The sequence below is a fragment of the Terrisporobacter glycolicus ATCC 14880 = DSM 1288 genome, from assembly GCF_036812735.1.
Classification (GTDB): Bacteria; Bacillota; Clostridia; order Peptostreptococcales; family Peptostreptococcaceae; genus Terrisporobacter; species Terrisporobacter glycolicus.
Genome location: NZ_CP117523.1, coordinates 1,903,157 through 1,960,827, shown reverse-complemented (window position 1 = coordinate 1,960,827; position 57,671 = coordinate 1,903,157). Strand labels below are relative to the sequence as shown.

At 28.3% G+C, this 57,671-nt stretch carries 56 protein-coding genes and 1 riboswitch (2 of these 57 running past the window's edge); of the genes, 6 read left to right on the top strand and 50 right to left on the bottom strand.

Annotation, left to right across the window (positions count from 1 at the left end; translation table 11 throughout):
* The 9 genes from TEGL_RS09750 to TEGL_RS09710 form a co-directional block, all read right to left on the bottom strand.
* On the bottom strand, positions 1-731 hold the 5' portion of the coding sequence (locus TEGL_RS09750; RefSeq protein ID WP_018590991.1) for a hypothetical protein. The gene continues 136 nt to the left of window position 1, outside the view; 731 of the gene's 867 nt are visible here — the first part of the coding sequence; it begins with the start codon at positions 729-731; the stop codon falls past the left edge of the window.
* Between the two features lie 104 nt (positions 732-835).
* Entirely contained in the window at positions 836-1,537 is a 702-nt protein-coding gene (locus TEGL_RS09745; protein WP_018590992.1) for a DUF554 domain-containing protein, read from the bottom strand.
* Positions 1,538-1,580: 43 nt separating this feature from the next.
* Positions 1,581-2,681 carry an SIR2 family protein gene (locus TEGL_RS09740; protein ID WP_018590993.1) on the bottom strand — a complete coding sequence of 367 codons (1,101 nt, stop codon included), beginning with the start codon at positions 2,679-2,681 and terminating at the stop codon, positions 1,581-1,583.
* A gap of 81 nt (positions 2,682-2,762) precedes the next feature.
* The gene (locus TEGL_RS09735; protein WP_018590994.1) at positions 2,763-4,043 is read right to left on the bottom strand and encodes an aminotransferase class I/II-fold pyridoxal phosphate-dependent enzyme; all 1,281 of its coding nucleotides are present in this window, start codon (positions 4,041-4,043) and stop codon (positions 2,763-2,765) included.
* Positions 4,044-4,193: 150 nt separating this feature from the next.
* Entirely contained in the window at positions 4,194-4,442 is a 249-nt protein-coding gene (gene hfq, locus TEGL_RS09730; RefSeq protein WP_018590995.1) for an RNA chaperone Hfq, read from the bottom strand.
* Positions 4,443-4,509: 67 nt separating this feature from the next.
* Positions 4,510-5,451, bottom strand: a complete 942-nt coding sequence (gene miaA / locus TEGL_RS09725) for a tRNA (adenosine(37)-N6)-dimethylallyltransferase MiaA (protein ID WP_018590996.1) — start codon at positions 5,449-5,451, stop codon at positions 4,510-4,512.
* Positions 5,452-5,463: 12 nt separating this feature from the next.
* On the bottom strand, positions 5,464-7,446 hold the full coding sequence (mutL, locus tag TEGL_RS09720; RefSeq protein WP_018590997.1) for a DNA mismatch repair endonuclease MutL: 1,983 nt from the start codon (positions 7,444-7,446) through the stop codon (positions 5,464-5,466).
* A 33-nt stretch (positions 7,447-7,479) separates the two neighbouring features.
* Complete coding sequence (gene mutS, locus TEGL_RS09715; RefSeq protein ID WP_018590998.1) at positions 7,480-10,323, bottom strand: DNA mismatch repair protein MutS; 2,844 nt, start codon at positions 10,321-10,323, stop codon at positions 7,480-7,482.
* Positions 10,324-10,935: 612 nt separating this feature from the next.
* Entirely contained in the window at positions 10,936-12,207 is a 1,272-nt protein-coding gene (locus TEGL_RS09710) for a lactate racemase domain-containing protein (protein WP_018591000.1), read from the bottom strand.
* Between the two features lie 122 nt (positions 12,208-12,329).
* On the opposite strand from TEGL_RS09710, the gene TEGL_RS09705 reads away from it, so the two are divergent.
* Positions 12,330-12,941, top strand: a complete 612-nt coding sequence (locus TEGL_RS09705) for an NUDIX hydrolase (protein ID WP_018591001.1) — start codon at positions 12,330-12,332, stop codon at positions 12,939-12,941.
* Between the two features lie 394 nt (positions 12,942-13,335).
* On the opposite strand, the gene miaB is transcribed toward TEGL_RS09705, so the two are convergent.
* Both miaB and TEGL_RS09695 read right to left on the bottom strand, forming a co-directional pair.
* Positions 13,336-14,772, bottom strand: coding sequence for a tRNA (N6-isopentenyl adenosine(37)-C2)-methylthiotransferase MiaB (gene miaB / locus TEGL_RS09700; protein ID WP_018591002.1), 1,437 nt, complete (start codon positions 14,770-14,772; stop codon positions 13,336-13,338).
* A 186-nt stretch (positions 14,773-14,958) separates the two neighbouring features.
* Positions 14,959-15,420, bottom strand: a complete 462-nt coding sequence (locus tag TEGL_RS09695) for a C-GCAxxG-C-C family (seleno)protein (protein WP_018591003.1) — start codon at positions 15,418-15,420, stop codon at positions 14,959-14,961.
* Between the two features lie 107 nt (positions 15,421-15,527).
* On the opposite strand from TEGL_RS09695, the gene TEGL_RS09690 reads away from it, so the two are divergent.
* Both TEGL_RS09690 and TEGL_RS09685 read left to right on the top strand, forming a co-directional pair.
* Positions 15,528-16,184 (top strand): DUF421 domain-containing protein, encoded by a 657-nt coding sequence (locus tag TEGL_RS09690; RefSeq protein WP_018591004.1) that lies wholly within the window; start codon positions 15,528-15,530, stop codon positions 16,182-16,184.
* An 11-nt stretch (positions 16,185-16,195) separates the two neighbouring features.
* Entirely contained in the window at positions 16,196-16,576 is a 381-nt protein-coding gene (locus TEGL_RS09685) for a DUF4363 family protein (protein ID WP_018591005.1), read from the top strand.
* Between the two features lie 265 nt (positions 16,577-16,841).
* Here the strand turns inward: TEGL_RS09685 and uvsE are convergent, their stop codons facing one another.
* The gene (uvsE, locus tag TEGL_RS09680; RefSeq protein WP_018591006.1) at positions 16,842-17,801 is read right to left on the bottom strand and encodes a UV DNA damage repair endonuclease UvsE; all 960 of its coding nucleotides are present in this window, start codon (positions 17,799-17,801) and stop codon (positions 16,842-16,844) included.
* Between the two features lie 188 nt (positions 17,802-17,989).
* Between uvsE and TEGL_RS09675 the strand changes: the two genes are divergently transcribed.
* Positions 17,990-18,370: a DUF6483 family protein gene (locus TEGL_RS09675; RefSeq protein ID WP_018591007.1), complete on the top strand. Its 381-nt coding sequence runs from the start codon at positions 17,990-17,992 to the stop codon at positions 18,368-18,370.
* Positions 18,371-18,859: 489 nt separating this feature from the next.
* On the opposite strand, the gene TEGL_RS09670 is transcribed toward TEGL_RS09675, so the two are convergent.
* The 22 genes from TEGL_RS09670 to TEGL_RS09565 form a co-directional block, all read right to left on the bottom strand.
* Positions 18,860-19,222, bottom strand: coding sequence for a DUF169 domain-containing protein (locus tag TEGL_RS09670; protein ID WP_330370764.1), 363 nt, complete (start codon positions 19,220-19,222; stop codon positions 18,860-18,862).
* Positions 19,223-19,260: 38 nt separating this feature from the next.
* The gene (locus tag TEGL_RS09665; protein WP_278244895.1) at positions 19,261-19,683 is read right to left on the bottom strand and encodes a DUF169 domain-containing protein; all 423 of its coding nucleotides are present in this window, start codon (positions 19,681-19,683) and stop codon (positions 19,261-19,263) included.
* Between the two features lie 22 nt (positions 19,684-19,705).
* Entirely contained in the window at positions 19,706-20,053 is a 348-nt protein-coding gene (locus TEGL_RS09660; protein ID WP_018591010.1) for an energy-coupling factor transporter transmembrane component T, read from the bottom strand.
* Between the two features lie 217 nt (positions 20,054-20,270).
* The gene (locus TEGL_RS09655) at positions 20,271-20,798 is read right to left on the bottom strand and encodes a hypothetical protein (RefSeq protein ID WP_018591011.1); all 528 of its coding nucleotides are present in this window, start codon (positions 20,796-20,798) and stop codon (positions 20,271-20,273) included.
* 29 nt (positions 20,799-20,827) lie between these two features.
* Positions 20,828-21,463 carry a nitroreductase family protein gene (locus TEGL_RS09650; protein WP_018591012.1) on the bottom strand — a complete coding sequence of 212 codons (636 nt, stop codon included), beginning with the start codon at positions 21,461-21,463 and terminating at the stop codon, positions 20,828-20,830.
* Positions 21,464-21,478: 15 nt separating this feature from the next.
* On the bottom strand, positions 21,479-22,222 hold the full coding sequence (ymfI, locus tag TEGL_RS09645; protein ID WP_018591013.1) for an elongation factor P 5-aminopentanone reductase: 744 nt from the start codon (positions 22,220-22,222) through the stop codon (positions 21,479-21,481).
* 1 nt (position 22,223) lies between these two features.
* A complete protein-coding gene (locus tag TEGL_RS09640; protein ID WP_018591014.1) occupies positions 22,224-22,961 on the bottom strand; it encodes a hypothetical protein in 738 nt (245 codons plus the stop codon).
* 49 nt (positions 22,962-23,010) lie between these two features.
* Positions 23,011-23,619 carry a class I SAM-dependent methyltransferase gene (locus TEGL_RS09635; RefSeq protein ID WP_018591015.1) on the bottom strand — a complete coding sequence of 203 codons (609 nt, stop codon included), beginning with the start codon at positions 23,617-23,619 and terminating at the stop codon, positions 23,011-23,013.
* Between the two features lie 205 nt (positions 23,620-23,824).
* Positions 23,825-24,634: an MBL fold metallo-hydrolase gene (locus tag TEGL_RS09630; RefSeq protein ID WP_018591016.1), complete on the bottom strand. Its 810-nt coding sequence runs from the start codon at positions 24,632-24,634 to the stop codon at positions 23,825-23,827.
* 94 nt (positions 24,635-24,728) lie between these two features.
* Complete coding sequence (locus tag TEGL_RS09625) at positions 24,729-25,721, bottom strand: isocitrate/isopropylmalate dehydrogenase family protein (protein ID WP_018591017.1); 993 nt, start codon at positions 25,719-25,721, stop codon at positions 24,729-24,731.
* Positions 25,722-25,793: 72 nt separating this feature from the next.
* On the bottom strand, positions 25,794-27,731 hold the full coding sequence (locus TEGL_RS09620) for an aconitate hydratase (protein WP_018591018.1): 1,938 nt from the start codon (positions 27,729-27,731) through the stop codon (positions 25,794-25,796).
* 39 nt (positions 27,732-27,770) lie between these two features.
* Complete coding sequence (nifV, locus tag TEGL_RS09615) at positions 27,771-28,928, bottom strand: homocitrate synthase (RefSeq protein WP_018591019.1); 1,158 nt, start codon at positions 28,926-28,928, stop codon at positions 27,771-27,773.
* A gap of 299 nt (positions 28,929-29,227) precedes the next feature.
* Complete coding sequence (locus TEGL_RS09610; RefSeq protein WP_018591020.1) at positions 29,228-29,590, bottom strand: hypothetical protein; 363 nt, start codon at positions 29,588-29,590, stop codon at positions 29,228-29,230.
* A gap of 598 nt (positions 29,591-30,188) precedes the next feature.
* Positions 30,189-31,064: a MurR/RpiR family transcriptional regulator gene (locus tag TEGL_RS09605; RefSeq protein WP_018591021.1), complete on the bottom strand. Its 876-nt coding sequence runs from the start codon at positions 31,062-31,064 to the stop codon at positions 30,189-30,191.
* A gap of 157 nt (positions 31,065-31,221) precedes the next feature.
* On the bottom strand, positions 31,222-31,797 hold the full coding sequence (locus TEGL_RS09600) for a tRNA (mnm(5)s(2)U34)-methyltransferase (protein ID WP_018591022.1): 576 nt from the start codon (positions 31,795-31,797) through the stop codon (positions 31,222-31,224).
* Positions 31,798-31,806: 9 nt separating this feature from the next.
* Positions 31,807-32,520, bottom strand: coding sequence for a pseudouridine synthase (locus TEGL_RS09595; RefSeq protein ID WP_018591023.1), 714 nt, complete (start codon positions 32,518-32,520; stop codon positions 31,807-31,809).
* 149 nt (positions 32,521-32,669) lie between these two features.
* Complete coding sequence (locus TEGL_RS09590) at positions 32,670-33,275, bottom strand: tetratricopeptide repeat protein (protein WP_018591024.1); 606 nt, start codon at positions 33,273-33,275, stop codon at positions 32,670-32,672.
* A 161-nt stretch (positions 33,276-33,436) separates the two neighbouring features.
* Complete coding sequence (gene lysA / locus TEGL_RS09585; RefSeq protein ID WP_018591025.1) at positions 33,437-34,732, bottom strand: diaminopimelate decarboxylase; 1,296 nt, start codon at positions 34,730-34,732, stop codon at positions 33,437-33,439.
* A 14-nt stretch (positions 34,733-34,746) separates the two neighbouring features.
* A complete protein-coding gene (locus TEGL_RS09580; protein ID WP_018591026.1) occupies positions 34,747-35,943 on the bottom strand; it encodes an aspartate kinase in 1,197 nt (398 codons plus the stop codon).
* Between the two features lie 121 nt (positions 35,944-36,064).
* Positions 36,065-36,267, bottom strand: a riboswitch (Lysine riboswitch).
* A gap of 82 nt (positions 36,268-36,349) precedes the next feature.
* Entirely contained in the window at positions 36,350-36,955 is a 606-nt protein-coding gene (locus tag TEGL_RS09575) for a hypothetical protein (RefSeq protein WP_018591027.1), read from the bottom strand.
* 130 nt (positions 36,956-37,085) lie between these two features.
* Positions 37,086-38,768 (bottom strand): hypothetical protein, encoded by a 1,683-nt coding sequence (locus tag TEGL_RS09570; RefSeq protein ID WP_018591028.1) that lies wholly within the window; start codon positions 38,766-38,768, stop codon positions 37,086-37,088.
* Positions 38,769-38,885: 117 nt separating this feature from the next.
* Complete coding sequence (locus TEGL_RS09565) at positions 38,886-39,449, bottom strand: hypothetical protein (RefSeq protein WP_018591029.1); 564 nt, start codon at positions 39,447-39,449, stop codon at positions 38,886-38,888.
* 330 nt (positions 39,450-39,779) lie between these two features.
* Between TEGL_RS09565 and TEGL_RS09560 the strand changes: the two genes are divergently transcribed.
* A complete protein-coding gene (locus tag TEGL_RS09560) occupies positions 39,780-41,444 on the top strand; it encodes a glutamine--tRNA ligase/YqeY domain fusion protein (RefSeq protein WP_018591030.1) in 1,665 nt (554 codons plus the stop codon).
* Positions 41,445-41,879: 435 nt separating this feature from the next.
* Here the strand turns inward: TEGL_RS09560 and TEGL_RS09555 are convergent, their stop codons facing one another.
* The 13 genes from TEGL_RS09555 to TEGL_RS09495 all read right to left on the bottom strand — a co-directional run bounded on the left by TEGL_RS09555 (position 41,880) and on the right by TEGL_RS09495 (position 53,773).
* Positions 41,880-42,764 (bottom strand): YegS/Rv2252/BmrU family lipid kinase, encoded by an 885-nt coding sequence (locus TEGL_RS09555; protein WP_018591031.1) that lies wholly within the window; start codon positions 42,762-42,764, stop codon positions 41,880-41,882.
* Between the two features lie 11 nt (positions 42,765-42,775).
* On the bottom strand, positions 42,776-43,417 hold the full coding sequence (locus TEGL_RS09550) for a lactate utilization protein (protein ID WP_018591032.1): 642 nt from the start codon (positions 43,415-43,417) through the stop codon (positions 42,776-42,778).
* A gap of 136 nt (positions 43,418-43,553) precedes the next feature.
* Positions 43,554-43,754, bottom strand: a complete 201-nt coding sequence (locus tag TEGL_RS09545; protein WP_018591033.1) for a hypothetical protein — start codon at positions 43,752-43,754, stop codon at positions 43,554-43,556.
* 132 nt (positions 43,755-43,886) lie between these two features.
* On the bottom strand, positions 43,887-44,804 hold the full coding sequence (locus tag TEGL_RS09540; RefSeq protein ID WP_018591034.1) for an N-acetylmuramoyl-L-alanine amidase: 918 nt from the start codon (positions 44,802-44,804) through the stop codon (positions 43,887-43,889).
* A gap of 149 nt (positions 44,805-44,953) precedes the next feature.
* A complete protein-coding gene (locus TEGL_RS09535; RefSeq protein ID WP_018591035.1) occupies positions 44,954-45,946 on the bottom strand; it encodes an ABC transporter substrate-binding protein in 993 nt (330 codons plus the stop codon).
* Between the two features lie 241 nt (positions 45,947-46,187).
* Entirely contained in the window at positions 46,188-46,496 is a 309-nt protein-coding gene (locus tag TEGL_RS09530) for a DUF4387 domain-containing protein (RefSeq protein WP_018591036.1), read from the bottom strand.
* A gap of 18 nt (positions 46,497-46,514) precedes the next feature.
* Positions 46,515-47,876 (bottom strand): acyclic terpene utilization AtuA family protein, encoded by a 1,362-nt coding sequence (locus TEGL_RS09525; RefSeq protein WP_018591037.1) that lies wholly within the window; start codon positions 47,874-47,876, stop codon positions 46,515-46,517.
* A 16-nt stretch (positions 47,877-47,892) separates the two neighbouring features.
* Positions 47,893-49,140: a methylaspartate ammonia-lyase gene (locus TEGL_RS09520; protein WP_018591038.1), complete on the bottom strand. Its 1,248-nt coding sequence runs from the start codon at positions 49,138-49,140 to the stop codon at positions 47,893-47,895.
* A 32-nt stretch (positions 49,141-49,172) separates the two neighbouring features.
* On the bottom strand, positions 49,173-50,630 hold the full coding sequence (locus tag TEGL_RS09515; protein WP_018591039.1) for a methylaspartate mutase subunit E: 1,458 nt from the start codon (positions 50,628-50,630) through the stop codon (positions 49,173-49,175).
* Complete coding sequence (glmL, locus tag TEGL_RS09510) at positions 50,617-51,999, bottom strand: methylaspartate mutase accessory protein GlmL (protein ID WP_018591040.1); 1,383 nt, start codon at positions 51,997-51,999, stop codon at positions 50,617-50,619. The genes TEGL_RS09515 and glmL overlap by 14 nt, the downstream gene beginning before the upstream one ends.
* Entirely contained in the window at positions 51,977-52,417 is a 441-nt protein-coding gene (glmS, locus tag TEGL_RS09505) for a methylaspartate mutase subunit S (RefSeq protein WP_018591041.1), read from the bottom strand. The genes glmL and glmS overlap by 23 nt, the downstream gene beginning before the upstream one ends.
* A gap of 13 nt (positions 52,418-52,430) precedes the next feature.
* Positions 52,431-53,276 (bottom strand): alanine-tRNA synthetase second additional domain-containing protein, encoded by an 846-nt coding sequence (locus TEGL_RS09500; RefSeq protein ID WP_338460423.1) that lies wholly within the window; start codon positions 53,274-53,276, stop codon positions 52,431-52,433.
* Positions 53,277-53,563: 287 nt separating this feature from the next.
* Entirely contained in the window at positions 53,564-53,773 is a 210-nt protein-coding gene (locus TEGL_RS09495; protein WP_018591043.1) for a cold-shock protein, read from the bottom strand.
* 176 nt (positions 53,774-53,949) lie between these two features.
* Here TEGL_RS09495 and TEGL_RS09490 point away from each other — a divergent pair, with 176 nt between their 5' ends.
* Entirely contained in the window at positions 53,950-54,645 is a 696-nt protein-coding gene (locus TEGL_RS09490) for a CPBP family intramembrane glutamic endopeptidase (protein ID WP_026255113.1), read from the top strand.
* Positions 54,646-54,691: 46 nt separating this feature from the next.
* Here TEGL_RS09490 and TEGL_RS09485 read toward each other — a convergent pair whose 3' ends face one another.
* The 3 genes from TEGL_RS09485 to ilvD form a co-directional block, all read right to left on the bottom strand.
* A complete protein-coding gene (locus tag TEGL_RS09485; RefSeq protein ID WP_018591045.1) occupies positions 54,692-54,991 on the bottom strand; it encodes a hypothetical protein in 300 nt (99 codons plus the stop codon).
* Positions 54,992-55,110: 119 nt separating this feature from the next.
* Positions 55,111-55,911, bottom strand: a complete 801-nt coding sequence (locus tag TEGL_RS09480; protein WP_018591046.1) for a TrmB family transcriptional regulator — start codon at positions 55,909-55,911, stop codon at positions 55,111-55,113.
* 177 nt (positions 55,912-56,088) lie between these two features.
* Positions 56,089-57,671, bottom strand: the 3' portion of a protein-coding gene (gene ilvD / locus TEGL_RS09475; protein WP_018591047.1) for a dihydroxy-acid dehydratase. 64 nt of this gene lie beyond the right edge of the window; 1,583 of the gene's 1,647 nt are visible here — the last part of the coding sequence; its start codon lies beyond the right edge, outside the window — the gene reads right to left on this strand; its stop codon occupies positions 56,089-56,091.

The window sequence follows — 57,671 nt, the reverse complement described above, 5'->3', positions numbered from 1 at the left end:
TCTTTTATATACATATCCATTAAAAAACTTTTATATTCTTTTAAATCAAATCCTAAATATGATGCTAGACTTTCGATTTCACCAGAAAAATCACCATCTTCTTTGATAAGAAACTCATAAACTTCTTTTCTATATGGATTTGACATTATTATCTTTTGTACTACCTTGCATCCATCTAGCTTGCTAATAAATCCATCTTTGTAATTATTAAAAAGAGCATTTGACTGTCTAATAGATTTTTTGTCTATATAAGAATTAACTTCTGTTACACCGTTATCTATTAATGCATCTAAAACAGCAAGATGTACACTAAAACAATCTTCATAAAGATATTCGCAAAGCTTAGATATGATTGGTTTAATATCAAACAACTTAATATTTTTTTTATTTTTAGAATTAGACAAATCTCTAGTTACATTATTAAAAAGTCTTTCAAAGTCTAAATATTTATTGCAATATAGCTCTTTAAATAAATTAAAGTCAATCGTTATAATATTATATCCAACAAGAGTTTCTACACCTTTTCTTATTACTTCATAAACTAAATTTTGACCATATTCTAAGTGCTTTTCACTAATATGTCTAGTATTTGTTACACTGTCTAAACAATAATCCATAAATTGTTTAGAACACTCATTTCCATACAACTTAAAATTTTTTCTAATTGTGTTATACTCATCTCTTTTTTCATCAAATTTTATTATTGCGCCGTTTATATCAAAAGTTATCATTTAGTTTCCCCTCCTAGAAATCAAATATTAATTCATTTTATTACTAAATATTTGATTTTAAGAGTTATATTCCTTCCAAATAAATAATTTGTCTAAAACTTCTTCTAAATAATGTTGAAAATTCCCATAATTATAGGAATAAACATAGCTGGTAGCATATTTGCAACTTTTATATCACATACTTTAATCATATTTAATCCCATAGCCATAATTAACAAACTTCCTACACAAGTCATATATGTTATAACATTGGTACTTAGTATATTTGATAAACCAGAAGCTCCTAGTGTAATTATTCCTTCATATAAAAAAACTGCTATGCTTGATAATAATACTCCTACTCCCATTGATGCAGCAAAAAATATTGAAGAAATTCCATCTAATACTGCTTTTGCAAGTAATATTGAATTATCATTTGAAAGCCCACTTTGAATAGAACCAACTACAGCCATAGCTCCTACACAAAACAATAAACTAGAAGAAACAAAGCCTTTTGATATTTTATTTTCTTCACCTGAACCTGATATATTTTTTTTAGATAGTTGTCCATCTAAATATGATCCTAATTTATTTAACAAATTGTCTATATCAATTAATTCACCTATGATTATACCAATAGTCATAGAAATTATAACATATAATGGATTGTCTCCTTTTAGTGCCCCAGAGATACCCATATATATAACTACTAGTGCTAATCCATCCATAATAGATTTGTCTAATCGTTTAGGTATTCCTTTATTTATTATTAAACCTAGTATTCCTCCACAAACTATAGCTAAACTATTTACTATTACTCCAAACATTTTTATTCCCCCTAATATTTTTAATACTATATTTTAGCACTTTTTATGATCCATTATTATTTTTTATAAGACTTATATATTTATTAGGATTCATGGCAAAATCCTGAAAAGAATCTTTAGTAAAAATGATATGTTCACCCAAAAACCTTTTATATCTCATTTCTTCCTTTTTTAAGGCCGATGTTAATTTATCTTCATGATTATTAAATACGATTATCTTTAAAGGATTTTTATTTCTACTTGTTTGAACCCTTTTTAACATATATTTAATATGAATATCAGCTTCTGGAAATGAATATCCACAAAAGATAATCAGGTCAGCTTTTCTTAACGAAGCCTCTGCTTTGTTCCATACACTACTTAGATAAACATTAGACATGTTCTTAAAATATGTAGGTGGAACTATTATTGGGATTGTACGCTCATTACAATTTAAACAAGTAGCTTCATCTTGATTATTTAAAATCCTCATTACACCACCTTCATATGGTGTAAGTGTTAAACTTGAACATATGGGGCAATATAGCCAATTTAGTGAACCATGTACTTTATACAGTTTTATAGTTTTTCCACAAGGCCTTTTCCAAGAACTATTCTTAAAATTAAAATTGGCAAAATCCACTCCATAATCTAGCATTACAGGCATTTTTTCTTTATTATACAATTTAGAAATTGTATTATCTATATGAATATCATAGTTTGCACTTATAAAAGTAGTATTTAGCAATTGACCATCTTTCATTAAATTATTTAATAATAATTCATGATACTTATTACTTGATTTTACCGCATTATTAATTGAATTTGCTGTTAATAATACTAAATATTGTCGCAAAAGATTAATCGAGCTACTTCTGTTATTATAAGTATCTGTTCCAAAATTTTTAAAGGATTCTCTTCTTTGTTCTGCCATATCTAAAATACCAAGTACTTCCTCAAATGTTGGGAAATTAACCTTATCTATATCGTCTAGTAGCACATCAATATTAAACATTTCTTTAAAAAACTCTCTAAGATTTGTATTCATTTTGCTATATGGATGCAAAGGAAGACTGTTCTTAAAATAATTAGAAAATAATTCATTTTGTATAGGTAAATTTTCTGCTGCAGAAGCTCCCGCTCCTAAAAAAATACATATTTCCATATAATTAAAACACCCTCTATCCCTTAATATATAAAAAAGCCTTAATACAATTATATATTAAGACTTTTTTTAATTATTATACTATTTATTTATTTTTTTAATATATTCTACTGCTTTTAATGTTCCCATTTTTGAGTGATCAAATGTAAGTCCACCTTGGAAGTAAACATTGAATGGTGGTCTTATTGGTGCATCAGCACTAAGTTCTATTGATGAACCTTGAATAAAAGCACCTGCAGCCATTATTACTTCATCTTCATATCCTGGCATTGCCCATGGTTCAGGTTTTACATAAGAGTCCACAGGAGCTGCAGCTTGTACACCTTGACAGAATGCTATAACTTCCTCTGCATTTTTAAGTCTTACCACTTGTATAATATCACTTCTTAAATCATCATATTTCGGAAGTACATCGTATCCTAATTTTTCAAACATTCTAGCACAGTATATTGCACCCATTACAGCTTGTGATGTAACATATGGGGCCATGAAAAATCCTTGTAGTACATTTCTTGTAGTTCCAAATGTTAAACCACATTCTTTTCCTATACCTGGTGTAGTTAATCTATAAGATACCATTTCAACTAAATCTTTTCTACCTGCTATGTAGCCACCAGTTAAAGCAAGTCCTCCACCTGGGTTTTTAATTAAAGAACCAGCCATAATATCAGCGCCTACTTCGGTAGGTTCTTTTGTATCTAAGAATTCACCATAACAGTTATCTACCATAACTATTAAGTCTTTATTAACTGATTTAACCACTTCTATAGCTTCTTTTATATCTTCTATTGATAAAGATTTTCTCCAAGAATATCCTTTTGATCTTTGTATCATTACTAGTTTAGTTTTTTCATTTATTTTTTTCTTAACACCTTCTAAGTCAATATTACCATCTGGTAAAAAATCCACATCTTGGTATGTAACTCCAAATTCTTTAAGAGATCCTTTTTCTTCTCTTATACCTATTACGCCTTGTAATGTATCATATGGCTTTTCTGTTATTGATAATATTTCATCTCCTGGTCTAACTATACCTTGGATACATAAACTTAATGCATGAGTTCCATTTACTATTATTGGTCTAACTAAAGCATCTTCTGCTCCAAACACTTCTGCAAATATTTCTTCTATTTTTTCACGACCAATATCATTGTATCCATATCCTGTTGTCCAGTTAAAATGGTTATCACTTAAATGAGCTCTTTGCATAGCCCTTAACACTTTATATTGGTTAAATTCCCTTATTTGTTTTATTTTTTCAAATTGATCTTTTATATCTTTCATTACTTCATTAGATAAATCAAAAGTTTCATCATCTAATCCGTAATATTCTTTTAATAAATCACTTGTCTCTTTAAGCACTTCATCTCACCTATTTTCTTTTATTTGTCACTTTAAAAAGTTTATCATAGTAAAAATTTAAGTTCAAGATTTAAAGGAAAATAATTAAAAAAGGTACTTATATTAACCTATAATTTTTGTAGGTTAGTATAAGTACCTTTTATCTTTAAATTACTTTGTATTATTTTGGTTTGTGTTTTGTATATTTATGCTTTTGCCTGGTACTATTGTTGAAACTGCATGTTTATAAATTAGGTTTTGTTGTTTATTTTCTCCCTCTATTAATACTATATAACTGTCAAATCCTTTTACATAGCCTTTAACTTGAACACCATTCATTAAATATATTGTTACAGGTACTCTTTCTTTTCTAGCATTATTTAAAAATAGATCTTGTAAATTTAAAGCAGTATTTTTCATTAACAATATCCTCCCGACTAAATTATATTATATAAACTCTTTCTCTATAAACAATTATATTATAATATTATACACTTTTAGATACATTTTCAATAAAGTTCATAATATCTTCTTTAAGTAATTCCATATTGTCATACTTTTCTAAGTCAAACCATTCACTATCTTTATATCTTTTAAACCAAGTTATTTGTCTTTTGGCATATCTTCTTGAATCTCTTTTAATTATCTCTACAGCTTCCTCTAAAGTGTATTCACCTTCTAGATATTTAACTATTTCTTTATAACCTATTCCTTGCATAGAAATTAAGTTTTTGTCATATCCCATATCTAGTAATTTTTTAACTTCTTCAATTAATCCTGCTTCCATCATAATATCTACTCTTTTGTTTATTCTATTATAAAGAATTTCTCTATGACGATTTAGTACTATTATTATTGGTAAGTAGTCTTCATTGTATTTTAAATCATTGGAGAAGTCTTGCATTTTCTTTCCATCTAAACATACCTCTAAAGCTCTTATAACCCTTTTAGTGTTGTTTTTATGTATTCTAGAAGCAGCCTCACTATCTAGTGATTTTAACTTATCATGCATATAGTCTATGCCTTTTTCACTAAGTTCTTCTTCTAATTCTTCTCTTATCTTAGAGTTACTATTGGACTTTGCAAAATCCATGTTGTAAATTAATGAATTAAGGTATAACCCTGTACCACCTGTTACCAGTACATTTTTCCCTTTATTAGCTACTTCTTTTATATATTTATTTGCTCTATCTTGAAACTCTGAAACAGAAAAAGGAAAATCTGGCTTAACTTCATCTATCATATGATGTGTTACCCCATCCATTTCTTCTTTTGTAACTTTAGCACTTCCTATATCCATATATTCATATATTTGCATAGAGTCAGCTGAAATAATTTCTGCATTTAAGTCCTTGGCTAACTCTATTGATAAAGCCGTTTTCCCAACGGCCGTAGGTCCTGTTAAGATGATAAGTGGTATTTTCTTCATAACAATCCTTTCTTACATAATTCTTTTAAACATTTTTTCAATTTCTTTTTTTGATATTTCAACTATGGTAGGTCTTCCGTGAGGACACGTAAATGGATTCTCACATAATTCCATTTGAGATAGAAGCTTTTTCATTTCCATAGTATGAATAATATCATTTGCTTTTATAGCAGCTCTACATGCCATTGAGGCAAATTTGTCTCCTTTTAAATCATAGCTATTTTTTAAATCCTCTATATTATCAATAATTTGAAGGATAAATTTCTCACTTTCAGGGTTACCAAAAATAGTAGGTACACCTCTTATCATAATGTGATTATTTCCAAATAGCTCAATTTCAAAACCAAAATTCAAAAACAAGTCAATATTTGATTCTACCTTCAACATATCTACATTTGATATTTCTACTACTATAGGATCTAATAACATTTGCATATCTATTTTGTGACTTTTGAATTTTTTCATATATTCTTCATAAAGTACTTTTTCGTGAGCTGCATGTTGATCTAATAAGTACATGGAATTATTTTTTTCAAGTACAATATAAGTGTTAAGTATACTTCCCACAACTCTAAAATCAGTAATGGAAAATCTATTTTCATTTTTTATAGGATTTTCTTCCTTAATTATTTCAACATCATTACTTTTACTATCAACATTGCTCAAAGATTCTAGTTCATCAAAAGTAAATGATTTACTAAGGTCAATATTACCATCTATAAAGTATTCACCTTTTTTATTTTCTAAAGGTTGAAGCTTAATATCTTCTTTTTTATCAGAACTACTTAAACTTTCCTTATATTCTTTTTTATTATTTTCCTTATTTAAAGCCTCTTCAAAAGACATAAATTTATTGTCATCATCTATTTTTTCTATTGGCGTAGTTTTATTTATTTCATTTGAAATTATAGTATTTAAAGTTTCTTCTTTTTTTTCTAAATATACTTCTTTATTTTCACTTATAACAGGTTTTCTATCGTAGTTTTCATATTTACCAATTAAAGCAGTATTTAATAACTTTCTTTTTAATAAATCTCTAATTTCTATATATAAATCTTTGTCATTTTCAAACTTAATTTCCATTTTCGTAGGATGAATATTAACATCTATTTTTGCAGGATTAATATCAATATTTAAAAAACATACACCATGTTTATTAATTGGTATAATACTTTTGTATGCTTCATTTATGGAATCTAATATTATTTTACTTTTTACAAATCTATTATTTATGTAAATGTGCTGCAAGTTTTTATTTGAACGATAAATATTGTTATTCCCTATATATCCTGAAATATTGCAATATTCGCATTTTCCATCAATTTCAATTAAATTTTCAACTATTTCTTTTCCATAAATGCTTCTAATAACAGAAAGAAGCTTTCCATCACCTGGTGTATTTAACATTAACTTTCCATTATTTATATATTTAAATTGTATATGTGTATTTCCTATAGCTAGTTTATTAATTAAATCACTTATATTTATAGTTTCTGCATGTGTGGATTTTAAGAACTTTTGTCTAGCAGGAGTATTAAAAAATAAATCTTTTATAATAATAGTCGTTCCATTCTTTGTTCCCACAGGCTCTTTTAAAATTTCTTTTCCACCTTCTAAAATAACTTTTGTTCCAATGGGTTCTTCCTTGGTTTTTGTAATCATTTCCAAACGAGATACAGACGATATGGAAGCTAAAGCTTCGCCTCTAAAACCTAAAGAATATAAGTCATACAAGTCATCAATTTCTTTTATTTTACTAGTAGCGTGTCTTAAAAATGATTTGTCTACTTGGCTGGATAAAATTCCACTTCCATTATCTGTTATTCTTATTTGTTTTTTTCCTCCATCGATTATGTCTATAACTATTTGTGTAGAATTAGCATCTATGGAGTTTTCTATTAATTCTTTAGTAACAGAAGAAGGTCTTTCGACTACTTCTCCTGCTGCTATTTTATTTATTGTTATATCATCTAGTATATTTATTTTCTTTGACATAATATCCCTCCAAAGAATTTATTTTTGTGGGCGCTATTTCTTTGCTTTCTTTTGAAGATTGAAAAGTGCGTTCATTGCATCTAATGGTGTCATACTTAATATATCTAAACCTTTTATTTCCTCTAATATATCATCATCTTTAACTACATCAAAAGATATTTGGTCCTCACTTAGCGCTACTTCTTTATTTGCTATATTATCCAAATTTTCTCTTTGCAGTTTTTCATATTCAACATTTAACTTTTCATAATCTTTTTTAAGCTTTTTATAAGTCTTTTTTAAGCTTTCTTTTTCAAGTTTTAAATGTTCATTCTCATTTTTAAAGTTGCTATCTTCCAGTTTTTTTAGTTCCAATTCTAAGTTTAATGTTGAATCTTTTCCATTAGAACATTTGTTCCCTATATCTAAATTGGCATCTTCATTATTAGCTCCTCCATTTATGGCGTAGCCGTTATATATATGATTTTTTTCTAAATCCTTTAAAATTTCTGATGATCTATTAATAACTTCGTCAGGAAGCTTAGCAAGTTTAGCAACATAGATACCATAACTTTTATCTGCTGCTTGATCTATTATTTTTCTAAGGAAAATTATATTTTCTCCATCATCTTTAACAGCAATAGAGTAGTTTTTTACTTCATCAAATTCATTTTCCAATTCAGTTAATTCGTGATAATGAGTTGCAAATAAAGTCTTACATTTAATATATTTTTCTATATATTCAACTATGGACCAAGCTAAACTTATACCGTCATAAGTGGATGTACCCCTACCTATTTCATCTAGTATAACTAAACTTTTATCTGTTGCATTTTTTAATATATGAGAAACCTCGCTCATTTCCACCATAAATGTTGATTGACCTTGTGATAAGTCATCGCTTGCACCTACTCTAGTAAATATCCTATCAGAAATTGGAATATTTGCGTATTCTGCTGGCACAAATGACCCCATATGTGCCATTAAACAAATTATGGCTGTTTGTCTCATATATGTAGATTTACCAGACATATTAGGCCCTGTAATTATATTTATAATATTTTCACCACTATTTAAATAAGTATCATTTGGAACGAAGTTTTCTTCTCCCACTATATTTTCAATTACTGGGTGACGTCCATTTTTTATATCCAGTTTATTATCATTGTTAATACTGGGCTTAACATAGTTATTAATATGAGCAACTGTAGCAAATGAAGTAAATACATCTATATTTCCTATTATTTTAGCCACATTTTGAATTCTATCAATATTGTTATAAATAGTTTGTCTAATTTTTACAAAAATTTCATATTCCAATGATTTTATTTTTTCCTCAGCATGTAGGATTTTATCTTCTATTTCTTTTAATTCTTCTGTTATAAATCTTTCTGCATTACTTAAAGTTTGCTTTCTTATATATCTACCTTCCAAATCTAAGTTTGCAAGATTTACTTTAGTTATTTCTATATAATAACCAAAAACCTTATTAAATCCTATTTTAAGTGATTTAACTCCTGTTTTTTCTCTTTCACGATTTTCTATATCTTTTATCATGAAAGCTCCATTTTTTGAAATATCTCTAAGTTCTCTTAATTCTTCGTTATAAGATGATTTTATTATATTCCCGTCTTTAATTGTAATACTAGGTTCTTCTATAATAGATTCATTTATTAACTCATAAATGTCTTTTAAGTCTTCCATATTATCTATATATTTTTTTATAGTATCTCCATCACAAGAGTTTATTCTATCACTTAAAAGCGGAAGCTTTTCTATGGAATTTTTCAAGTTAATCATTTCTTTGGGACTTACTTTTTCAAAAGCAATCTTTCCACAAATTCTTTCTATGTCGTAGACATTTTTTAATATATCTATTAAATCTTCTCTTAATGAAAAATCTTCTTTTATTTCCTCAATAACATCTAGTCTTTCATCTATCTTCTTTTTATTAACTAAAGGTTCTTCCACATATTTTCTAAGAAGTCTACCTCCCATGGCAGTTGACGTTTTATCTAATACATGCAGTAATGATCCCTTTTTCTTAGAACCCCTAATTGTTTGAGTTAACTCAAGATTTATTCTAGTAAACATATCAAGAACCATATATTCCATTGGATTATATATGGTTATTACATTTATATTTGATGTTATTTGTTTTTGAGTATTATATATATAATTAAGAAGTATGCATAAACTAGTTTTTATTAAATTGTCATTATCAAACCTTAAACTTCTTAAATAGTCTTCACTGAAATATTCACTTAATATTTTTGTATTTAAATAATCTTCATCAAAATTTTCGTTTATATAAATATTACTCATTGTAGCAATATTTTTTAAATTATCTTTGAAGCTTAAATCATTTAATATTATTTCCGAAGGACTAACCTTTGCTATTTCTTCAATAACTTTATCTTTCGCTATACAAGTTGCATTTGTTTCCCCCGTACTTATATCCACATAAGAAAGACCTATTTTATCATTTACTTTATATAAAGACATAAGGTAATTATTTTTCTTGTTTTCAAGCAAGCTTCCTTCTAACACAGTCCCTGGTGTAACTACTTGAATTACTTCTCTTTTTACTATACCCTTTACACTTTGAGGGTCTTCCATTTGCTCCCCAATAGCAACTTTATATCCTGCTTCTACTAATTTCGATATATATGAAGCGGCAGCATGAAAGGGAATACCACACATAGGTGCTCTCTCTTCTAAACCGCAAGATTTTCCTGTTAACGCTATTTCTAGTACTTTCGATGCCACGATAGCATCTTCAAAGAACATTTCGTAAAAATCACCTAATCTGAAAAACAATATACAATCAGGATATTTATCCTTGCATTCAAAGTATTGTTTCATCATAGGAGTAAGTTTATTTCTGTCAATCTCCATCTTTCTACCTCCTCATCTTTAGTTATTATATCATATAACACAATTTATATGTTATCTATAAAAATATTGAATTTATTATAAATTTTTATTAATATTGCGTTATTTTATTGGATTTTTTTGCCTCTAACAATAAAATAATAATTAATGTAAATATTATTTATTAATAGTTTTAAAGTAGGGCGGGGTTATTTAAATAGTGATACTGTTTGTTATACTTTTTCAGATAGGTAATAATAGTAGAAGGCTTTATAATTCTATTATGCATTTTAATCGTAGACAGATGTTTTTTAATAAGAACAAAAAATAAATAGCTATTTATTTTTGCAAATAAATAGCTATTTGAATATTATTATATTATAATATCATTTAATATATAATGTATTGAAGTTTATACTAGACCTTATTTGTTACTCTTTAAAATTTTATTAAGAGATAATCCTGCTGCTCCTCCAATTATAACAAAAGCTGTTGCCATAAATATCCAAGCTGTAGTAGTCATACTATCCACTCCTTTTTATTTTATTATATTATATAGTGGATTAATATTTCGTATATTAACAGCATCTTAACGGATTTTACAATAATTTAATATTTTAATATACTTTTAACATTTTATATGATGAAATTACCATTATCATCAAATTTTATTTCAAAATAACTTCCCTTAACCTCAACCATTTTATCTTCACTTATACTTTTGTATGCTTCTTTACTCATATATATTTCATTCAAATTTTTAGTATTTTCTATGATAACTAACTTAATATCTTTGAAGTTTAAAATACCGCAGGTTTTAGCGCAAGCTTTAAATACATATTTATCATTTTCTAAAACCATAGGAAGCTTAATACTATTTGGCTCTGTGGAAGTTATAGCATTTAAATATGTACTTTCAAACTCAATATTATTATAAAACTTTTCACTTATAAAGTCTGCTAAACCCATTCCATTAGCATTTCCATTTGAACTACTATTTAGATTTAATACACCTATTTTTGTTATATTCGGACCTCCTGATGCAGCTTTAGTATGATATCTTCCTATAATATTCGTATCCATACCAGTACCACTTATGTTTTTACCAATTTCTTTTACTATTAATACATCTATATTATCTAAATATAATTTTCCCATTAGCTCTTTTGATTTTTCTAATAATAAAGGTTCTTTTATAAGAATTTCATCCTTATTTAATATATTTATATGAGCTACATTATCATAAGCATTTTCTACCGAACCAACTCCAAACAGTATATTTAATTTAGATAGAGACACTTTAGCCGACTCTAAAATATTTTCAGCCATTTTTTCAAATCTTAAAGAGTGAGTAATATCTGCACCTTTTCTTTTTCCCAGTCCTATGGCAAGCATTTTAACTAGACCGCTTTCATATTCCCCTCTAAAAGAAGTATGTGCCTTTATTCTGTTTACAAGTATTATCCCATGGGCATAAAAAGCATTTTTATCAATATAAACGGGTAAGCCTTTGATTGTTCTTCCTATTTCTACAACTTCCATGGAAGACTTTATTTCACATCCCATATTTTCTTCTGTAATACCTAATTTTTCGAGAATATGCTTTTGCCCTTTTGCATCGCCTCCACCATGACTCCCCATGGCTGGAACAATAAATGGAATGCCACCTTCGTTTTTTACAAAATCAACTATGGTTTTCATTATAATTTTATAGTTACTAATTCCTCTACTTCCCCCAGTTATAGCTACAGTTTTTCCCTTTTTTATTTTATTCTTAAAGTTTCCTTCATTTAATAATCTTTTTATTTCTTCTTCCACGTTATTTATACTAGTTTTATCGAATATTTGTTTTACTTTTATAATTTCAGGAAGTTTTATTTCTTCTAATATATTATTAATTTTATTCATCAAATCCCCCATTAACTAAGTATTATTATTTTAGTATAGCATAAATTTTTTTAATATCTTTAACTCTATAATGTTATTATAGTATTATATTAATAATATATTTAATTTTAGGAGGCTTTATTTTGAAAGACATAATTGACAAATTTAATAATTATCAGCCCTATATAAATGGTTATGAAAACATGAAACGTGCTTCTGTATTAATACCCCTAGTAAAAGAAAATGGAAAATACTCTATCTTGTTTGAACTAAGATCAAGAAAAATGAGGCGTCAGCCTGGAGAAATCTCCTTTCCTGGAGGAAGAATTGAAAAAAATGAAACCCCAAAAGAAGCTTGTATAAGAGAAACTTGCGAAGAAATAGGAATTAATGAAGATAACATTAATATTATATCTCCCTTAGATATTTATGTATCACATGCAAATTTAATAATCCATCCTTACTTAGGTGAAATTAAAGACATAAAAAACTTAAATATTAATAAGGATGAAGTGGATCATATATTTTTAGTCCCTATTGATTATTTAATAAATTACGATGCAAATATTTATACAAATGATGTAAAAGTCGTTCCAAATGAAAATTTTCCTTATGAAAAAATACCTAATAAAGAAAAATATGAATTTGCTATGGGCGAATATCCTGTTTGGTTTTATGAATATAAGGACTATGTTATTTGGGGTATAACTGCTAGGATTTTGGAGAACTTTTTAAATTTTATAAAAACTAATTAAAGTCTCATAAATATTATGGGACTTATTTTATGCTTTGATATAAACATAAACTATCTAACCATCGTACTTTAGTTTCAGATCCTATTAGAACACATATATAATCTTTTTAGTCTAGCTCTTAAAGGATAACTAAATGAATATTTAATTTCATCACAACTTTTTCTATAAATAATATTTTTATCACCTGAATCAAGTAAACAAACATTTGTAGCTTGAATATCATCTAAATCTCTTAAAAATATAACATTTAAATATAAATTATCTAACTAAAGGCGTAGCCTCTTTAAAATTTTCTTTACTGTTTATTAACATTAGTATAAAAAGTTATAATTAAAGAAACTTAATAGATACAAATAAAAAGGCGCAAAATTTAATAATTTTGCACCTTTTTATACTAAACCTCTTCCCCAACTAATGAGAATGTTGTCGCTGAACTTATTTTAACGTCCATTAATTTTCCAACTAAGTTTTCTTCTGGATTTTTAACTGTGAAGTTTACTAGTTTATTTTGTCTAGTTCTTCCTGTAAATTTACTATCATCAGTTTTACTTTTTCCTTCTATTAAAACTTCCACTGTTTTACCTACATATTCTTTGTTAAGTCCTGCTAGTATTTCATTTACTTTAGCTAAAACTCTATTAAATCTTTCATGTTTTACATCTTCTGGAATTTGATCTTCCATTTTAGCTGCTGGAGTACCTTCCCTTTTAGAATATATAAATGTGAATGCATTGTCGTATTTAACCTTTTCAACAATATCTATAGTATCTAATAAATCATCTTCCGTTTCTCCTGGAAATCCTATCATTAAGTCAGTAGAAAAAGCAATTCCTGGTATTTCACTTTTGGCTTTTTCTATTATTTTTAAATAGTCTTCTTTAGTGTAGTGTCTGTTCATCTTCTTAAGAAGACTTGTACTACCACATTGTACTGGTAAATGTAAGAATTCACATACTTTGTCACAATCTCTCATGGCATATATAACTTCATCAGATATATCCTTTGGATGAGAAGTCATAAATCTTATTCTTTCCAGTCCTTCTATTTCATTTGTCATTCTAAGCAACTGAGCAAATGTTATAGGATTTTCTAATGTTTTTCCATAAGAGTCCACATTTTGACCAAGCAATGTTATTTCCTTAGTTCCATTTTCTGCCAATTCTTTTATTTCGTTTATTATGTCTTCTGGAGTTCTAGATCTTTCTCTTCCTCTAGTATATGGCACTATACAATAAGTACAAAAATTATTACATCCATACATTATATTAACAAAGGCCTTAAGTTCGAATTTTCTACTACTCCTAAGTCCTTCTACAACTTCTCCATCTACATCCCAAACATCTACTAGTGTAGTTTGACTATCCATAGTCTGAGTTAATAATTCAGGGAATTTATATAAGTTATGTGTACCAAACACTAAATCCACATGCTTATATTTAGATTTTATTTCTTTCACAACATGAGGTTGTTGCATCATACATCCACATACAGCAATTTTCAAATCTGGATTTTTTCTTTTAGTTAATTTTAAGTGACCTAAGTTACCATAAACTTTAAGTTCTGCGTTTTCTCTTACTGCACAGGTGTTGTATATTATTAAATCACAATCATCTGTCATTAAAGTTGATTCATAACCCATAGCCTCTAGCATTCCTGCTAAATTTTCTGAGTCGTGCTCATTCATTTGGCATCCAAAAGTTTGTATCATATATTTTGGTTTTCTTTTATTTATAGCAAAATATCTATTATTTTTTTCTGCAATTGCTTCAATAAATCTATTTTGCTCTTCTATCTTTTCCACAGGAACTTGAACTTGTTTTCTTTTTCCCATTTGTCTTCCTCCTTAGTAAGTAATGCAAATTTAATTATATCATAATTTTTCTTAAAAATACTAGTAAAAAGCACCAGGATATGTATCCTAGTGCTCGAATATTATTTTTTACCTAATTTACTATATTTTAATCATTATGTAAATTTATTCTAAAGTTAGTATACTTGCTTTGATAAACTACTTTATTTAGTTTACTATAATTTTTATTTCCAGCTCTCTACATACAATTTCACATACTTTTTGTGTCGCCATTGCTACTATAGCAGTACATTTATTTTTATGTCCATTGTTCTCTCTATCAAGTCCTTCTGTTATTTTTCCACAACATTGATATCCTGCAAACTCAACAAAAGCATCACTAAATTCTTTCGTTAAATCAAAACATTTATTTATTTTAGGATCATTCGGTTCTCTTCTTCCAAAGAAATACCCAAGACACATTGTACCCCCAGCCAGTGCTCCGCAAATACAATATGCTCTTCCAAGACCCCAAGGAAATCCAGATGACATAGCAATTACATCATCAGATAAATCTAGTTTAAAATTTTTTCTAATTGCATAAATAACAGATTCTGAACATGCAAAACCGTTATTAAATATATATTTTGCATCCTCAACAGTTTCTTTTATGTTAATACTTTCTATCATTTTGTCCCCCTTTTAATACATACTTTTATTCTATCTACCTAAATTATACATAAAGGATTTAATTTTAGAAATAATAAATTATTATATTGTGGAAGAAGGGAGAAAATATGTTAGTTGTATTTATTAGAAGTATAATACTATATATTGCCGTTTTAGTTTCACTAAGAATTATGGGTAAAGGTGAAATAGCCGAAATGAATTGTTTTGATTTAGTTATAACCTTATTAATAGCAGAGGTAGCATCAACACCTATGGAAAATAATGATATTCCTATGCTTTATGGAATAGCTGCTTTAACGGGTTTAGTTTTTATGCAAACATTAATTTCTATTTTAGGACTTAAATCAAAACTTATAGGTAGAATAGTATCAGGCAAACCTTCCATACTAATTAATAAAGGCAAAATAGATTATAATGCATTAAAAAAAGAAAAAATAACCATTAATGAACTATTAGAACAACTTCGTGTACAGGGATATTTTAATATTAGATATGTTCAGTATGCCATATTAGAAACTGACGGTAACTTAAGCGTTGTTCCAACAACAACTTATAATACTACGCCAAATCGAGAGTATAACCATCTTCCCATCTCATTAATACAGGATGGTCAAATACTTAAAAACAATTTAAAACTAATTGGTAAAGATGATGAATGGCTATTAAATATTCTCAAATCTAATCATATAAATGATGTCAAAGATGTTCTTATTTGTGTATTAGATGAATATGACAAAATATTTATTCAAAAAAAATATGAGTGAGGTGTATTTTTATGAAATCCTCTTATTTTGTAATTGCATGGACAGTAGTGTTCATCATATTAGGATTATTTAATCACGAGAAAATCAATGAGTTTTCTTCAAATTATATAGATCAAATCAATGTAATAGAAGAAAAAATAAAAGAAGATAAATGGGATCAAGCTTCATATATTTTAAAAGATACTAAAATGGATTTAGAAGAAGAAAAAAATGTGTGGTATAAGCTAATAAATCATGGTTACTTTAACGAAATATTTGCATCACTTGAAGTTCTAAACCAAAGCATATGTCTAGAAGAGAAAATGATAAGTCTTCAAGAAATTGAAAAAGTAAAAATGGTTTTAGAAAACCTAATGGAAGACGAGTGCTATAATCTTAATAGAATTTTTTAAAAACAAATAATATTTAAAACTACTTTACCTCATTGGTAATTAATTTAAACACTATAAGCTAATTAAGCTAAGAGTTTTAAGTAACGGAGTTATCCGAAGCGAAAGCAAGGATATCTCGTTGACGCCATGAGCAGAGCGAATTTTAGCTTTCAAAACAAAATATATAAAACACTGCCTACAAAAATAATGAATTTCTTTAGAGGTAGTGTTTTACGGTTTTTGTTATTGATAATATATTTATATTATATCCTACTAGGAAATATTATTATATTTCTATTGTGCTATTATCTATAAACTTACATTTGTAATTAATTTTTCTTAAATCATTCATTAATTTAAATAGCGCTTGATCTTTCTTTTTAGCTTCTATCATAACATCAAAATCTCTATCTACATTTACTTTTACTAAATCTAAAAATCTGCAAAAATCATTAACATCTATATAATCAGCATGTTTTCTATCTATTTCTCCTTCTTTTGGCGTAGAAAAATGAATTTTAGGTGGTAGACTTTCACTATTCCATGTGGAAAATATACGAGGAAGTAAATCTTTCAATTTTTCTCCATTATTTTTACAATTGTGATGATGTACATCTACCACCATAGGTACTTTAATTACCTCACAAATTTCAAGCACATCTTTGACAGTAAATACTTTATCATCATTTTCTAAAATTAAACGTTCTCTTATTCTTTTCGGAAAAGTTTTATAGTTTGAGATAAATCTATGTATACTCTCATCTTTTCCTCCAGCTGAGCTTCCTATATGAATTACTAATTTCCCATCATCATACTTCATAAGGTCAAATAAATCCACTGCGTGATTAAGATTTCTTAGAGTATCTTCTACTACATTATCTTTGACACTGTTTATCACATTAAATTGATCTGGGTGAGCATCCAATCTCATGTTTGATGATTTAATTAGGTTTCCTACTGCCTTTAATTCTTTGCTAAAATACTTTTCATAATTCCAAGCCACTTCTGGATGAGTAGATAAAGGTATTAATTTCGAAGTTAGTCTATAAAAATGTATATTGTTTTCAATATTGTATTTTAATATAGTCTCCAAATCTTCTATATTAGAAAATGTAACTCTTTTTAGTTTTCTAAGTTTTTCATCTTCACTTTTCAATTTATTGTAGTTGGCGAAGGTCACTGTGCTTGAAGATGTAATATTTTTCAGGTTTAATGCAATTGCCACATACCCTAATCTAATTATCATAATTATCTCCTTAAAAACTTATTTACTTATATTTTTTTCACTATAAACAGATAGTATTCAAAGATTTACTTTAATAATTTTTCTTAAAGGAGTATAATATTTTATAAAATAGAATGAATTTTATTATTATGATACAATTTTATTTAAAGTAATAATAATATTTATATATAAAAATAGGAGTGAAATATATGGAACTAGAAAAGGATTATATTTTAAGAATGGTAAAAGATTTAGTTAAGTCAATTGCTCATATTGTGCTTAGTAAAAGTGAAATAGAATACGAACTACCAGAAAATGACGACTATTCCCGAATAGATTATTTATATGTAAGGTTATTAGAACTTGTAAATCAAGGGAAGATAAATGATGCTGAAGATATGTTATTTGATGAAATAAATACCTCTGATATGAAACAGTTTGAAATGGCAATGTCATTTTATTTGTATCTTAATGATTTTGGTGATGATTATTTAGAATCAAATGATTATTCTAGAGACGAAATTTCTGAAGGAATAAAATCTATTTGTAAAGAATACGGAGTGTCTTCTATGGTAGAGTTTTTATTCTAAAAAATATATGACTCACTTAAAAATAAAAGGAGTATAAATGGTTGAAAATAACAATTTATTTATACTCTTTTTCTAATGGGCTGTTGACTATAAATAGTACAACCATAGTATTAAATATTAATAATATCCCTGTATATAAATCAGTATTTATATTATTCATTATTTCAGTTTTCCTTTGTAATTACCAATTCCACCCAAGTTATATATCTTCTTAAATGCATTTTTATTTCCAAATAACACTGATAAAAATCCCATTTTCTTACCTCCTACAATTTATAATTTTCTTACTTAATGTTTACATTGTATTATTACTTAATATTTTTTTCTGTAACTTAATCACACAAAATTTCATCTATATTTACTTTTTACTCCTTTTCAAATATATTCATAATAATTTATTCCAGAAGTTTTCCATAGTTTCAATAGCAACATAATCTCATAGTAAGCAAAAAAGAGATGAACTATATTTAAATTCATCTCTTAATTTTATTATTTATCATATGTTATAAAATTACAGTCTTTATTCTTTTCTTTAAATCTCTCAGCAATTTTCTTTTTATCTTTTATACTATCAGTAGTATTAATAGTAGCTAATACACCCTCTACCATTGACGTAAATCTTTCGAAAGGAATTCCTATAGCCATTTCTTCCATCTTCCATTTTGCTAAGAACCTTGTACTTGGACATAGAGTTGATATATTCATCCTTCCTTCTAAATATGGCTCTACTGTTACCTCTGAGCATATTCCTTGCATAGATGACAATGTAGGTTTTATTCTCTCTCCTGTATGGTAAACATATCCTTGTTGAATTCTCATTGATTGATAAGGATTTATTATAAATATTACAATATCAGGAGTTATAGTAAAATCTTCAAGCGGTCCTACTGCTACTCCAAAAGCTTTACCTCTGTTCTATATAAGCCTGCAACACCTTCTCGTACTCTTCTAGCTGTTGCTACTGTTGAATACAAGTTATAAGAAAAATACTCCTTCCCCGACTCTATTCTTGTATTAGAGCCTTCTAATCCTAAGGCTGTTGTTCCTCCATCACAATTCATATGATTTAATCTAGCCTTAAAGTATCTTCCTCTTGTAGCCTTTTCAACTAAACAACAATATGATAATTTGTTTTTTGGTTCTATCAATTGTAACTGATTGTATTCCTCTTCATCAAAAAATAACTTAACTGCTACTAGCTTTCTTTCTAAATCAAGAATACAATTTAGGTCCTCACAGTACTCTCTTATTAAATCATTGTTATATTTGTCTTGAGGAAGACCATATGATATCGACTTATGTTTGAATGGCATATTCCTGCCCCCCTTTTTATATTTATGCTAAAAATTTGAACCCTAAATTTGTAAAACCCGCCATAGAAAAAATAATCGTAATAGAAATTACAACAGTAATATAAAAAATAGATACTATCACTTCATCTTTTTTTATTTCTAACTGCCTATAATAAGTACGACTTTTATACTTTCCAAATGCTCTAGTTTCCATAGCCATAGATATTCTCATACCTTTTCTAACTTCTGTAGCCATCATAGGTATGACATACTTCTTTGTATTCCATATTTGTATAAATACATTTTTATCTTCAACTACACCTCTAACTTGATAAGCATGCTTTATAATTTCAAATTCATCCTTGAAGGCAGGTAAAAATCTATATGCCATTGTTTACTCCTCCTTTTGTCTATTTTGTAAATTTCACTAGTATTATAACATTGTAATTTTTTATACAATTTGAAATAGAAGGATATGTTATTGTATTTTTCTATGTTTCGAGCATCTTTATTTACTATTTTTATAAATCATTTCTTGCTTTAATAAAGTTGATACATTTAAAAATAAAAAAATAGCCAAGAAAATTCTTGGCTATTTTTATAAATATTTATCTAAAATCTTGCAAATTATTTTCTATACTCATACATCCTAAGATACTAGGCAGAGGCAACCTCTTAGCCTCAATGCCACTTCCAAAGTCCTCTAAAGACTTCTCCATATCCTTGTTATAAGTCTTCATTATACCTTCTTCCAATTCATTTAAGTGAGTAAATAAATACTCCTTAACATCATTAATATTTTTCAATTTATTAATTTCTTCACCACGGAGTATATGCTTAAATATAGCAAAACCTTCTCCTCTAGATGTCCATATAAATATATTAAAAGTTATAAAAGTTTTTTCTAAATATAATCCTGTGCTAATAGAGTTCATATGATTAATATCCTCATATAAATGATGGTTAAAATCAATAAATCCACTTGGTGCCACTTCATAAGTTTTGTTTTCATTATACTGAATATCGCTTCTTTTTAATTTTTCATGAAAATCAGAATAATTTTCACTTACTAATAAAATCTCCGCTAGCTTAGTAGCATTGGCAAATATTTTTTCTTTGTTTATAAAATTTGTCATTTTTATTCTCCTTAGTTGTAAAATTCAAATTATAAATATGTAACTACTTCCTCCAATGATTTTCTGCTCGGTTGAATTATTTTTTCTTCTGTTGGTACGCCAAGTGGTGTCATTGCAACTAATTCATACCTTTCTTTTTTGAAATCAATATGATTTTCTATAACATCAATAGCAAATATAGGTCCAGTCATCCAACATGTTCCATACCCCATATTACTGGCAGCAAGTAATAAATTTTCCATAGCTGCTGATATATTTTGTATTGGAGCGGCTGGAAATAGTAATTTCTGTAGTTTTTCTTCATCTTCGCCCAAATACTTTTGCATATTATAAGCATCATTTTCATATGTACTTCCATAAATTAAAATTAATACTGGTGCATTTTTAAAAATTGTATAATAAGAAATCATTTTTTTTAAATCATTTTTCATATCTTCATTATCTAGTTTATTTATATATTCGTCTGCTTTGTTACTAATATCCTGCGCAAGGTCATTAATTTTATTCTTATCTCTAATAACTACAAAGTGCCAGTTTTGACGATTCCTAGCTGAAGGTGCAAATGTTGCTGCTTTCAAAATTTTATCAATGGCTTCTTTTGGAACCATTTCATCTTTAAACTTTCTTACACTTTTTCTTTTGTAAATAAAATCCAAATTACTCATAATAACCTCCCAAGTTTAATTTATTACAAATCCTCCATTGGAACTTATTACTTGACCTGTTATAAAGTCGCCTCCATCACTGGCTAAAAATAGAGCACATTTAGCTATATCTATAGGTTTTCCAATTCTCATAAGAGGTGTTTCATCTTTTAACATTTCTACTATTTCACTATCCACATCTTTCATCATATCAGTTTCTATTACACCAGGTGCTATTGCATTTACTTGTATGTTTGATGGCCCCAGTTCCTTTGCTAGTGCTTTTGTCATTCCAATAATTGCTGCCTTTGATGTTGAATAATGAACTTCATTGGCAGAACCTACAAGTCCCCAAATAGATGATATATTAATTATTTTTCCACAGTGCTGCGGTAACATATATTGTAATGCTTTTTTCGTAACATAAAACACAGAATTTAGATTAACATTCATTACATCATGCCACTCATCATAACTTATATCTGTAAAAAGATTATATTTACTAATACCTGCATTGTTTATTAATACGTCTATTCTTTCAAACTGACCAATAGTATAGTTTACCAAAGCATTTGCTTCATTTACATTTGAAATATCTGCATTAAAAATTCTAGCACTATAATTTTCTTTTGTAAGCTCTTCAAGCAATTCCTGTGCATCTTTTTCTGAATTATTGTAATTTATAACTACATTATAATTATTCTTAGCGAATAATTTTGCCATTTCTCTTCCTATTCCTCTTGAAGCTCCTGTTATTAATACTGTCTTTTTTATACTCATTTTAAACCTCTTTTTTACTAATATAATTTTTACTTCTTAAGTACTTCATTTTATTAAATCTGCAATTGTAATTACAACCTTTACACTGTAGTTTTTGATTTGTCAAAGGTGAAAATCTTTCAGGATGTTTTTTTATCATATATTCCCATTGTATAAATGCAAAGAAAGATAGTAAAAATAAACTGTAAGACCAAAAACTTTTTATAAGTAATAATGGTGTGCAAAACATAACATGATCCCAGTTATATATTCTACATTCATTGCAGCATTTACTTTTAAAGAATAATTTATGAAAAGGACACCATACGTTAACACAAAACATATCAGTCCAGTAATAAATCATAAAAACTAAAAATATATATGGTTCACTTAGACTATAATTATAATAAATTATGAATAGTACCACATTTAAAACTATCCATGCCACAAATACACTTCTAGCATGTTTATTGTTTTTATTAATATATTTATGTAACTTTTTCTCATCATGGTTTTCTACTGGTGTATAATGTTTCAAAAATAATTTACCATTATAAGAATGATTATTCGTATATGGAATAATCAAAATTATCGTTTCTATCATTAAGTATAACCAAATTAAATGATATATTTTTATGTTATATATTATTTTGTAATTCAATATACTCATTATTTTATTTTTATCTACTATAAATAGCATAATAAATATAATTAACAATATAGTTCGAAAAATGAACCTAACTCTTGAATCTTTTCCCATAACTACCCCTTAAGTACAAATATTGTTTTAAAACTTATATATTATAACTTTAGCATTTTAAACTGTATATAACAAATTTTTCTTTTGGGTCTTTTACGTATAGTTCTTTTAAGTTAACTTCTTTATTCAATATAAATGGTGTTTTGTAATCTAGAAAATCTAGATATTCATTAGAAGGATAATACATAATTATGTCTATGTCTCTCATATTATTTTCAAAAGACTTCAATATATTATCAATAACTTTTGAAAAAATCTGAATAGAAAAAGGATTAAAGAAATAAAACTTATTCTCTAAATAAGAAATTTCATATTGTTGAGCTAAGTCACAGTAAAAATTTATTTTGTGCATATATTTTTTATTTTTCTTTTCATAGTTAATTTTATTTATTAAAGCCTCTTCATAATATCTTTCATTAATTTCAACACCTGTAACATAAGATTGGAAATTATAATTTATATAGAAAATTAATCTTCCCATTCCACATCCAAAATCTACTATATGATCATTTTCATTTAGTTTATAATTTTGAAATAATTCTTCTAGTGCTATATATAATGTGGGCTCATAAGGATGATTATGAGTTGATGTGCTTTTCCAGTTTTGATTTCCTATTGTGTTTATATTTAATAATTTGTCATAGTATTTTTCTTTCATATTTTCTCCTGTTTTATTTTAATTTAATTATTTCCTACTAGGCACTTATAATTCTAATATACAATGGATAGGTTCTACATATCTTATTATATTATAAGTTTTAGTATTGAATTAAGTCTATATTATTTCTAAATATAATAATTTTTTCTTTTCACAAAATTTAATAAAACCATTGTGTAGTAAACCAATGGCCTTATTATTATAATTAATTAATTTCTAATTTTAAACCTACACCAACTTCTATTATCGGAATACTACTGTGAATATAACTTTTCACCTCAAAAGATGTACAGTGACACAGGTATAGTTTATTAATGTTATTATCATTAAAATATGCTAAAGTCTTCTTTGTTCTATCATTATATTCACATAAATGAGTTCCTCCTATTATACCAATCACTCTATTATCATTACATACTTTTTTAGCATATTCTATTATATTGCAAATTCCACTATGAGAACATCCTACAATAATAAATAAACCTTCTTTTCCTTTATAGACTAATGCAGTATCATCGTAAATATAATCTTTTTCATACTTATTATCTATTTCTATCTCTCCAATAGGATATCTAGGTTCAAAATTAATAGTGCTTGGAATTTCTCCTAAAAAATAAATATTTTCACTTATTTTAATAGGTTCTTTACTTAACTTAACTTCCCCCATATTTTTTATTTCATTTATATCTAAAGGTGATGATATACACTGATTATTTTTTATTTTTTTATTAAAAGCTAAGCTGTGTCCTATTATTTTTAAATTTTGATTTAACTTTGTCTGTGCTAAATATTTAATTCCTCCCACATGGTCATCATGTCCATGGGAAATTACCAAAACATCAATATTATCTGTACTTAAACTTAATTTTTTCATATTTTCAATAAATACATTTGAATATCCACAATCAAATAATATTTTTGTATTATCATCTTCAATATAAAAAGAAAGACCTGGCTCACCTATGTAATATTCATCAATTATGGTATTATTATCAACTAAAACTGTTAAAAACATCTTTTCCCCCTTTAAGGTTTGACTTTATTTTAAAATTATAATAGTGTAAAAATAAAAGTTCTTCCATATTTTATGAAAGAACTTTTATTAAGTATTATAAATATTTAATTATTTCTTCTGTAAATTCATCTGTACTGGCATTTCCACCTAAATCTACTGTTAGCTTTTCTCCTTTCAAAAATACTTGTTCTAGACCGCATTCTATTTTTTTAGCATATTCTACTTCTCCCAAATATTTTAGCATCATAATAGCTGATTGAATTATGGCTGTAGGATTAGCTATATTTTGATTTGCAATTTGTGGTGCAGAACCATGCACTGCTTCAAATACTGCATAATCCTTACCTATATTTGCCCCAGGAATTATTCCCAGTCCACCAACTAAGCCTGAGCATAAATCAGATAGTATATCTCCATATAAATTAGGCATTACCATTACATCATATTTTTCTGGATTTAGAACAAGGTTCATAGCAGCTGCATCTACAATTAAGTCATCTGAATTTACATCATATTTTTCACTAACTTCTTTAAAAGTGTTTAAAAATAATCCATCGCTAAGCTTCATTATATTTGCTTTATGAACACCTGTTACTTTTTCTCTATTATTATTCTTTGCATATTGAAAGGCAAATTCGCAAATTCTTTCACATGCTGGCTTTGTTATCAGCTTTATACTTTCTGCTCCATAGTCTCCAATTTTATGTTCAATTCCTGCATATAAATCTTCAGTGTTTTCTCTAACAATTACTAAATCTACATCTTCATATCTTGACTTTATTCCTTTAAAACTTTTTATAGGTCTTAAGTTTACATATAAATCAAGACTTTGTCTTAGTGCAACATTTACACTTTTAAAGCCTTTGCCTACAGGTGTTGTGATAGGACCTTTTATTGCTATTTTATTTTTTTTTATTGATTCTATAACATGATCTGGAATAGCAGTATCATATTTTTCAATAAGAGCTTCACCAGCTTCTACTTCCTCCCAATCTATTTTAACTCCTGAAGCTTCTACAACCTTAACCATGGCTTTTGTAACTTCTGGACCTATTCCATCTCCTGGTATTAACGTTACTTTATACATTTCATTATCTCCTCCAGTAAAATTCCTTTCATTCATATAACCAAGGTCTTTTCTTTATATAAAATTATTATTTTAGCAAGTTACTTTTTCAAGTAAGTTTTTAGTATAGTTTAATTTACCTCCAGCTTTTACAACCTCTACTTCTTTCGGTGATAATTCAACTTTTACGTAGAAACTTTCATTTTTACTATGGTTTATTATTTTTACTCTATTTTCTATTAAACCATTATATAAATCACAAATCTCCAATTCATCTTCTAAACTTATTTTTTCATAATCTTCATTACATTCAAATACCATTGGTATTATTCCACTATTGATTAAGTTAGCTTTGTGAATTCTTGCAAAACTTTTTACTAGTACTCCTTTTATTCCTAAATATAAAGGAGCTAGTGCTGCATGTTCTCTTGAAGAACCTTGACCGTAATTATCTCCTCCAACTATAAATCCACCATTATTTTTTATTGCTCTTTTAGGAAATTCTTCGTCTACAGTATTAAAACAATAATTAGATAAATAAGGTATATTACTTCTAAACGGTAGCAATTTTGCATTTGATGGCATAATGTGGTCAGTTGTTATATTATCTTCAACTTTTAATACTACCTTTCCATTTACTATTTCTCCTAAAGCAGTGTTTAAAGGAAAAGGTTTTATATTTGGTCCTCTTACTACCTCCACCTTATTAAAATCTTCCACAGGACTAATTATCATAGAATCGTCTATTATAAACTTCTTAATATCTAAATCTTTAAAATCAACTTTCATTTCTCTTGGATCTGTAAGTTCACCCTTTATAGCTGATACTGCTGCTACTTCAGGACTAACTAAATATATGTCAGCTGATAAAGTTCCACTTCTTCCATAAAAATTTCTGTTAAAAGTTCTAAGAGATACACTATTAGTTCCTGGTGATTGACCCATACCTATACATGGTCCACATGAGTTTTCTAGTATTCTTGCCCCAGCACTAATTATATCTCCTAAAGCTCCATTTCTAGATAACATCTCCATTACTTGTCTAGAACCAGGTGCTATAACTAAACTTACTTCTTCATGAACTTTTTTACCTTTTAGAATTTGTGATACCTTCATTAAATCTTCATAAGATGAATTAGTGCAGCTTCCTATTGCCACTTGATCCACTTTTATTTTTCCCAAATCTTTTACTTTTTTCACATTATCTGGAGAATGTGGAATAGCAGCTAATGGCTCTAACTCACTTAAATCTATTATGATCTCTTCATCATATGTAGCATCTTCGTCAGGACCTAATTCTTTATAATCATCTTCTCTTCCTTGTTCTTTGAAAAATTCAAAAGTTTTTTCATCACTTGGGAAAATTGAAGTCGTGGCTCCAAGTTCTGCACCCATATTTGTTATTGTAGATCTTTGTGGAACAGATAAGTATTTTACACCTTCTCCACTGTATTCAAATACTTTTCCTACTCCACCTTTTACACTGCATTGTCTTAAAACTTCTAAAATAATATCTTTAGATGAAGTCATGTATGGAAGTCTACCAATTAAGTTTACCTTTACAACTTTTGGCGCCTTAATATTATAAGCATTACCTGCCATGGCAAGTGCTACATCTAATCCGCCGGCTCCAATGGCAATCATACCCACACCACCTGCCGTTGGCGTATGACTATCCGACCCTAATAATGTATCTCCTGGTGTGGAAAATCTTTCTAAGAATACTTGGTGACATATTCCGTTGCCTGGTTTAGAAAAATATATTCCATGTTTTTTTGCAACTGTTTGAATATACTTATGATCATCAGCATTTTCGAATCCTTGTTGCAACATATTATGATCTACAAATGCCACACTTCTTTTAGTCTTCACCTTCTCAATATCCATAGCTTCCAGTTGCAAATAAGCCATTGTACCTGTTGAATCTTGAGTTAAAGTCTGATCTATTTTTATTGATACAAAATTTCCTGCTTTTAATTCTCCTTCAACTAAATGTTTTTTCAATATTTTATACGTTAAATTATCTCCCACTGTATATCCTCCCATATTCACTAATAAAATTCATGAAACTTAAATAACACTTCTATTATTTTTTAAATCTTTATATATTTCTACAAGTTCTTTATCAAATAAGTTTCTCTTCATTCTAACAGAAGTTTGTCTTATAAGTTCTAGCATAACTTCTGATTCTTCTTTAGAAAGCTCTATCTCATATTCTTTAAACTTATTAACTATAGCAGCTTTGCCTGAATGTTTTCCTATTACAATTTGTCTTTCTAAACCTACCTCACTCGGATCAAAAGCTTCATAGTTTTTAGGGTTTTTCATTGCACCATCAGCATGTATTCCTGATTCATGTCTAAACATATTTGTTCCAACTATAGCTTTCCAATCAGGTAACTGTCTGCCAGATGCTTGGGAAACATATTTTGAAATTTCTCTAAATCTTATAGTATCAATATCAGTTTCATATCCATAAACAAATTTTAGAGCCATAATAACTTCTTCTAAAGCAGCATTTCCTGCTCTTTCTCCTAAACCATTAACTGTTACTCCTATATGATTTGCCCCGCCTACAATTCCTGCTATAGCATTGGCCGTAGCCATACCAAAGTCATTATGTGTGTGCATTTCTATATCAAAGTTTGTAGCTTTGTGTATTTTTTCTATTGTTTCTCTTATTGTAAAAGGTTCCATAACTCCCACTGTATCGCAATATCTAAATCTATCTGCTCCTGCTTCTTTTGCTAAATTAATAAATTCAATTAAAAAATCTGTGTCAGCTCTAGAAGCATCTTCTCCATTAACAGATATATATAATCCATTCTTTTTCGCATAAGTCACTGCATTATACATATTGTCTAAAACCCACTGTCTAGATTTTTTAAGTTTATGCTCAATATGAATATCTGAAACAGATAAAGATATGGCTACTGCATCAACGCCACAGTCAATTGACTGTTCTATATCTGTAATTACTGCTCTATTCCAAGCCATAATACTAGAATTTAAATCTCTTTTACATATTGCCTTTATTGTTGCCTTTTCATCACCACCCATAGTAGGTATTCCAACTTCTAATTGGTCAACGCCCATATCACTTAAAGTTTGCGCTATAGTCACTTTTTCATGATTGGCAAATGCAACTCCAGCAGTTTGTTCACCATCTCTAAGAGTAGTATCTACAATTTTTATTTCTTTTTCTTTTATCTTATCTAGCACACACATATTCGGTTCCCCCTTTAATTACATTTGCATGATTCGTTTTATTTTTTTCAATTTTATAAAATAACGTAAAATTACCTTTTCAACAGTCTATCTATATTTGCAGCTTATTAGTCATTCAAATTTAATTTAATTATAATACGATTTTCTGTTTTTTGCATTATTTTTTTTTATTCTTGCATAATTCATTAAAAATCAAAGTATTTTATGTTTGATTTTTCAATTTGCTTAATTTATTTTAATATACTGTAACTTTTCTAATTATTATAAACAGTATTTACTTATCTAAGTTTACAAAGTAATCACTTTAATTTGCATATGAAAAAAGTATAGTAAAAATTATTATCCTTCATAAAAATCATTTTTGCCCCACAAACATCTGCTATGCTTTCTGTTAATGTTATACTTCCTTTAGATTTAGAAGCAACTTCTTTCATTTCTTCTAACAAATCTTTATTTGGCCATAATTCTTTTGGTGCAAGAGACACAAAATTCATACCCAGTTTAGCGTATCCAATCATCAAAGAATTTCCCATATTATTTCTTGCATCACCAACATAAACAAATTTTATTTTATCAAATGACTTATCTACATATTCTGTTGCAGTAAGTAAATCAGCCAACATTTGTGTAGGATGATATGTGTCTGTTAAGCCATTGTACACTGGTACTCCTTAGTATTTAGCTAGTATCTCCACTGTTTCTTGCTTATATCCTCTAAACTCGATTCCATTATAATATCTTCCTAGCACCTTAGCTGTATCTTATATCAAGCTAATTTTATTCATTACATTTTCCCCTTTTAAATAAAATAAAAAGCCCCTTAGTTATAAACTAAGAGGCGAATATCCGCGGCACCACTCTAATTATTAAGATATTACTTAAATTAAAGTAATAATTATAAAATATAATTTTTGAGAACTAAAAAAGTCCCTTGGCTTTTACACCAAAAGACTATATTTTACCGTGTTACCACTCTAATTGTTAAGGCGGACAACCGATTATTGTACTTTCTTTTCTAATAACCTTCTCCAAAGCTCTTTTCAGAATAAATTTCCTTGCCAGGCTTCCACCATTCCCGGCTCTCTATTAATTTAATTTATCTTACTCTCTTCTTCAATGAATTTATCATATTTTTATTAATAATATTATTCATTTTCTAATTATATGTCAATAAGTTTTTTAATAAATTCAAAATTCTAAACAACGCATTTGTTGAAATTATAACAAATACATATGGTTGCTGCTATGAGTTAATTAATTTTATTCATATATAGAATACTGTTTCCATATTTTTTCCAAGTCATCGAAGTATTTTTTTATTTCTTCTTTCTCTTTCATACCAACAGATATGGCAAGTGCGTTGGCTACAGTCATAGCAGGAACTAAAGAGTCAACAAATGACGCCATATTACTCTTTACTAAAAGAGTATTATCAGATAAACATGCTACTGGCGCAAAATAACTATCCGTAATTGATATTATATGAGCTCCCTTATTTTTAGCATAATCAACAACTTGATATGATTTTTTAGAATATCTAGGAAAACTAAATGTTATTATTACATCTTCTTCGTTTATTCTAACTATTTGTTCAAAAACGTCTCCCATGTCTAGTCTTATTACATGAACATTGTCTAATATTAAATCTAAATAAAATCCTAGGTATTGAGCTATAACGTGAGAACTTCTCATACCTAAAATATATATTTTTCTGGCTTTTAATATTTCTTCTGAAGCATCCTTAAAAGCTTTTGCATCAATTTCTTCCAAAGTTCCTCTTATATTATCTATATCACTTTTTAGAACCTTACTTAGTATTGTTGCATCATCAGAATAGTCATCATTGGCCATTTCGACCCTTTGTACTGTTGTTAATTTATTTTTTATTAACTCTTGTAATGCATCTTGTAATTTAGGGTATCCTGGATATCCTAAAGCATTAGCAAACCTTACCACAGTAGACTCACTAACACCTACAGTTTCCCCAAGTTTACTTGCAGTCATAAACGCTACTTTATCATAATTTTTAATAATATATTGGGCTATAAGTTTTTGCCCCTTACTCATTTTAGGATAACGAGATTGTATAATTGAAATTAATTGTTTACTATCATTTATATTATTTGTAAATTCCATAATATGCTCCTCTTTCTTTTGTGAAAAATATGAAGTATTTGTAAATTATTCATACTTATAACTTAATTATACCACTGTTTATATTAAGTTATAAAATATTATTTCATTTTTTCATTGTTCAATATATTTTTTATAAGGCAGCAAAATTATATATTTCTTAACCTTTTTTTTCTACTAGAATAAGTTGCGGTGGATTATTTATTTGATTTGTAAACTCCATACGCAATACATTGTATTGTTTTTGATCTAAATTGTCTAAGTATTCACATATGTAATTTTTTTCATCAAGGCCACCTTCATGTCCTATATATGCAGCTATACTTATTACGCCATTTGCTTTTAATAATTCTAAACTTTTTTTGATGGCTTCTAAAGTAGTCTCTGGTTTCGTAATAACCATGTGTTTCGCCCTTGGTAAGTACCCTAAGTTAAATACTACACAACTTACGTCTTCTTTAACATATTTATCTAAGTTTTCGTGTCCATCTAGAATTAGTTCAACTCTATCCTCCATATTATCTCTTATAACTTTTTTTCTTGTAGAAGTTAGAGCTTCTTCTTGAACATCAAATGCATATACTTTCCCCGTTTCTCCGACTAAATTTCCTAAGTATACTGTGTCATACCCATTTCCCATTGTAGCATCAATTACTACATGGCCTTTTTCAATAATTTTCTCTAAAAATATTTTGTTTACTTCAGTTATTTTATTTATATATTTTGCTCTTAACATAATCTACCTCTATATATTTTTAAGATAATTTATTTCTTCTTCTGTTAAATATCTGTATTCACCTATTTTACAGTCTTTTAAAGTTATTTTACCCATAGCTACCCTTTTAAGTCTAAGTACTGGGTGATTTATAGCTTTACACATTTTTCTTACTTGTCTATTTTTACCTTCATGTATTTTTATTTCTAACTTAGATATATCTTTATTTTTATCATAATATACAACTTTAATTTTAGCTGATGCGGTTTTATAATCTTCTATATATAGACCAGATTTAAAATTTCTAATTTCTTCTTCACTTAACTGACCTTTCACCATAGCAATATATGTCTTGTCAATTTCGTGTTTAGGGTGAGTTAATTTATACGTTAAATCACCGTCATTAGTAAGCAATAAAAGGCCACTTGTTTCATAATCTAATCTCCCCACAGGAAATACTCTTTCTTTTATATCACTTAATAAGTCTATTACACTTTGCCTTTCAAATTGGTCTTTAACTGTTGTTATGTATCCTTCTGGTTTGTTTAATAATATATATACTAAATTTGAGTCAAGAGATATTTTTACTCCATCAACTTCCACAGTGTCTATTTGCTCATCAACTTGAAAAGATAATTCTTCTATTAACTTTCCATTTACTTTTACTTTTTTATTTAAAATAAGTTCTTCAGCTTTTCTTCTAGATGCTACTCCACAAGAAGCTATATATTTGTTTATTCTCATATTTACTCCTTTAATTATTTTTTTGTCCATAGTAAATACTAATATATGTGACAAATTTTCACAAGATATTTTTATCTATTATTTATATTTCCTATAAAATAAAAAAATAAACTGCATACGGCAGTTTATTTATAATTAGCTTTATCTACTTATTTATTATCACTTGTATCTTTTAATTGTGGGTCTGTGTTTGTTTGTGAATTATCTTTTTTATCTTCAGTTTCTTCTTTTATAGGATCTTTTCTTAATTCCTCTTTATTACTTTCCTCAGTTTCTTGTTTTTTCTTTTCTTCTTCTTTTTTCTTATTATTGTAAATCATTTCTGATTCTAATTTATTAATGTCTTTTTCAGAAGCTTTTTTTGCATTTTCTTTTCTTTCTAAAGCTTCTTTTTCAGCAGTTTTTTGTAATTTTTCAAGTTCTGCTTTTTTATTTATTGATTCTCTCTTAATTTGTTTAGAACCTGCATTTATATTTACAATTGAATCCAGTTCTTTTATTGCTTTCTCATAATCATGTTTTTTCTCGTAATTCTCTGCATTTTGCATCCTTCTTGCTTGCATATACATTGCTCTAGCTGACTCATTTTCTGAATCTTCATTTAAGGCTTGAGATAATAAAGTTAAGGCCTCACCATATTTATGATTTTCAAGTTTTTCTTGTCCTTTTATTAAAGAACTTTTTCCAGTTATTTTACTACATCCACCTGTCAAAACAGTTATTAAAACTAATATTAATAATAATTTCTTTTTCATGAAAATCCTCCCTGTTGTATAATATAGTTTATCATAAACACTAATTTTGCACATCATAAAATCTCATATAATTATATTTATACATTAATAAGTATTTATACAATTTTATTTTTAATATAAAAAAGTTCCTTACTTTTTTAGTAGTAAAGAACTTTTTTATTCTATAACTCTAAAGACAATAAATCTTCATAACTTTGTCTTTTACATATTAATTTATCGTTACCTTTATTTACAAATACAACTGGATTTTTAGGTATTTTATTATAGTTTGATGCCATAGAGTATCCGTAAGCTCCTGTAGACGTTGTTATTAATACATCTTCACTTTCGATATTTAATATACTAGTATTTGATATTAAAATATCTCCACTTTCACAACATTTTCCAGCAATAGTTACCTTATGTTCAGATTTTTCATTATTCATTTTATTTACAATAGCACATTCATACCCTGCTTGGTATAAAGAAGGTCTTATATTATCAGTCATCCCACCATCTACACTTACATAAGTTCTTACATCCTTAATATTTTTAATTGATCCAATAGAATATAAAGTACTTCCAGCATTTGCAACTAAAGATCTACCTGGTTCTAATATAAGAGTAGGCATCTTCATATTTAATTCTTTGCATTTTTCATTGCATTTATTTATAATTTTCTCGCAAAATTCTTTAATACTTCTAGGCTTATCTTCCTTAGTATAGTAAACACCTATACCACCACCAAAGTCTATCTCTTTTATTTCTATATCATATTCATATTTTAATTTTTTTACCAAGTTAAACATAACATCAACTTCTTCTTCATAAGGTTCTACCTCAAATATTTGCGAACCAATATGAGCATGAATACCAATTAATTTTACATTTTTATATTCTTTTAATCTTTCTACTGCCATATAAAAATCACCATTTGTCAATGCAAAACCAAATTTAGAGTCTATTTGACCTGTTCTAATATATTTGTGAGTATGCGCATCGATACCAGGAGTTACTCTATAAAATATGTCTTGTATCATATTTTTTTCTTTACAAAGCTTTTCTAATATATCTAATTCATAGAAATTATCTACTACAAACACTCCTACACCTAACTCAACACCCATTCTAATCTCATCTATTGTTTTGTTATTTCCATGAAATAATATTTTCTCCATAGGAAAATTAGATTTATAAGCTGTAAATAATTCTCCGCCAGAAACAACATCTAAATATAATCCTTCTTCATCTATTAGATTGCACATATATTTAGGTAAAAAAGCTTTCCCTGCATATGCAATTTTATTATTATTTTCTTTAACCTTAAAATATTTATTATATTCTTTGCAATTATTTCTAATTAATTCCTCATCAAATACATAAAGAGGTGTCTCGTATTTTTTTGCTAAATCTAGTGCACTTACCCCACCTATGTATAAATTACTATCTTTTATTTCCATTGTGCCATGAAGTTTCATATTATCCTCCTATTTTATAAATTAAATTCTTTTGCTATTTCTCTTATTGCCACTTCTTTCGAAGAAGAGTTTATTGCACATGTAATTCTTATTTCAGATGTCGTAATTAATTTTACAGCTATGTTATTATCACTAAATATTTTAAACACCTTCGAAGCAACACCACTAGTATTTTTCATGCCAAGACCTACTAAAGAAAACTTTGTTATTTGTTCATCTATAACAATACTATCCCTTGGTACAAAGCAACCAACTATTTGTTCACATTCCATTAAATCATCCTTTGGTATAGTGAATGACACATTTACTTTCCCATTAAATGGCGCTGTCTGACTTATCATATCAATACTAACTCCATCTACAGCTATTTTTTCAAATAATTTAGATACATCTTCCATATTTATATCTACTATTGTTATGGCTGCATCTTCATCACAAGTTGCAAGACCTGTAATAACTTTATCCTCTAATTTCATTTCTTTATTCCCCCTTATGTATGTTCCTTTAATATCACTACAAGATAATCCTACATATAACTCCACATTATATTTTTGTGCCAACTCCACACTTCTCGAATGCATTACTTGGGCCCCTAAACTTGCCAATTCCAACATTTCTTCATATTCGATTTCTTTTATTTTTTTAGCTTCACTAAATTTTCTTGGATCTGTAAAATAGATACCATCAACATCAGTATATATTTCACAAATTCCTTCTAATTTTACAGCCAAAGCCACAGCTGAAGTATCTGAGCCTCCCCTTCCTAAAGTAGTTATATCTCCTTCATCATTTAAACCTTGAAATCCTGTTACTATTACAATCTTCCCACCATCTAAACTTTCATTTATTTTACTAACATCGATATCATCTATTAATGATTTTCCATGAAGTCCACTAGTTTTAATATTTAATTGATAAGCATTATAACTCACTGCTTCACATCCTAAAGAGTTTAAACTCATTGATAATAAAGATGCAGATATCATTTCACCAGTAGACATTAACACATCCAGTTCCCTTTTGTCTGGAGATTTAGTTATGTCTTTTGCTAAACTTATAAAATCGTCAGTTGTATCTCCCATAGCTGAAACTACAACAACAATCTTAGCATTTTTCTTTTTTCTTTCTATTAATTTACTTGCAATAAGCTTAATTTTTTCAGTACTAGATACAGAACTTCCACCATACTTTTGAACAACTACTTTGCTCACTATTACCACCCCTTAAATTATGAAATTGCATAAAAAAAAATAAAACGCCCAAAGGTATACTTTGGACGTTAAAATTAGCCATAGTAAACCTTGTAGCTCAACACTTAGAAAAAATTCGCTTCGCTCATGTCGCCAACGACCTTAAAAACAGATCTGTTGCTACATTGCTCTTACGAATAAAAGTGACAGCCTTATACATGTTTTGCATAAGTCCAGATAGCTTATATGCCTATAAGCTACCTTCGGCTGTAATTCCTTTCCTAACATATAATTGCTTGCCAGCTATATGTTAGTACTATTAAGTACAGCGCCTCTACCTTAGGTTCTTATCTTTTTTTATTAATAATATATTAATAGCATAACATACTTTAAGATGCAATAAAAATCATAAAACTATTTATTTATTTTACAAATAATTAAATAATCTATTCAAAGATGTATCTAAGAAATATATATGTTCATTAATATTACACTTATTATGCTTTTGTTCTCTAGAAGATATAACAATAACCTTTGGTACCATAAAAAATGGTATGGTCGAGTTATCAATATCATTAGAAATATTGCTATACTTTGAACATCTAAAGCTTTCATCCAGTTCAATGTCTATTAATACTTGTAGTCTTTCTCCATAGGGATTTATATATTCTATAAATATATCATAAGTTTCATCTCCTACTTTTGCATTTCTATAAAATCTAACAGTTTCATATCCTGCACTATTTAATCTAATTGCAATTTCAGAACCTAGTAACATTTTTGTTAAACTCTTTCCCTTTTCAATATTACTTCCATTTAGATAATAAACTCCTGAATTATCTTTAAAATTTGTATAGTTAACATTACATGGAAACTTTCTCAAAGTATAATCATTACACATTTTTCTCAATGTCCTCTTTAGGGGTTTTTTGCCATTTCTTTTTTTACTATTAAATACTTTTCCCACTTGATTTTCTGTGACGCATCTTACTCTACTTACTAAATACAAAATATCTTTTTCTAATCCCACCATAGTCAATCTCCTTGAAGCTGTTTTTACCAAGTTGTACTATATTATATTAAAATCACTTAATAAAATTTACAAATAAAAAAAGGAAGATTAAAATTTTCTTCCTTTTTTTGTTAATATATTCTATTTTATATTACTCAGTTTTTTCTTTATTATCAATTTTTTCACTATTTTCTTCTTTATTTGCAGTTTTTTCTGTTTTTCCAATATTAATATTATCAAACTCTGCAATGCTTATTATATTTGAATCTGTTTTATCATAAGATATACTTACCTTATCTCCTACCATTGTTAAAGGTAGCTCTGAAGATATTTTTGATGTCCCTGTAAATATTAATTCTTTATTATTTTTTAATGTAATATAATATGTTGTGTTTCCACTTTTTACATCTTGGTTTATTCTAGATACAGTTCCTTCTACTTTTTGTAAGTTTTCACTTGTGTTAAAATCAATATCGTTCCCTTTAGATTCTAATGCTTCTTTATAATTTTTATAGGCATCTTCTTTTGTATCTCCCATTCCTATTATGCTATAATCTTCAACAGATACAAATGCTACCATTTTTACAAGATCAGCCTTATCTTTTAAGCCTAGCACATATGTTGGCTTTCCAAGAATATTATACATAACTGGGAAAGTTGCTTTATAATTTTTTTCTTGTACTTTTCCTTCTGCAGTTGTCATAGCTGCAGTTTCTGTTGCTCCAGTTTGCATATACAATTTTGATTCCTTTGTTCTAGAATCAACTAACATAAATCCTACTGTTGATTCATCTGCTCCTGCCGAAGTAATTCCTGTATACCAATATGATTTTCCATCTTTTCCATATACTAAGGAAGTTCCCTCTGATGGTAGTAATACACCTTCTTCAGATATTACTGAATTTAAAAATCCGTTTACATATAGTCCCCAATTATTTATTTGGTCCACTATAAAGCTTTCTGGTTGTATTCTATCTACCCACTTCGGTGTATCTTTAATTGAGTATATTTTAACATCTCCACTTTGAGCATCCACAATAGCTGTTCCTACTGCATTTGATCCTCCATATCCAACAGCATGTTCATATAAAGTTACAACCCAATAAGGCTTTCCATTGTCATCAATTTCAAAATTAAAATCAGTCATACCATATTTCATACCACCATTTAGATAAACATGTCTATGTAAATCTTGTAAGAAATATGCTTCTTCTTGATATACTATTTTAAGTTGTTTCCCATCAAGGTTTTGAACTAATCTCACGTCTTGCGGATCACTTGCTGATACCATAATATAACCATTAGTACCCTCTAAATTAGTTATCCATTTTATAATATCTCTATGCACGAGAGGTGCAATCCAATATAATTCCCCTTTAACACTTTGTATTGAGTAGTCACCAACTTTAGATATACTTCCTATTGCTGGTATTTCCCCAAGTTTTTTTTCTCCTAATTTTATTGCCATATCTTTGTCTACAATTCTAATTTTATCCACACTTACTGGACTCACATCTTCTGTAAAAACACTTTCCTCTACTTTTCCAAGTAAGTCTTTATAAGAACTAGCTCTAAATATAGGAGATGTTACAAAGAATGGAATAATAATAATTACAACTAACAAAACACCTGCTATTAAAAAGTTATTTTTTGCACTTTTAGATGTTCTTTCTCCTCTATCAAGCATCATGTCAAGAACACCAGCTAAAACAAAGAATAAAATTAGCATTGTAAATCCTGATGTGAAATCAAACCTCAGTACTGGTAGTTTTACAAATGCATAAATAGCTACTATTAATAAAGCTATCCCATAAGTTTTAAATATTTTTTTCATTTTTTCTCCTTTCCATTATACCTCTTATTACTATTATAACCTTTTTTTTACATGTTTAGATTAATAAATAATATATAATAGAAAATAAAAAATTACCATAGTAATATATGGTAATTTTTAACAAGTCATATGACTTAGCATATTTCTTTCATTTTTAATATTATAATTACATAATAATCCTTCGTATTCTAAATTAAGATTTTGGTTATTATAAAAGTCCTCCGGCTTCACTAGTGATGGCGACTTATCAAATATATTAATACCACTTTTATAAAGCATATCTGCCACAAAGTGTGAACATACATATCTATATTCTTTTTCTCTTGATTTATTAAATGATAAATATACTAAAGCTTTAACATCATAATTATATCTATTTCTATTGCTGTTTACTTTCATTATATTTTTTACTAATTTTTCATAACTATAATAATCAACATTTAATGAATATACTCGGCATAGCGCATTTTGCTTTATTTCATATAAGCCTTCATTTATATTTTCTTCTACAAAACCTGCAAATATAGGTGTTTTAGGATTTAATCTCCCAAATGAATACATGGGTGATAAATCTTCATTTAAAGATAAAGAAATATGAGCATAGGGACTTTTACTAACTTTTCTTATTAAATAAGATAAGAGAGTTCCCGTATAAGTTGTTACTATATAAATTTTTCTCATTTCTGCACCCCCAATTTTCTTACCTTCTGATTTTATCATAATATTCAAATTCATTCAATTCATATTTAGCTTTATTATTATTAATAATGGACAAAATATATGTACTTTTATACATACTTTTAAAAAAATTGGAAATATTATATAATTTTTTTTATATAATCTTAATAAAAATATTGATTTTGTTTAATAATGTTAAATATAATAGTTATTAGCTACCAAAATATATAAATATACTTTATTTTTTTTCCATATTGAATTAAAATTAATAATATGATTATGATAGAACTTATTACATATTAAAATTAATAAAATGAATAGAGAGGTAAAAATATGTCAAACGAAACAATTTCAAATAATTTTATAAAAAACATAATAGTTGACGATTTAGAATCAGGAAAACACGATCATATAATAACTCGTTTCCCGCCAGAGCCAAATGGATATTTACATATTGGACATGCTAAAAGTATTTGCTTAAACTTTGGATTAGCTAATGAATTAAAGGGAACAGTTAATATGAGATTTGATGATACAAATCCACTAAAAGAAGATGATGAATATGTTAATTCAATAAAAGAAGACGTAATGTGGTTAGGATTTAATTGGAATAACTTATACTTTGCATCTGATTATTTTGATGAAATGTATAAAAGAGCTATTATCTTAATAAAAAAAGGTAAAGCATACGTGGACGATTTATCTGCTGATGAAATAAGAGAGACTCGTGGGACTTTAACTGAGCCAGGTTTTGATAGTCCATATAGGAATAGATCTATAGAAGAAAACTTAGATTTATTTGAAAGAATGAAAAATGGTGAATTTGAAAATGGTAAAAAAGTTTTAAGAGCTAAGATAGATATGTCTTCTCCTAATATAAACTTTAGAGATCCTGTTATATACAGAATTTCTCATGCATCTCATCACAACACTGGAGATAAATGGTGCATATACCCTATGTACTCATTTGCTCACCCACTAGAAGATGCTATAGAAGGAATAACTCACTCTATATGTACTCTAGAATTTGAAGATCAAAGACCTTTATACGACTGGGTTGTTAGAGAATGTGAAATGGAAAATATTCCAAGACAAATTGAATTTGCTAGACTTAACTTAACAAATACAGTAATGAGTAAAAGAAAATTAAAATTACTAGTTGATGAAGGAATTGCTGATGGATGGGATGATCCTCGTCTTCCTACTATATCAGGTGTAAGAAGAAGAGGATATACTCCAGAATGTATACGTAACTTCTGCGCTGAAATAGGTGTATCAAAAGCTGATTCTAAAGTTGATAGTAGATTATTTGATCACTTCTTAAGAGAAGACTTACAACCAAAGGCTCAACTTGCTATGGGAATATTAAATCCTTTAAAATTAGTTATAACAAACTATCCTGAAGATCAAAGTGAAATGATAGAACTTGAAAATATAGCTAAAAATGAAGAAGCTGGTACAAGAGAAGTTCCATTTAGTAGAGAAGTTTACATAGAGAGAGATGACTTTATGGAAGAACCTATACCAAAATACAGAAGATTCTTCCCAGGAAATGAAGTTAGATTAAAAGGTGCTTACTTCGTAAAATGTACAGACGTTATAAAAGACGAAAATGGTAATGTGGTAGAAATCCACGGAACTTATGACCCAGAAACTAAATCTGGTTCAGGATTTACTGGTCGTAAGGTTAAGGGTACAGTTCATTGGGTAGATGCTAAAACTGCTGTTCCTGCTGAATTTAGATTATTTGAGCCACTAATATTAGATGATGCTCCAGAAAATGAAGGTAAACACTTCTTAGACCAAATAAATCCTAATTCACTTACAGTATTACAAGGTTTTGTAGAACCAACTGCAATAAAGGATGCTAAACCATTAGACAAATTCCAATTTGTTAGAAATGGTTTCTTCTCAGTAGATACTAAGTATACTACTCCAGAGAAACTTGTATTCAATAGAATAGTTCCTCTTAAAAGTTCTTTTAAGCCAGGAAAATAATTAAATATAATAAAAAAGACTATGATTTTCATAGTCTTTTTTATTTAGTATAGAATATTACATAGATTTTAAAGACAAAAGAAAAAGCACTATTTTGGGGATTATAGTCTCCAAATCAGTGCTTTTTCCAGGACAAAAGTTTTCACTTAGCCCTTACCTCAATTGTTTCATCAAACATAGTTTGCAAACTAGTCACTGTTTCAATCCCTGGGTTTTGAATCATAACTATCTGCACGATAGTAGCTGAGGAATCTAGTATCTTCATTATATTTGATGGATATTAAAAAATATCAAATATACTTAAACTCCCAAGGAAATCACAAACACACATATTTATGATTAGATTAAGTTGGATTGACCTTCATCAATCTCTACATATATATTAACCTTTTTTTTGATGATTATGCATTTTGTCAAAATAACTTTATTTAAATTTTAATAACCCAATAATTGTATTCCATCTTTAATACACTCAATCTCTAAAGGAAAATCTGGGCCTTTTTCTCCGTCAATATCAGTAATCAAGTCATCTTTGCAATCTATTTTTAATTTATTTGTTTTAAAATATAATATTTCATCTTTATTATATCCTTCAAGATGCTCACCTTTTAAGATACTTCTAAGTAATGGTAAAATATTAGGAAACATAACATTCTTAACTATAATTACATCTAATAACCCATCGTCTACCTTAGCTTTATATGCAAGATTAATATTTCCAGCAGTTTTTCCATTAAAAATTAACATTAAGTACATGTCTCCATCATACTCTACTTCCTTTGATTTCACTTCAATACTAAACTTTCTCATATATAATGCTTCTTCAATACCTTTTAAGTAGTATGAAACTTTTCCGATGGAGTTTTTAAAATCTGGATTAATTTTTTGAGATACATCTGTAAACATTCCTGCACTTGCCACATTAATAAAATATTTATCATTAATTTTTCCAATATCAATTTTTTTAGGTCTTGTATTAACAATTCTTTCAATTGCATCCTTTACGTCAAAAGGAAGATTTACGGCTTTTGCAAAATCATTGGCAGTACCACATGGTAAAATTCCTATAGGAATATTTATATTTAAAGCTTTTATAGCATTTAAAATTAAATCTACTGTTCCATCCCCACCTGAAATCAATATGTGGTCATAATTAAATTCTATGTCAAAAAAAGCATCGTTTACTGATCTGTTTTTGCAAAGTCTAAAAGGTACTACAACATAGCCGTAATGTTGATATACTTCTATTATCTTATCAAGTTCATGAGAAATTCTTCGTTCTCCTGAATTTGGGTTATAAATAAACTTAACTTTTTTCATATTCCCTCCAGTTAAAATCCTAATATATCATTTACAAATATGACATACATTCTATTTTTAGTTCTTTGTCTTTTTATAACTGTATATTCACAACATATCCTATCATCACTTTTACAGTCCATACAATATCCTACTTTTGCACAAGGAGTAGCAGTATTTAATCTTTTTGCATTTGCAGGACCACTTAAATTTTTATTACGATTTACAGCTTCATCTATGCTTTTTACTATTTTATTCACCCCAACTACTAGTATAACTTTATCTGGCCCATATAGCATGGCAGCCACTCTATTTCCATTTCCGTCTACATTGAAAATTTCTCCTTCTTCTGTAATAGCATTTGTAGATGAAAAATATGTATCAGCATAAAAAGATTTTCTATATATTTCTTTCATATCAGCAGGTGTAAGGTTTTCTTCATATCTATCTAAAAAGTTATATCTTCCACTTCTAAGCAAATCTATTACTTTAGTTTCAAAAAGAGTCATAGAGCCCCCAACAGATACCATTTCACCTTCCTTTGCAATATCTTTAATAATATTTATAAGTTCTTCATTACTTTTTGCATAATAGCCTTTAATATTATTTTTTTGTAAATTATTTATAGTTTTTTCTATTTTTTTTTCATTTACCCATTGCACATTTTCATTCATATCAAACAATCTCCCTATTCTTATTTTCATTATTATTCTAGCACAAATCATTATACTAACATAAGACAATCTAAAAATACTTTATTGAAGTCAACAAAGTATTTATTTAATAACTTATATATTATTTATATTTATTTTACTTAAATGTAAATCCTTTTTTTTGTGGAAATGAGTATTTTTTACTATATTCATTTTTATAGTCATCATTAATTGGCACATAGTCATCTAACATTAGAATATCATCATTGTTCCACTCATAATTACTAAAGCTATCCTCATAATTATTAGTCAAATAAGCATGTTTTTTTTGATTTAAATCAATCATTTTATTATTCATCTCATCACCTCAGATTTATTATATTGTAATTATTTTCCCCAATACCCAGGTAAATTATTTAATAACAATTAATATATTCCTTATCATACTTAAATAAGCATTTATCCTTAAATAAATGCTTATCATAAATAATTACTTTACAATACTTTCCACATATTTTGAATCTGCAGAAATAAAGTATCCTGATTTTAGCTTATACATATAACTATTTCCTGCTTTAATTTTTTTTACTACTGTAAATATTTCATTTTTTTTCACAGTTCCACTAATTGCATTTTTTTCCCAGGATGCTGAGTTTCTTATGTTTAATTCTTTTACCTTAACTTTTATATACTTTACAGATGTATAATATTCTTCATTATTTTTTTCATCTTCATTTTTATCTTCATTTTCTTCATTATTTGGATCAATATATTTTACTCCGAAAGTTTTGCATATTCCTTTACAGGTTCCTTCTGCATCTAATTTTTGAAATGTAGGATCTAACATTTTCACAGCTTCAGTCATATTATCCATAAATCCTGATTCAGTAAGAATTGCAGGCATTTTTGTGTTTCTTAATACATACAAACTAAATCCAGAAATATCTGTATCTTTTCCAACTCCAAAATTTTTACAATTATAATCTTTATGAAGTTTCCAAAGCTCTTCATGCACATTTTTAGCCAATTCTTTTGACTTGCTTGAGGAATTGTAATGTATTATTGTTACTGGACCTTTCACCTTACTCTGCCATTTCTCTCCCACTGCATTATAATGTTTGCTAACGTAAGCATCTGCACCAGCTGAGTTGGCTCTAATAACTCTAGTTTTCAAAGGTACATCACTATCTCCTGGTGCAACTAACAATACATCAAATCCACATCTTTTTAAAGCTTTTTCCAAATATTTAACAACAGCTCTATTAAACTCATTTTCTTTAATAACTTCACCTTTTTTTCTTATTAACTTTCCATCTATATACAAATCATTTTTTAGTGGTGGAGTTCTCTTTCCTGGTGTTTCCATGCCATGACCATCATCTAGGGCAATAAGATATTTTTTACCCATATTAACACCTCCTATATTAATATATTGTTTTTTATATTTTTTGACACAATATCCCATATAATTTGGCTTCAATCCACTCACTCAAATTAATAGATTGGAAGTAATAAAAAATTCCTTACTAAAATATTAGCAAGGAATTTAAAATCTATTTATTTTTGTGTATAATATATATTTTCATCTGGAACTTTTCCACCTAACACCTTAGGATTAAAAGAGGATAAACTATTGTAATAATTAGTATAGTCATCTTTACAATCATCAATAGATATAAACTTCAGATTAGTTCTATCGATAGCTTTTACTAATAAAGCTGCCTTTATATTTACTCCAAACTTAATAGCCAATTCTCCTGCCTCTTTAGGATTCTCATTTGTATATTTTATATTTTCATCTAATGTTTTTATGAAATTTGATACAAACTCAGGATTTTCTTTTGCAAAAGATGATTTAACAATTAAAGTTGACTGTGGGTATCCATTTTCATTTTTAAATACATCTTTCCAAGTATCATTTACACCACATATAACCTTTAAATCAGGATTTTTTGTAAGTAATCCACTAAGTGCTGGTTCTGGTACTATACCTGTTGACAATTTATTTGTTGCTAATAATGATACTAAATCACTAGCTTCATTAGAATAATTAAATTTAATAGCTGATGAATCAACTTTTTGTTCCTTTAATAATGCTTGAACTGTTATATCTGGAGTCAATCCTTTACCTATATTTCCTACTTCTTTTCCCTCTAATGATGAGTTTAATCCACTTACATCTTTATCACTACTTACTAGATAAAAAGATCCCATACCTACTGTTCCAGCAATTTGATAATTCGATGTTTTATTGTAAGCAATTGAAGCCATATTTGATGGTACTATGGCAATATCTAAAGCTTCCTTCATTACATCAGTGGATAAAGCATCAGAAGTTGCTTCAAGAGTGTATTTAACTTTGTAGCCTTCTTTTACTTCCGGATTTTCCTGTGACAATTTTGCAATTGCTATAGCTGGTAGCCCATCTGGTGCTCCCACATTTACTGTAACTGGTGCTTTGCTTTCTTGCTCATTATTCTTAGAACTACACCCTACAGCAAGACTTAAGGTAATTAATAATGACATAAGTACTGCAAAAATTTTTTTCATAAATTTACCCCCAATAATATTTATTCAGCTGATAAATATTGACATTTTTAGATGCCTCTTCATAAGAAAACACTTAAGAAATTAGAGATATTTAACACTAATCCCTTTCCCCTTAGACCATGTCTTTAGAGTCAGCTTATATGTAAATATTAGCATATATGTATAAGATTATCAATTTGTATCTTTAATACAAAAATAAAGACAATTACTTATAATATATAAATAATTGTCTTTATTTTAATTAAAATTCTATACTTAGAAGTGGTGCATGTTGTTGAGCACCATAAACATCAGTTTCGCCTAGGTCACCTGATGCAATAGGTCTTTTTATTGTTATTTTTATTGCATTAGCTGGCTTAAATTCTATAATATTAATAATATCTTCTTTGTTTATTTTGTATAATTCACAAATTAACTTTTCGTTAATTATTTTACTGCTACATACGTTTTCATAATCTTCCAAGGTTTTAAACATTATATCCATAGTTAATTCATATGGCCCAGAATTTTTACTACGAATAATATTTGTAATATCAACTAACTTTGTCATTAATCATCATCTCCATTTTTATAATTCTTCATAGTCTATAGTAAATAAATCCCCTCCATTATCAACTTCCATCAAATGATAAACACTAAAATTGTATACTTTTCCTGCATGAAAATCACTTGGAGAGTATGGAAAAGCTAAATTTCCAGCTGTGGCTTTTCTGTTTTCGTATCCAAAATGAAGCATAGATGAACGAGCAAATGCACATATCGTATCTGCTTTTTTTTGATCTTTAGCTACCGCTTCAATTACCACTCCTATTTCATGAGATTTTTCTGTAGAAGGATTAGGCTCAATATTCCCCATTACACCATTTTTACCATATATAGAAATATTAAGATAGTACTCCCACTGCTTTGATTTAAAATTATCTTCAACTCTGTCTTTGACACCTTCAATTATTTCATCAATTTTTTCAATCATAATAGGGTCTCTCGCTCCTGCAATAGATACAGTTCTGTAGCCTATTAATTTAGCTCCTTCTAATTTCACCGTATATTTGAGTGACTCAATAAATTTGCTACCTGATACTTTAACAATATTTTCACTATCTTGAATAAACCTACACTCTGTTAGATCTAAATGTCCTCCAGGACCAGGTAAAATATATGGATTTGTTTTTTCATATAACGTATGAGCTGCCACAGAAACTGTAGTACACTTCCTTCTAGGATTAAGTGGCTCTAGTCTAAAATAATCTTCTCCTAAATATCCAAACATACAATCTGAACCACTTCCTGGTGTGGCACATATGGCAGCACACTCTAAAATTTTGCCAAGATGAAGAGCAAGACCTTTATCATAACCTGCTTTAATAGCTGGAGCAGCAAAAACAGATGGGTCATAAGTTCGGCCAGCTAATATTGTATCAGCACCTTCATTTAATGCTTCTATAAAAGGTTCAACTCCCATTTGACCTACTATTCTTGTGGTTTGTTCTATATCTACTTCACTTAGTTGAGGTACTGGCCCAATTGGTGAAATTTTGCCAATATTTAGTGCTTCTTTTACCTTATCTTTAGAAATTTCTGAATGTATTAGAGCTAGTTTAAAATTATAGTTATTTTCTTTTGCTATTTCATAAATTATTTCTTTGCACCAATTTAAATGAATTTCTCCTCCGCTACCTCCTGCTGTACCAATAATAACAGGAATTTCATTACTTAATCCACTTTTAATCATTATCTCCAAATCTCTTTTTACAGCATCTCTATCAGTAAATGATTCTCCTGCTCCAAGATAATAAGGACCTGGATCTGTGGAACCTGCATCTACAGCAATAACATTAGGTTTTCTTTTCATTCCTTCTATAAATGATTCTTCTGGAAAACCATATCCAAGTATAGCTGTAGAAGATAGTATTTTAAATTCTTCTTTCATCTTATTACCCATCCCCTTAATAATTTATTACTTTACTTAGCGCTAAAATTCTTTGCATTTCATTGTAAACAATCATGTAACCTTCATCAACACCCATACCTGGTTTTGCCAAAATTTGATCCGGTCCACTTGCCATTGCAATATGAGCACAAATTTTAGCAGAGTTATCCGTTTCATTACATGTTCCACCTTGATAAGCTCCTATATTTTTTTCTTTACAATATAAAACAGCCTCAACTATATTATTTATACCTCCCAAATCTGGAGTTTTAATCTGAATAATATGACCTGCTTTATTATCAGCAAAATATTTAATATCTTCCAGTGTATTACACCATTCATCAGCTACAATTTCCACATTAATATTTCTTTCATCTATTAATTTTCTAATTTCTCTTAATGCCAACATTTGCTTTTCTCTGTCTTCCACATCTACAGGACCTTCTATACGAAGTTTAAATGGTTTAGCTATATGACATAATTTTTCCATATAACTTACTATTTTTTCGTAATTATCATTACCAAATGCAACACCTAAAGTTCCGTACACATCTATATGAATAATAGGATTATAAGAATTATCATCTCTTAAATTTATTATCCTATCTCTAAGCCAAGCCACATATTCTTCTAATTTTTCTCCATTATAACCTAACTTTTCACTTACATTATTAATTAAGGCATGTGGAAGAACTTGTGCTCCTTTTATAATCATTTTATCAGCATTTTCATAGCGATTATCTCCGCTTTGTGTGAATATTGGCACAATTTTGTCTAAAACTTGAGTATTATATTCTTTTGCAATAACTTGACACATTAACATATTATTTGATTTTGCCACTGTATCAAGTAGTGCTTGTGTCACTCCATATCTAATAGCTGTATGAAGCTTTTTATTATCAACCATTATATTCTCTATTAAATCACAAAGCTCTTTAAAACTTGTTATTTCTCTTCCTATTAATTTTGGTGTTACTTCTTTTTCTATAATTGGAATAAAATCTTTAGCTAAAAAAAGAGGGTCACGTCCTCCTGCACCACTGTATTGTACTGCTGCACAATCGCCAAGGGCAATTTGATTATCTTCCAAAATTATCATTACAGATATGGATTCTCCACTTTGTCTTACTCTAGTAAACCCTTCTGTGACAGGCCTTCCCATATAAGTTGAACCATCACTAATTGCACCATTTTTTATTGCACGTTGATCATCAAAGTAAAAACCCGTACGACCTGCTGAGCAAACTACATTTTTTATTTTCATTGAAATATCCCCCTTGTTTTACTTTTGTAAAATTATTTATTTCTAGGACGACCAATAAGCGTTCCTTTACTTATGGCATAAACATCATCTATTACCATTTGGAAAGATTTTTCTCTATTTTCAAACTTAGCACGTTCTTCTATTTTATTATTATTAAAGTCTAGTATTTCAGGTGTAAATGGTAACTTTCCAGGATTAAGAATTCTAATAGCTCCATGATTATCTCTTGCTGGTAACAATTTACCTAAAGTATGAATAGACGGCGCAAAAGGAATATCTAAAATACCACTTTTAAAAGCTCTAATAGTACCTACTGCGATGTCATTTTCACCTATTTCAAAACATTTATCTATTATACAGCGAGTTTCTCTTTTTATAATTTCTTTTTCAATATCAACTTCATCTGTCTTAAATTCTTGATCTTTTAACATTGCTAAAATTTGTTTTGTGCAAAGCAATCCCTGTGCATTGGCTTCCATTGTTGGTACGCCTAGCGCTTCATGTGGAGTTTTTACAATAACTTTAGTTGCTTTAGAAAGAGAAGCTAGAGTACTTCCTAAAGAAATTACACTAAATGCTTTTGCTTCATCTTGAGGAAAACTTCCCATCCATTGGTGAAGTACCGTTGTTACAATAACATCATCATGTCCTGATTTTATTAAGTATTCATTAGTAAGCTCTTCTAATGCCCTAATCGCTGCAATATCTTGAATAAAGTTTCCACATTGTCCATATCCTACAGAAATATTTTTTACACCTTGCTTTGCAGCTAGTAAACTTTCTATAATTGCAACTGAGTGAGATATACATGGAGGTACCAATGTTCCAGTTAAAGGTCCATAAGGTTCACGATTTATTGATATACCTTCTTCTTCATATAAACCTGTCAATCTATCAACATATTGCCAGTCTCTAATAGTTTTTTCTAAAGATACGTTTTTAGCATAAGGTATATTGTAAGAGATACCTCCACCTTCATAACTAGTAAATCCTCCAGCATAGGTTATTTCACTTAAAAGTCTAGCATCCGGTGTTCCATGTCTTACTTGTACAGGTGTGTCTAAGGCATTTATAATTCTACGGCAACTTTCTACTCCATGATTAACAGCCGGAAAACCATTTAACATGGATTTATTATTTTTAATTGACTCAACGATTCCTTTTTGTGCATCTTCATAACAATTTTGTCTTGTATAGCTATCTATGGTCGTAGGTAGTAAATCTGCTTGACCTACATTTTGCAAATAAGTTAATAGTTTGATTTGATCATCTACTAAAGCCACACCAGCTCTTGGTTGTATTAATGTTATTCCTTCTTCTTTTGCTTTTACAAGTTTAACTGAGAAAATCTTATTTTTAGGAAGAGATTTATGAAATTCAAACGATTCGTCTAAGTTAACTTCTTTTCCTGTTGGCCATAAGGAAAGAACTTCTTCTCTAATACGATTAAATTCCTCCTTAGAAATCTTTTTATTTCTAATTTCCACCATATTTTAACTCCTTTTTCATAATTCGAATTGCAATCTTTGGATATGATTTTGATAGTAGACCCATTGCTTGTAAGATATATTTTTTATCTACTAAAATTTCAGCTTTTTTAGGTTTCATAGATTCCTGACTTTTTTCATTAAAACATACATATTCTGAGATACTTTCTAAACAAGGTAAGTTTATTAATGCACCTCCAGTTAAAATAACTTTTTCTACGTGAGTTAAATCCTTACCTTTTTGTAAATATGCTATTCCATTTGATGTGTATATTTTTTCTCTTTTACCACAATGTCTAGTTATTGCTATTTCAACTGCTTTTGCAGCAAGTGCAAAATCTAGATCTTCAACACTCTTTTCAATTGGCAATGTTTGTGGATTAAGTTTAATATACTCAATTATTTCTCTTACTCTTTCTTCACTTAGATTAGATATTTGGGCAATTTCTTCAACTCCCACTTCATCAATAATTCCTCCAACACTATATCTCATTCCAATATCGCCTTCTACTGTTCTTTTTATAAAGGGTTCTTCCATTCCTTTATAAATAACATTTGACTCCTTTGGACTTCCATCTGAAGCAGAATATACATCAGTAGTTGCCCCCCCTAGGTCAATAGCAATAAGTTCTCCTATCCCTTTTTCATCTTCGTAGCCAATTGATAAAAGTTCAATACCACTCATTACAGCTGATGGCGTTGGCATTATTATTTCTGATATTAATTCACTTACTTTAGTAATACCTTTTGCATTTATAATTTTTTGTAAAAATATTTCTCTTATTTTATTTTGAGCTGGTATTATATTTAATTCACCAAATACAGGCATTACATTTTCCACAATATATGTTTCTTTATTATTCAATATACTTTTACACTTATGACTTACTTCTTTATTACCTGCTATTATTATGGGGAAATCTATATTACACTTTGATAACATTTTGGCATTATGCAATATACATCTTTTATCTCCACCATTAGTTCCTCCTGCAAGTAAAAATATTTCTGGTTTATTTTTTTCTATTTCTGCCATATCTTCTTCATTCATTTCAAAGGAGTATACCTTTATAACCTTTGCTCCAGCACCTAAACAAGCTTCTTTTGCTGCAGTAGCCGTAACACCAGGAACTAAACCACTAGCTATCATTTTTAACCCTCCTGCTGCTGAAGAGCAGGCCAAATACTGACTATACTCTAACTTTCCTGTTCGCTTCTCTAAAGACTCTATGGCTTTATTAAGTCCTTCATTTATGTCTGTTCTTATAGTTGTAAAACTAGACTCAGTTCCAATAATAACTTCTTTTTCAACATCAACAGCAGTTATCTTTGTATAGGTACTACCAAAATCAATTAGTAAAACTACTTGCATTTTCTTCACCAAGTTTCAAATCTTGCTTTAAACAAGCTATTGTAATATCCGGGTCTGTTCCTGGTGGAAATACTCTATCAAAGCCCATTTGTTTAAATCTTTTTTCAACTTCCTCAAAAGGTTGTTTGCCTACTACTATATTTCCTCCTACATATAGTAGTATATTTCTTAGTCCCCATTCTTCACATCTTTCTCTCAAGCCTCTGCAATCGATTTCCCCGTGACCATATAAAGAAGAAACTAAAATGACATCTGCATTAGATTCTATAGCTGCTTCCACATATTCTTCTTGAGAAACCATCACTCCAAGATTAATCACATTAAATCCTGCTTCCACAAAGCAATGATATAGAATTTTATTACCTATTGCATGCACATCAGCTCCTATAACACCAATAACTAATGTTTTCTTCTCCATATCAACTCTCCTTTTAAATTTTATTTAAATCCTTGTAACTTTGATCCATACTATCTCCTACAAGACCTACTAACATATATACTTTCTTTGTGGAATCATAGTAAAATTTTGACAATAATTTAAAGTTTTCAATTTTAGCTGTGCTTTCTACATGTATTCTTGGGCCACTACAAGGATGTATATATTCACCTATTTTCACATGTTTCTCATCATAATATTGAATTGGTATATCTTTTTCTATCATTTTATTAACTTCTTCCTCTAAAATTTTAATATCAAAATTTGGCTTAGAGTGAAATAATATTAAAAATCCATTTAAGACATCACCATGTTCACAATTAAAGCTAATATCCTCAGGTAAAAAATGTTCAACTAAATCTTCTGCTGAATGAGCCATTTTTCTTATACTTATGGAATGGAACACTCTCTTTGCAATATCCCCAGGTTCTGGTCCAAAAATAGTAGGTCTTGTAACAATAATCTCACCACCAACGCCAATTAATAAGTCTGCATTTTTATTCATTAAAGGATAAATAAGTTCGAAGTGTTCTACTATGACTCTTTTTCCATATTCAATGGCTTTATTTATTGCATTTACCAGTTCATACATTTGATAAAATGCTGATTCAAACCTTATGTCAATATGATAAGTATGAGGAGAAAAAAAACCTTCATCATCCACATCCATAATCGGCAAAGGTCTTACATTCAGCCCATCATCATCATTTGTTAGTTCAAGACCTGGGAACATCCCCCTAATTAGCATACTTTTTCCCGAACCTGGCTCTCCTATTACTCCTATAAGTCTATCTGTGGGAGTTAAATATTGTTGCGCTATTTTAATTCCAATTTCATACATTCTAACCCTACCCCTAGGGGCAAAAAAAACACTATAAAAATGATTTCTAACTACATAGTCAACTGGCATCTCAACCCACCCTTCTTATTTGTTTTTAATTCTTTAAATCTAATAAGGAAATTTATTTGCTTATATATAAATTATATGTTCATTAAATTTCAATAGTCAATGTTTTTCTTCCAAAATTATTTTGTTTTTGCAAGTTTTATTTCATAGCATTGTAATAACAATATATTAAGGTAAAATAAAAAATCATCTTGTATCTATCAAGATGATTTTTTTAATTATTAAACTTTTCTAACATTTATAGCAGAAGGTCCTCTATCTGCCTTCGCAATATCAAATGTAACACTTTCTCCTTCGTGTAAATCTTTATTATTTCCTTCTTCTTTTACATTTGAATAATGTACAAAAACATCTTCTCCATCTTCGCTACTAATAAAACCATATCCTTTTTCCACGTTAAACCACTTAACTGTACCTGAATAATTTGCCATTACATAAGTCTCCTTTTATAAATAATTACCTCTTTATATTATTTCAATTAAGAATTTCTTTAATACTAAATTTTTATTATATTTTCATAACTATATATATTTATTTAAAAAGTAAAATTTCATATGGTATAATTTAAATAAATTTTGATTTAATTTGAAAGGAAATATTAATTAATATGAAAAATAAAGAAGTAGAGTTCAAAGTCAATAAGATACTTTTAATTACCCTAGTAATTTTAGGATGTCTTACCATGGCTTTTGTAGATGGAGTTCTTTCTCCAAATTATATAACAAAATCAATTTGTAAGTTACTTATTTTTTTGTTACTTCCATATATATATTATTCTAGAAGTTACTCTTCAATAAGTTTAAAAAGTTTATTCAAAATAAACAAAGATCATATTATAAAGTCATTTGCTTTGGGTATAGCTATATATATTTTAATATTATCTGCATACTTTACCATAGGCAACCTATTTAATTTTTCTAGTGTTACAAAGTCTTTAGAAAATAATATAGGTGTAAATACTAGTAACTTTATATTTGTAGCATTATATATATCTTTTATAAATTCATTATTGGAAGAGGTATTTTTTAGAGGATTTGCATTTATAACATTGAAAAATATTTCAAGCAAAAAATTTGCTTATATTTTTAGTTCTATTTCCTTCTCCATATATCACGTTGCAATGATGTCTACTTGGTTTGATATAGTATTGTTGTTATTACTAATTTTATCACTTTTTATTGCAGGCATATTTTTTAACTATTTAGATGATAAAAACAATAATATTTACAATTCTTGGTTTGTTCATATGTTCGCTAATTTTGCCATAAACACTATTGGATTTATCCTATTTGGAATAATATAATTTACCATAAAAAAATGATAAACACCAGGTATTAGCCTGATTTTTATCATTTTTTAAACTTATTATTTTTACCTTTATAAGCTCTTTGAAATCCATCCACGAAACTAGTTATTGTACTTTCATCTACATCAACTTCAAAATCACCTTCACTATTTGCTTCACATCGACCTCTTATTGCTGCTGCTAATGCAAGTTCTTCTCCTAATGCTACTAAAAATTCCGCAAAAATTTCTAACTCATCTGCATCATCAAATTGCTGATTAATAATTGCTGCATAAATTGTAACTAATGTTAAATATTGATCTGCTAAACTTTTACAACTACTTTTATATTTTTTTCTAGACACAAGCCCTCCTTTTTTGTTTATAATACTATATGCTTTATATTGTATTTAACATAACTATTTAAACAATATTTGAAGATACAAAAATCTACTAAACAAGGAGTAACTTAATCGATTTTTATCTAAAATATATCTCTTATTTTTTCTAAATCATCACCAAATTTTTGCTTCATTTCATTTGGCAATGTATTAGCACTCTTGTAGAAGTAAACGTCATGTCTAACATATTCAGATGCTAACATTACCATTGGCTTGCTTTCTGTCCAAATAACTTCAGCAATGGATTTACTAATAATTTGTCCAAAAACAACTTCTTTAGAATCAGAAACAAGGGTAATCCATCTTCCGCCCATTTCTTTCTTTTTTTCTTCACCCATTCCATGAAAATATAAATTTTTCAACTCTGGTATTTCCATATCTTTAGGTGCTCCAAATATAACCACTGCAATATTATTACTTTTCTTTTGAAATTTCACTATTTCCTCTAAAATATTATTTAAATCTTCATACCATATTTGAATAAGAATTTCTTTAGTACTATTTTTTATTATATTTCTACATTTTTCAAAAATATTGTCATAGTTTTTTATATGCCATATGTTGTCCATATTAGTTCTTAAAGGAAAAATACTAAAACTTTCTTCTAATTGTCCTAAGTTATTTGACATTTCCATTTTTATTTTATTTGATACTTCACTCATAGGAACTGCTGCATATTTATTATTGCTTTCATATTGAGTATATAATGCAAATCCCTTATCTATTAAGGATTGCAGTGTATTATATATTTTTGATCTAGGAACATTAGCTATTTTACTAGCCTCATAGCCTGTTAAGCTTCCATTTTGAGATAAAGTTAAATATACCTTTGCTTCAGCATCTGTAAGCCCTATTTTATGTAATAAGTTTAATTCATTATCCATTGTAAATCCCTTCTATATTAATATTATAAAAATTTCACTTCTATGTTTTCGATAGTTCGTATTTTATCATAAACATATTTAATTGTAAATCTTAACCATATCCATACACTCAACAGTCTATATTCATCAAAAAGCGCAAAGGAAAATCCTTTGCACTTCATACTTACAATTATAATATTACCAAGGTTGCATTGCTCCACCTTCTTCTGCTGGTCTACAGTTTTTAGCAAATATATTTAAGCATCCCTTAGCTTCTTTAAGTGGTGGTTGTACCCATTTGTCTAATCTATTCTTTATCACTTCATCATCAACTAATAAAGAAACTTCCCCATTAGGTATATCTATAACTATTTCATCATCGTTTTCTACAACAGCTATAACTCCACCATCATAAGCTTCTGGAGAAACGTGACCAACAATAGCTCCAAAGTTAAATCCGGAAAATCTTGCATCCGATATTAGTCCAACACTCTTATGTAATCCAAGTCCTATTAATGCATCTATACTTAGCATTAATTCCTTCATACCAGGTGCACCTTTACACCCTTCATATCTTATTACTATTATATCTCCAGGTACTATTTCTCCTGCCATTATTGCATTAAATGCATCTCTATCTGTTTCATAAACCTTAGCTTTACCCTTCATATATTTAACTTCTTCAGGAACAGCTGTTGGTCTAACTATAGCTCCTTTAGGAGATAAGTTACCTTTTAATATTTTTAATCCAGGCTCAGTGAATAAAGGTTTCTCTAATGAATGAATAACTTCATTTTCACTTGCTGTTATAACTTCTAAATATTCACCCCATGTTTTTCCTGTTATCATTGGAGCATCTAAGAATAATTTGCTCTCTAACATTTTCATAACATTTGGTACTCCACCTGCATAGTGGAAGTCTACAACTGTATATGGTCCACTTGGTATAACTGCATTTATACAAGGTATTTCATTTGCATATTTTTCAAAATCTTCAATTGTAACACCAAGGCCTAATTCATATGACATTGCTAAAATATGAAGAACTGCATTTGTAGAACCCGCTACTGCCATATCGAACATTATAGAGTTTAAAAGAACTTCTTTTGTTATTACATCTGAAGGTTTTCTTCCTGATTTAGTTAATTCCACTGCATATTTTCCTGCAATACGAGCTTCTCTCATTCTTGTTGAATCTGATGCTGGAACTGTTGATGTACCAGGTAATACTAAGTTGAATATTTCCCCAAGCATTTGCATTGTGTTTGCTGTACCCATTGATGGACAAGCTCCACATGTTGGACATACACAACCTTCCATATAATCTAATTCATCTTCTCCTGCTCCAGAAAATCTTGCTGCATCTAAATCAGCTTCCACAACTGTATTTCCTTTATATTGTCCAGCTTGCATTGAACCTCCAGTTACAACAAGGGAAGGAATGTCAACTCTTGCAGCTGCTAAATAACAACCTGCTATTATATTGTCACATGATGCAACCATAACCAAACCATCAAAATTATGAACTTTTGTAACAAATTCAACAGACATAGCAACTATATCTCTTCCTACTTGTTCATATTTTAATTCTTCTGCTCCATTTGCAATATTGCCACAAGTAGCAGGTATTCCAAATTCCACAGGAACACCACCAGCTGCCCATATTCCTTGTTTTACCATTTCAGTAACTTGTCTTAAATGTGCAGTTCCAGGAGAACCCTCCATAAATGAATTTGCTACACCTATATGTGGTTTGTTTTTTATATCCTCATCTGAATAAC

Excerpts from the sequence above, each read along its gene's own strand:
- TEGL_RS09745 (WP_018590992.1), bottom strand. The coding sequence starts at position 1,537 with ATGTTTGGAGTAATAGTAAATAGTTTAGCTATAGTTTGTGGAGGAATA.
- TEGL_RS09740 (WP_018590993.1), bottom strand. The coding sequence starts at position 2,681 with ATGGAAATATGTATTTTTTTAGGAGCGGGAGCTTCTGCAGCAGAAAAT.
- hfq (WP_018590995.1), bottom strand. The coding sequence starts at position 4,442 with ATGAAAAATACTGCTTTAAATTTACAAGATCTATTTTTAAATAATGCT.
- miaA (WP_018590996.1), bottom strand. The coding sequence starts at position 5,451 with ATGAAGAAAATACCACTTATCATCTTAACAGGACCTACGGCCGTTGGG.
- mutL (WP_018590997.1), bottom strand. The coding sequence starts at position 7,446 with ATGTCAAAGAAAATAAATATACTAGATGATATAACAATAAATAAAATA.
- mutS (WP_018590998.1), bottom strand. The coding sequence starts at position 10,323 with ATGGAGATTGACAGAAATAAACTTACTCCTATGATGAAACAATACTTT.
- TEGL_RS09710 (WP_018591000.1), bottom strand. The coding sequence starts at position 12,207 with ATGAATAAAATTAATAATATATTAGAAGAAATAAAACTTCCTGAAATT.
- miaB (WP_018591002.1), bottom strand. The coding sequence starts at position 14,772 with ATGGGAAAAAGAAAACAAGTTCAAGTTCCTGTGGAAAAGATAGAAGAG.
- TEGL_RS09695 (WP_018591003.1), bottom strand. The coding sequence starts at position 15,420 with ATGATAGAAAGTATTAACATAAAAGAAACTGTTGAGGATGCAAAATAT.
- TEGL_RS09690 (WP_018591004.1), top strand. The coding sequence starts at position 15,528 with ATGTTAGTTGTATTTATTAGAAGTATAATACTATATATTGCCGTTTTA.
- TEGL_RS09685 (WP_018591005.1), top strand. The coding sequence starts at position 16,196 with ATGAAATCCTCTTATTTTGTAATTGCATGGACAGTAGTGTTCATCATA.
- uvsE (WP_018591006.1), bottom strand. The coding sequence starts at position 17,801 with ATGATAATTAGATTAGGGTATGTGGCAATTGCATTAAACCTGAAAAAT.
- TEGL_RS09675 (WP_018591007.1), top strand. The coding sequence starts at position 17,990 with ATGGAACTAGAAAAGGATTATATTTTAAGAATGGTAAAAGATTTAGTT.
- TEGL_RS09665 (WP_278244895.1), bottom strand. The coding sequence starts at position 19,683 with ATGCCATTCAAACATAAGTCGATATCATATGGTCTTCCTCAAGACAAA.
- TEGL_RS09660 (WP_018591010.1), bottom strand. The coding sequence starts at position 20,053 with ATGGCATATAGATTTTTACCTGCCTTCAAGGATGAATTTGAAATTATA.
- TEGL_RS09655 (WP_018591011.1), bottom strand. The coding sequence starts at position 20,798 with ATGACAAATTTTATAAACAAAGAAAAAATATTTGCCAATGCTACTAAG.
- TEGL_RS09650 (WP_018591012.1), bottom strand. The coding sequence starts at position 21,463 with ATGAGTAATTTGGATTTTATTTACAAAAGAAAAAGTGTAAGAAAGTTT.
- ymfI (WP_018591013.1), bottom strand. The coding sequence starts at position 22,222 with ATGAGTATAAAAAAGACAGTATTAATAACAGGAGCTTCAAGAGGAATA.
- TEGL_RS09640 (WP_018591014.1), bottom strand. The coding sequence starts at position 22,961 with ATGGGAAAAGATTCAAGAGTTAGGTTCATTTTTCGAACTATATTGTTA.
- TEGL_RS09635 (WP_018591015.1), bottom strand. The coding sequence starts at position 23,619 with ATGAAAGAAAAATACTATGACAAATTATTAAATATAAACACAATAGGA.
- TEGL_RS09630 (WP_018591016.1), bottom strand. The coding sequence starts at position 24,634 with ATGTTTTTAACAGTTTTAGTTGATAATAATACCATAATTGATGAATAT.
- TEGL_RS09625 (WP_018591017.1), bottom strand. The coding sequence starts at position 25,721 with ATGTATAAAGTAACGTTAATACCAGGAGATGGAATAGGTCCAGAAGTT.
- nifV (WP_018591019.1), bottom strand. The coding sequence starts at position 28,928 with ATGTGTGTGCTAGATAAGATAAAAGAAAAAGAAATAAAAATTGTAGAT.
- TEGL_RS09605 (WP_018591021.1), bottom strand. The coding sequence starts at position 31,064 with ATGGAATTTACAAATAATATAAATGATAGTAAACAATTAATTTCAATT.
- TEGL_RS09600 (WP_018591022.1), bottom strand. The coding sequence starts at position 31,797 with ATGTTAAGAGCAAAATATATAAATAAAATAACTGAAGTAAACAAAATA.
- TEGL_RS09595 (WP_018591023.1), bottom strand. The coding sequence starts at position 32,520 with ATGAGAATAAACAAATATATAGCTTCTTGTGGAGTAGCATCTAGAAGA.
- TEGL_RS09590 (WP_018591024.1), bottom strand. The coding sequence starts at position 33,275 with ATGAAAAAGAAATTATTATTAATATTAGTTTTAATAACTGTTTTGACA.
- lysA (WP_018591025.1), bottom strand. The coding sequence starts at position 34,732 with ATGAAACTTCATGGCACAATGGAAATAAAAGATAGTAATTTATACATA.
- TEGL_RS09575 (WP_018591027.1), bottom strand. The coding sequence starts at position 36,955 with ATGGTGGGATTAGAAAAAGATATTTTGTATTTAGTAAGTAGAGTAAGA.
- TEGL_RS09570 (WP_018591028.1), bottom strand. The coding sequence starts at position 38,768 with ATGAAAAAAATATTTAAAACTTATGGGATAGCTTTATTAATAGTAGCT.
- TEGL_RS09565 (WP_018591029.1), bottom strand. The coding sequence starts at position 39,449 with ATGAGAAAAATTTATATAGTAACAACTTATACGGGAACTCTCTTATCT.
- TEGL_RS09560 (WP_018591030.1), top strand. The coding sequence starts at position 39,780 with ATGTCAAACGAAACAATTTCAAATAATTTTATAAAAAACATAATAGTT.
- TEGL_RS09555 (WP_018591031.1), bottom strand. The coding sequence starts at position 42,764 with ATGAAAAAAGTTAAGTTTATTTATAACCCAAATTCAGGAGAACGAAGA.
- TEGL_RS09550 (WP_018591032.1), bottom strand. The coding sequence starts at position 43,417 with ATGAATGAAAATGTGCAATGGGTAAATGAAAAAAAAATAGAAAAAACT.
- TEGL_RS09545 (WP_018591033.1), bottom strand. The coding sequence starts at position 43,754 with ATGAATAATAAAATGATTGATTTAAATCAAAAAAAACATGCTTATTTG.
- TEGL_RS09540 (WP_018591034.1), bottom strand. The coding sequence starts at position 44,804 with ATGGGTAAAAAATATCTTATTGCCCTAGATGATGGTCATGGCATGGAA.
- TEGL_RS09535 (WP_018591035.1), bottom strand. The coding sequence starts at position 45,946 with ATGAAAAAAATTTTTGCAGTACTTATGTCATTATTAATTACCTTAAGT.
- TEGL_RS09530 (WP_018591036.1), bottom strand. The coding sequence starts at position 46,496 with ATGACAAAGTTAGTTGATATTACAAATATTATTCGTAGTAAAAATTCT.
- TEGL_RS09525 (WP_018591037.1), bottom strand. The coding sequence starts at position 47,876 with ATGAAAGAAGAATTTAAAATACTATCTTCTACAGCTATACTTGGATAT.
- TEGL_RS09520 (WP_018591038.1), bottom strand. The coding sequence starts at position 49,140 with ATGAAAATAAAAAATGTAGTTTGCTCAGCAGGTCGTACGGGTTTTTAC.
- TEGL_RS09515 (WP_018591039.1), bottom strand. The coding sequence starts at position 50,630 with ATGGTGGAAATTAGAAATAAAAAGATTTCTAAGGAGGAATTTAATCGT.
- glmL (WP_018591040.1), bottom strand. The coding sequence starts at position 51,999 with ATGCAAGTAGTTTTACTAATTGATTTTGGTAGTACCTATACAAAGATA.
- glmS (WP_018591041.1), bottom strand. The coding sequence starts at position 52,417 with ATGGAGAAGAAAACATTAGTTATTGGTGTTATAGGAGCTGATGTGCAT.
- TEGL_RS09500 (WP_338460423.1), bottom strand. The coding sequence starts at position 53,276 with ATGTATGAAATTGGAATTAAAATAGCGCAACAATATTTAACTCCCACA.
- TEGL_RS09495 (WP_018591043.1), bottom strand. The coding sequence starts at position 53,773 with ATGGCAAATTATTCAGGTACAGTTAAGTGGTTTAACGTGGAAAAAGGA.
- TEGL_RS09490 (WP_026255113.1), top strand. The coding sequence starts at position 53,950 with ATGAAAAATAAAGAAGTAGAGTTCAAAGTCAATAAGATACTTTTAATT.
- TEGL_RS09480 (WP_018591046.1), bottom strand. The coding sequence starts at position 55,911 with ATGGATAATGAATTAAACTTATTACATAAAATAGGGCTTACAGATGCT.